Source organism: Paenibacillus liaoningensis, assembly GCF_059609455.1.
In genome coordinates this window covers 1-57671 of the sequence record NZ_JCAALU010000027.1, presented here as the reverse complement: position 1 = coordinate 57671, position 57671 = coordinate 1, and the positions used below count along the sequence as shown (strand labels likewise).

Here is a 57671-nt window from a genome sequence, read left to right as displayed (position 1 = left end):
TTCGGGAACGATACTCCTCCGTGCACACATAGATGACTTCCTCACCATTGTTCGTCAACTGAGTAACTAATCCTAACGACGGATTCACATGTCCTTCAGCTGGAGTAATGACTACTAATACACGTGCCATCTTATCCACCTCCCAATGCAATTTGTCCCCCGTTCTTCGTGATGTATTTAACGACGCGGCCGTCATCCGTTACATGGAAATGTTGTCCTTCACCTGGCTGATCGGATGATGTTCTTGATGAACGAGTTTGTTAATTCGTAGTGCTGCCAAGAAACTTAACAAAACCAATAGTAATTGCAGTGTTAACACGATCAAAACGCCTGTCGATATGCCCCATTGTAAAGTTTCGGACAAGGCAATCAGAGCGCCACCAACTCCAATGTTTACTCCCATATAGAAGGAATCCACAAATTGCAGATTCGCGGACATTTCTCCCTCTTTCCTGGGCATGGCATGTTGTAAAGCAATGGCTGCAGTAGTAGGGTTGGCCAATCCAACACCGAACCCTGTAATCATTTGCGAGAGAAGGATGAGTATAATTCCACCGTCCGTCAAAATAAGAGCCAGGATCACGAGTACAGTTCCAGCGATCATAATCCCAATGCCGGTCATGACTCTGCCCTTTCGGGCAAGACCTTGATCTCGTGCATCAAGCTTGGCTTGCAACCACGCTGCGGCGGACCAGCTCAGAGAACCTGCTGCTACAAGAAGGCCAGCAAGGTCAGCTGATAACCCCTTCACTTCGGTTAGTGCCAAGATCACAAAACTTTCCGTTGTAAAATAACAAGCAACATATAGCCCTCTGGAAACCAAAGTAGCAGGCAATCCTTTTTTTACCGAAAAAGTGCCCACAGGCAGCAGTTTACGCATTGGTGGGATCATGACGACTAATCCACCCAAAGTGAGTACTATGCCTTTCCAATCGGTTATCATACCAAGTCCTGTGAGTAACAGCCCCGTTCCAACGGCAAGTAGAATCGCATAAATAATCTTCGAGTCGGTTGCTCGCGCTGGACCTGTCAGATCTTGCCGAAGCTGCAAATCACGGAAAGAGCGGAATGTAAGACTGAGCGCCAATCCAATCAAAGGTAGAACGATCCAGAAAACATATCGCCACGAGATATAGGAAGCAATAAGGCCTGCTACATAAGGCCCGATCAAGGAAGGCAGTACAAATGCCATGGAGAATGCGGCCAGGATTTGAGTACGAAGTGCATCTGGATAATGCAATGTCACACAGGTATAAACGCATGTGATCAGGGCCCCCGCTCCAAAACCTTGAAGGGCTCTTCCGGCAATAAGCATGTGCATATCGAAAGAAATAGCGGAGACCACAGTTCCTAGCACAAAAACACTAAAAGATACCAGCATGGATGTAAAAACACCGCGCTTGTCAACCTGCTGACCCATAACCAAGGTTCCAATAAGCTGAGATAACAAAAATGCGCTGAAGATCCAACCGTATAAATGAATGCCCTCTAAACTTTGTGCCATTTTCGCGGCAATAGTCGTGATAGCCAGTCCTTCGAAAGCTACGGTTGCCAGAACCAGCATAATACCAATTGTAGGCGCCCTGTACTGAGCATCAAAAATCCCAATCTGATTGTTGTTTGTCTTCCACACCTCCGTAATTTGATGGTTATTATGGTAAATTAAACCTCTTATCATTCTGAATATACATTAAGCATTCCACTTTGTAAAGTTAAATGTTTAAAAAGTGGGGTCGTGCTCAAGAATATGATCCACATATTCAATAGGAGATTTTGCTTGAAAATATGCCATTTTCATTACAGTCAATTTGGAGAAGTTCATCCTGTAAGATCCAGGCATCTGTTTTTTCAGACCATTCTGAAACTGGCCCCGCATCCACACGAAACTTTGGCATTTGGATTATTCATGGTGAATCCGCCTAGCATTCCACTTTCTTCATAGTCAATCTCAAGACCATCAATATATGGAATACTGTTCGCGTGAACCAATATCCTAAAATGCTTTTTATTTAACACAATGTCTTCTTCTGCCTGCTGTTCATCCACGATAAGGGTATAAGATAAACCACTTCTTCCCCCTTCATCAACGCCTACTCTAAGGAAGGCATTTTGGATATTCGCACTAGGGCGTGTCAGAATTGTTCTTTTGACCAAGTTATCATGTTGAAGACCCTTTAAACGTCTGGAGAGGATCATTTCGGAAATGGAAGGAATGCTTTCGAAAATTTCACCGAATTTCTTCGGACCTTGAGAAAGGGTGAATAAAATATGGATCGTCCATTTCGTTCCGATGATGCGATAAGCTGTAAATATTTTATTCGGATCTTCAGTGAACAATGGTCTGTACACCCACCTTCTTATTCATCAGCATTCTTTAAAATGTATTTTTAACCGCTACACATCCTTAATGACGTGTAACGGTTTTTTTCATATTAGTGGCGTTACGAATTATTGAATTTATCTCTGATTTGGCGGATATAGATAAGTCTACTGGAAGTGCTTTGCTCAGTATCATGGTCGGATCGCTTGTGCTGGCACGTTCCGTTGATGATCTCAGCATGAGCGATAGCTTCCTTGCTGCAGGAAAACAATCGCCAAGAATTTACTGAAACATTCAATACCTACGTACGATGATAAAAAATTGACTTAATGCCTATGATACAGAGAATAATTTTCTTAAATCATCGTTACTGTTAAAAAAAGAGAAGAGACAAATATCACTTTTCAGTCGATATTCGTCTCTGTCTTTAGCTGCTATATTTAGTTTTAGTTTTCTAATATTCCATATATTGGTCACAAAATAGACAGGAAACTGTATGTTTTCCATGAATGATTTTGCATCATCATAGATAGGCGGATTACACCAATGTTCGACCATCATGTCGCATAGTTCTTTTGCACGCTCCTGCGATTGGAAATGTAAAAGGAGTTCAGTAAATCTTCTGGCGTCTTCGCATTTCCACTTTTGAAAACCCGCTTAATCACTTCATAAGATATAGGTCCGTTTTCATATACAACTGTTCCGTAAAAATCGAGAAATATTGCTTTTATTATCGTTACCTCCATGTTTTATTTTGAAAATTCTATACCGATCTCCGCATCGAAGCCAAATTCACCCCCTGGTAAACCTTGTCGAGGAATTATGATAGACAGCCGCTGCATCCACTACTTTCAGAAAACGTAAAGCGTTCCTGTAGTCTTCATCCCTTCTTGAGTCAAATATGCTTTATGAATCACCTCAGACATGGAGTAACTCGTTCTTTTGAAGAGCCTTCATGTAGTTTTCTAAACTTATAAACCCATATACGAACTCTATCTTAATCTTGTATTCTAAACTTTTCAGTAATTTGTCTGTACGTCCACTTAGCTTCTTCATCTAAACGTAAGGCCTCTTGCCTTTTTTCCTTTGTGTATGATTTATTTAGCTGCTCTATCTTCCTCATAAAAAAATACACCCCCTAAAGTATCATCGGATTCCCATACGGGTTTTTCCAATATCCACTTTAAGGGGAGTACTTCGTAGTATGGGAAGGGGATCTTGGAATGCTACTAATAGAGCTGTCTCAAAATGAATTGCGAGTTAAATGTTATCCTTGCCCTTTACTTGCTTGATAACTGCATCGTATCTGTTAATAAGTCTCCAATTGACGATCTAGCCAATTCAGCTTTCATGGCCTGCTCCGCAGAGAAATATAGAGGCTCTAAAGCAGAACTAATATTCCCTCCGATTGGACAGATAGGGTTTGGCGTACTGTGATGATAATCAAAAAGTTCTTTCTGCTCAACCGCTTCATAAACGTTTAATAACGAAATCTTCCTAGGCTCTACTGCCAAGCACCACCCTGCTCCTGTACCATGCCTTACATTGACCAGCCCCGCCTTGGATAACGTAGACAATATTCTGCGTATAAAAACGGGGTTGGTATTCACACTTTTTGCTATAAACTCTGAAGTCAAATATTCTTTTGAATGTTCTGTGGCACTGTAGGCCAACAAAGTCAATATATGCAGTGCAACGGTATAACGACTTACGACTGCCATTCATTTCCCTCCTCCATTCACGCTAGTAATGAATAGCGCCTGATTCAATATCTTGTTTTCGTTACATAACAGAATGGACTTTTTCCGCAAGTTATTCTCGGCCGCATACTCAGCCAGAATAGAATCGAGTAGCCTTGTATGAGAAGCAAAGTTGCTGTGACTTCAAACTGCCCTTTTCCACTCGATTTATCATATCAGGATTTGATATCAGGTACAACGTCTAGCTGTATGAGTGGAGGCTCTCACACGGTTTGAGGTACTGTCAATCGCGGCCACATAGATTCGATTTGATTTATACCGCAGCGATGCCTAGATTGACCAATTGACACACCGAACGTCAAAAATGCGGTTTTTGCGCTGTAATTTTGCATCGTTTGAACACAAGCCAAGTCTCACTATTCCGGAAGGAGGAGGAGGGATAGCTTATGAGGATATAGTTAATTTACGATAATAGTATGAAAAGCAATTAGTTAATAATGCGAAGATAAATAATCCCCAAAATATATTAGCGTAAGCGATTGGGAGAGAATAATTATGTTGCCAACGCAGTGCACTAGATACCCCAGCAATACCAAATGCGCCACTTAAAAACTGTAAAAGTTGATATAGTCCTATACCAGAACTAATTTCCGATGGAGGAAGGATACGGGATATTTCATTAGAAACACTGCTTCCAAGCATCGTAAATCCAAGATTCATTAATAAAAAGACAAATATATTGGCGATCCAGAACCGAACGCCTATAATCGCAAATAGACATGTAGCTGCAAGAATAAGGATTGGTACAAAGCGTAGTATACTGCTATTGCCATTGCGATCAATTATGGCACCTATCTTCCGTGAGGCAAGCATAGACAACAACGCCCCTGGAAAAATAACAAAACCCGCCTGACTGGCACTTAAATTAAAATGATTTATTAACACCTGAGGAAGTAAGTATAAGGATGAGAAATTGCACAAATAAGCTAATATCCCTATTAACGATAATGAGATATAGGTTTTGTTTATGAATAAAGAAGGTTGAACAAATGGTTTTGGCGTACGAAGTATTCGAAAAACAAATAACACTAGCCCAAGTAGACCAATACATAAAGATGACCATGATTGATTAGTCAAAAAAAGGAGTATGCCAGCGGTGCCGATGCTGATATAACAGGCTCCCTGCACATCAAACTTTCCTTTTACAAATCGTTCTTTCGGTATTAGTCGAAATAGGAGAGGGACAAGTATCAATGTTAAAGATGAAATAGCAAAAAGGTATTGCCAACCCAAAAATTCTACGACAAATCCACCAGTAATCGGTCCAAGACCAAGACCAAGCGAAACGGAGGACATAATAATGGACATTGTTTTCCCTCGCCGCTTAATGGGCACATATCTGGTTAAGAGAACGATGGATAAAGATATAATAGCCCCAGCTCCAGCAGCTTGCATTATTCGGGCGATTAATAATACCCAAAAGTGATGACTAAAAAAACCTACAATAGAAGCAATTCCAGTAGTTATGAGGCTAGTTGTAAACAATAAATGGATGGGAACAAAGTCTGACAGCCTGCTATATGTAATCGAGGCAATAGCAAACATGATTGAATACCCTGTTATTGCTAAAGATATCGTTGATAAAGGCAATTCAAAAAAATGAGATAAATCTGATATGGCCAGATTGAACATAGCAGTGTTCATGATGACGAGCACAACTGCGAAGCCCACTAAGAATATAATCAGCCCTTCTTTTGGAAGAGCGGCCTCCATTTTTTGTGTAACAGGCTGGTTGGCTTCATTTGTGCTCATCCAATTTCTCCTTATCCAACGAGAAAAGCCCTGCTCACACAGGGCTAATGCTCTTAGTTTAAATGTTTTAAGATTTCGCTGTCGTAGTTTGTCCAGTCCGAAAAACGGGCTTCACTAACTTGTCGCACCCACAGTGGATTCGCTAGCAACGACCTTCCGATTGCGACCAAATCCGCCTCGTCCTGCCCCAGTATTTCCTCAAGCCGCTGGATTTGTTCCGTCTGCTCCCAAAAATCTTTTTCCAAGGCTACCGAGCCTACAGTTATAGTGGGCAGTCCTGTCAATTTCTTGGTCCATCCAGCCAGATTCAGTTGGGAATTCTCAAACTCCGGCTGCCAAAACTGTCGGGTGGAAGCATGAAATACATGGACCCCTGCATCGACTAGCGGGCTGAGGAATTGCTCCAGTTGCTTCGGTGTTTCTACCAGCTTGGCTTCATAATGATTTCCTTTCCATTGCGAGAAGCGGAACAGGATCGGAAAATCGGAACCAACGGCTTGACGGCATGCCTGAACGACCTCAGCCGCAAAGCGGGTACGGCTTATGAAATCCCCACCGTATTTGTCCGTTCTTCTATTGGTTTTTGCCCAGAAAAACTGATCAATCAAGTAGCCATGTGCTCCGTGAATTTCAATTCCGTCAAAACCAGTTTGCTTTGCTGCGGCAGCAGCCTGCGCATAGGCCGACACCAAATCTGCGATTTCGCTTTCAGACATTGGTTCGTTAACTTTATTGCCATCGGCATCCAGACCCGATGGACCGATTGGTAATGCCTCCGGATTGGGCAAGCTTCCTATTTTTCTTGCGGTTCCCAGGTGCCATAATTGAGGAACAATTTTCCCACCCTCTTCATGGACAGAAGCAACAACCTTTGCCCACCCTTTGAGCGCCTCCTCTCCGTGAATATGCGGCCAATTTGGACTGGCCGATGCAGCGGGATGATCAATAAGGGTTCCTTCTGTTATTATCAGACCCACACCGCTTTCCGCATGGCGACGGTAATAGGCTGCTACATTTTCATCAGGAACCCCATTTTCAGAAAAACCTCTTGTCATAGGAGCCATGACAATCCGATTTTTTAAGGAGAGGCCGGAAATCTCAACCGGCTTGAATAAGCTATCTCGTACTGACTTTAAACGTTGATCTACCATTTTTCATGTCATCCTTTCGTTTCCATAAAATCAGATCCATTCGGAATTAAAAAAAGAGCAATAAAATAGCTATATACTATAACTGTGGTCGTTCATAAATCGCTGAAAAAATTGACGGGTTCTCTCTTCCTTAGGCTGATTGAACAAGAGCTCCGGCGTTCCCTCTTCGATGATCTTCCCGTCTGTCATAAAAATCACATGATTTGCGACTTCACGAGCAAAATTCAACTCATGCGTGACGATCATCATCGTAATCCCTTCTCTTGCAATGTTGCGAATGACTGCTAGCACTTCCCCTACAAGCTCGGGATCAAGCGCAGAGGTAGGCTCATCGAACAAAATAATTTCCGGATCCAGTGCAAGTGCCCGGGCAATTCCTACACGCTGCTGCTGACCGCCTGAAAGCTGGCTTGGATACGACTCCAATTTATCGGACAATCCTACCTTTTCCAATACGGCTGCGGCTTTCTCCTTCGCTGCGGTTTTACTTTGTTTCTGGGCGACGATCAGGCCTTCCATCACATTTTCCAATACGGTCTTATGCTTAAACAAATTATAATGTTGAAACACCATGGCCGTTTTTCGGCGTAATCGAAGCACCTCCCGTTTGGTTGGTTTTTGGCAGGAAACCATCGTATCCCCAACCGTAACCACGCCCTCATCCGCCTTATCTAAAAAATTGACGCAGCGAAGCAATGTGGATTTTCCTGAACCGCTCGGGCCTAGAACCGTCGTGACTTCTCCTGTCTGCACCAAAAGATCAATACCCTTCAGCACCTCATGTTTACCGTATGATTTGTGCAAGTTTGTCAATTTGATCATGCTACTCCCCCGTCGCTATAACTCTTCCAACGTTTCTCCAAGACAGCCGCAATTCGTTCAATGAACAATACAACTCCCCAGTAAATCAACGCCGCAGCCATTAGCGGTTCAAGGAAGCTCCACTTTTGGCTCCCCAACATCATCGCGACTCCGTTGATCTCCAGTAGAGTGACCAAATAAGCCAAAGAAGAACCATGCAAAATACCTACTATTAAGTTGCATATCCCAGGAATACTGGCGCCAAGCGCTTGTGGAAAAACAACTCGATAAACCGCCTGAAACGTCGTCATCCCGACTGAGTATGCCGCTTCCAACTGCCCCTCCGGTACGGCCATAAATCCTGATCTAATAATTTCTGACATATATGCTCCAGCCGTAAGAGACAAAGCTGCTATGACCAATGCAGTCAATGGAATATCTTTGGAGTAAATTCCCCAATGATATTGAGTCGCTATCACATCCCAAACCATAGGAAGGCCTAAATATACAATGTACAAATGCAAGACGACAGGCGTTCCCCTTGTGAAAGATACATAGAACTCAGCGAGTGGATGAAGAATCACTGTTTTTTTCAAACGAATCAAGGCCACTGTCAGCCCAACGATTAAACCGATGACAATTGACGAGATGGTAATATACAAGGTAAGCGGTAAGGCACCAACAATTTGGTTCAAAGCTTCCCAAAAAAATGAAAAATCGAAAGTAATCGATGCCACCTCCCGAATGTTAACGTACGGACAGCTATTAGAGGTCTGACTTTCACTTCTTCGCCGCGTACCATTCCTGCAAATATTTTCCCATCGTCCTAGCGATCGCTTTCATCCCGCCAACACCAGCAATGGCTTCCGCTTCTGAATTATAATTCGTATTCGTATTGATATCGTACGTATAAGCGGTTCCCTCTCGATCCGTAATAAATTCTATACCGGCAAAGCTAATGCCGTTTTTCTTTAACATTGCTTCATAAACCGGGATAAGCGGACTTTCAAACGACTCTAAGACTTGAAATTTCGCTTTAACTGCCTGACCAGGCGCCGGGCAAAATCTGTCGCCAATTTGGCATGCATCGGCTGGGCACAGCTCGAAACCTTCGGACGTATCGACACGGACAGCGTAATAAAATTTTCCATCGATAAATTCACATCGGGTAATATATTGCTCTTCGTTATGAATGTACTGCTGCAGCAGTGTAATCCCGTCGATTGGTTCTTCGAACGACGGACTATTCACATACCGTTCCAGATCTTCATACTTGTCGAACAGGTAAACACCCAGCCCTTTACCTGCCCGATTATGCTTGGTTATGAAAGGACGATAAGGGAAACGGCTTGCTTCTTGCAACAGCTCTTCCTTGCCGACCGCTGCAACAGTAAAAGGAATTTCCACCCCATAGGAACGCAGTTCCAGATATTGTTTGATTTTGCTAAGCTCCAGTTCAAGCGCACGGCTCTCGTTGAGCACCTTACGACCATGATGCTCAAGCCAAGCCAATACATTCGATGTATATTCAGGAGCAAAGCGATGTCCTCTCGTATGGGAAGAAGCACTCATCCGATTGTAAAAAACCCCTTGGGGAGGAGCTTGACTGATGTCGAGCACACCATGATCGAGATGCCATAATTCATACGGGATATTTTCTTCTTCCAACGCTTGTTTTAAAGGTTCGACCCAGCTATCATTCTCATGTATCACATACGCTTTTGCCATTATTGTGACATTCCTTTCAGTCCGCACTTCCACTTTGTATGCTGACTCTCCGGCGTGCGGACTACCTATTTCAGCTGCTTGTCATGATACGTGTATATCGTTGCATTTTATGCTCTATGCGCGCGAACACATATTGAAGTGTCAAACAGATGATATAATAAATAATCGCTAAGCTGATATAAACTTCAAGCAACCGATAAGAAACGAGTCCGATTGCTTCTCCACGTCCCATCATATCCATCACTCCTACGGAAAAAGCGAGCGAGGTATCCTTCAGACTCGCTACTACTACATTTGACAGATGGGGCATGGCTATGCGAAATGCTTGTGGAAATACGATGCGGAAGAAGGTGCTCCAGCCTGTCATACCGACGGAGGCCGCCGCTTCAGACTGCCCCCGATCAACGCTATCGACAGCAAGCCGATAGATTTCAGCCAGAGAAGCACCGGTATTCAGCCCGAATGTAAGCACAACAAACACGGCAGGAGAGACCCTCGATAAGTCCACGCCTAGAGGTTTCAGCAATTCCGGCAGCCCATAAAAGATCAGGATGAGTTGAATAATAATTGGCGTACCCCGAAAAAAAGAAATACAGGCCCCACTCCATCCGTTCACAATCGGCCATTTGTACAGACGGGGGGCAGCTAGAAGCGCCCCCACGACGCTACCAAGAATCAATGACAAGACGAGAATCATCAATGAAACAGGCAAATAGTGTATTAAAATAAGCAAGTATTTCACAACCGATTGCCAATCAAAAGTGTTTCCCATTCATTCGACTCACCTTTTTAACATTATTGATAATCCCTTTTCAGCCATTGTTCCGCCAATTTTGTCAGCGTCCCGTCCTCCTTCATTGCTTTTAACGCTTCATCCACCGCATTACTGAACACCGAACCATCCTTTTGGCGGAAAGCGAAATATACGCCCGATTCTGTATGAAGATTTTCGCCAATCAGTTTCAATTGAGCGTTAGCATCACGATTTAAGCTTTTTGCCAGACCTGAATCGATGACCGTTGCATCCACACGACCAGACTTAAGTTGATTAACCGCATTTGTATAATCACCATATATCACTTTGATTTCATTTTGATGATCTTTATTGTATTTTTCGACAAGTGCAGCTGAACTGGTCGACGGTGGGACAATGACGGTCTTTCCTTTCAAATCATCAATGGAATGAATGCTCGTGTTGGATTCATTGACAGCCACCAATAATTCAGATGAATCATAGAATTCTTTATTGAAGAGATATTTAGTTCTTCTTTCTTCATTTTGTTCCAGATGCATCGCAATAAAGTCAATTTTTTGAGCTTCCAGACTTAAAAACAAATTTGGAAAGTCCATCGTTTCGAATTCAAACTCGTATTGCGGCAACCTTCTATCAATTTCCCGTACAACCTCCACATCATACCCAGTCAGCTTCCCAGCATCGTCAAGAAAAGATACGTTTTTAATAACGGCCGACGTCCCGACTTTAATCAACTGTGGTTTCTCTTCGTTCGATGGAGACGAGCCGTTGACCGAGGTAACTGCCTCATTGTTCGCTGCTCCGCATCCTGTCAGAGAGATAGCAATGATAAGAGAGATTGATACTATCAATATATTTTTGAAATTCAAAATCCTCATTCAAATTTGCCTCCAATAATTATTTTTCTACGTTATCGTTTCACACGGTTTCCGTTTGGCTGTATCGATTCTGAGGAATGGGTAAGCCAAGATTTCCACGGAAGGTATCTTTGTCATATTCAGTACGGAATAATCCCCTCTGCTGAAGGATGGGGACGACAAGGTCTACAAATTCATCAAATGCGCCTGCTTCACTTTCTCCTACAATAAAACCGTCTGCAGCTCCAGTTTCAAACCATTTCTGAATTTCATCCGCAACCTTTTCCGGAGTTCCAATAAACGGATGGCGTGGGTGTGTCACCTGCAGTGCCACTTCACGGAGAGTCCAGCCATTTTCTTTTGCTTCCCTCTTGAGACGTTCTTGTCCCCCTTTAAATGCATTACTTCCTATATCACCAATATCAGGAAATGGCTGATCTAATGGAAATTGCGCGAAATCGTAATGATCAAAGAAACGTCCCAAATAATTCAAAGTATCTTCCGGACTAAGCAGATTTCCGATTTCATGAAATTTGGCGTCTGCCTCTTCTTGCGTATTGCCCAGGATGGGCTGAATACTTGGCAAAATGGAGAGCGATTCGGGATCTCTTCCCAACTCAGATGCTTGTTTCTTCAAATCTTGATAGTAATCCCTTGCATTCTCAATAGATACCAAGTTTGTGAATATGCAATCGGCATGAGCGGAGGCAAATTTGCGCCCGATGGAAGACGTTCCCGCTTGAAAGATCACCGGTTGCCCCTGCCGTGATCTTGAAATGTTCAACGGTCCACGCACCGAAAAATATTCCCCTTTATGATTCAGCGTGTGCAACTTACCTTGGTCAAAGAAAACGCCATTTTCCTTGTCACCAATAAATGCATCGTCCTCCCACGAATCCCAAAGTCCTTTGACTACCTTAAGATACTCCTCGGCAATATGATAACGATCGTCATGTTCCGGGTGTGCCTTGCCATAATTTAATGCAGAGCCTTCCAGTGGGGAGGTTACAACATTCCAGCCCGCACGGCCTTTACTGATATGATCCAGAGAGGCCAGTTGCCTGGATATTGTAAAAGGCTCGCTATAAGAGGTGGAAATTGTCGCTACCAAGCCTACATGCTTGGTCACCGTTGCCAATGCAGACAAAATCGTAAGCGGCTCGAAGCGATTAAGAAAATGAGGTAACGATTTTTCATTAATAAATAAACCGTCCGCGACAAAGAGCAAATCAAACTTGCCCAATTCCGCCTTCTGTGCCTGATGAATGTAATGATCGATGTCCACACTTGCTTTAATATTCGCTTGTGGTCTTCGCCAAGCGACATGACTTGCTCCAACTCCGGTTAATCCTAACCCTAATTTCAATTGTTTAGTCATCTAATTTTCTCTCCTTTTTGATATTGCTTTATACCAGCAGACAGCCACTCGTAGGCCTGTATTCTTTGCTCAAATTCATGAGCTGTGGGTAAAATCATCACTTCTTCAATGTTATGAAGCAGGCTGATTTCATGAATTTTGTTAAGCAACGTCTCTTTTGTTCCATAAAGAAGGCTTGTCGGTTCGGCTTTAATTGTATAGGGTTCATTGGCTTGTTGCCCTAACCGTTCAGCAAGCTCTAGCGAAAAGATGGAAATGGTTTTTCCGCTGTCGAAGTGAACCTTGTAGGTTATTTTTTCATCAGCCAGCCGCTTAGCCTCTTCTTCGGTATCGGCAAAAAGCACCGATAAGGCTAAAATGAGCCCGGGGGTTCTTCCTTTGGAGAAGTTGAACCTTGTTCTGTATACAGATAAGGAATTCTTGAGTAATTGCTCATCTCCATTAATAAAATGGGCATATACAAAAGGGAGCCCCTGTTTGGCCGCCAGCTCAGCACTGGATTCTCCTGTCCCTAGCACATGTAGCTCGGGTGGAACGGATGGTAAAGGCTGTGCCCGGAGTCCTTCAACCCCCTCCGACTGCAAGTAAAGATCCAGATGCTCCATTTTCTCAGTAAAAGGTATCGTTTCAGAATGTACTGCTGGCGACAATGCCCGCGTAGTAACTGGCAATCCTCCAGGCCCCCTCCCCACTCCAAGATCTACCCTGCCAGGAGCCAGCACAGACAACAAATTGAAGTTCTCCGCAACCTTGTATGGACTATAGTGCTGAAGCATCACACCGCCGGAACCTATACGTATACGATCGGTTTTGGAAATCAAATGAGAAATGAACACCTCGGGAGAAGATCCAGCCAATACTTCGGAGCCATGGTGCTCTGATACCCAGAAGCGATGAAATCCCAGTTCATCCGCTTTTTGCGCCAATCTTACTGTGTTCAATATTCCCTGTGCCGGATTTTCCCCTTCATTTGTAGGACTGCGGTCCAGCACGCTCAATTTAATGGACATCTGCTTCACCTCATTTTCGATTACAAGTTTTTTTTGAGAATTACAGAACTTCCACGTTCCCCTTTTTCACTTTCAAATACCAGTTCATATCCCCGTCTTTTGTACATGTCAATCAGCCAAGGGTGGCGAGTCGAGGTTGCCAAGGTAACCGCTGATGCTCGCAAGTCCCGGCGAATGATCGCCTCTACCTCGTCAAGCAATCTTCCACCTATTCCCTTTCTTTCATAGCTGGGATCCGTAGCAAACCACCATATAAACGGGAAGTCGTACGGGTAATCTATCACTTTTCGAACCGACTCGGCCTTCGCAACTGAGACCGTAGAAATGATTACATTATCAATTAGTAAAATGTAGCACCGATTAAGATTGATATTGTTTTCCACCATGTTCAGATCTGCTGAAGCAGCCGGAAAATCAAGCCCAAGTTCGCGTATTGATTCGTATGCCCGATGCGTCAATTCCAAAATCCGTGGGGCATCTGTAAGCGTGGCTAATCTGATCACCTCTGCCATTGGGGGTCTTCCTTTCCTCTATAATTAATTAAACATATAAAAATAATCGGATTTATAAGCGCAGTGAGTGTAACTATTTCAGTTTCATTTAAGGCATAAAAAAAGAAACACCCCTCCTGTCTTTGGAATGTTTCCGCTAGTACGGTCAACATAATCGCGTAAATTATGTACTTGAAACAGGCACTCATTAATTTATTCCGATAGAACTAATATAGTTACAGTCATTCAATTTGTCAACTGATTAATTTAACTTCTTACCATTCATATTTAAATTTTGTTATCAAACCCCTTCATAAAATCTCTGAGCAGCGGTATTATCAGCATCAACCAACAAATAATTTAATTATTTTTAAACAATACGAGAAGTTGCCTGCATTCTGGACGGTTTATGCTCATTTTCACTTCCTGAACGCTTAACATCTTTTTCTCACAGCCTTTCATAAGTTCAGCCATTGCGCTTTTAGGGATCAGTAGCATCACGAACATATTGCTTGCTCAAATCGAAGCGGTTGGTTACCAAAAAGAGTAGATTACCTTCTGAGTCATGGGTTTGTACCATGCGCAGAACCGACTTCATTTTTTTCTGCTGCGATCCAATTCGGACATGCCAATCGGCTGAAACCACGCTGTCATCTGGGATCACGAGTTCCTTCAGCGGCTCAATATGCGTATTGCTTTTCAAACGAGTGACGAACCAAATTCCGTTTCGGCAGTAGCGATCAAGGGCCGCGTAGTCGATATAACCGCGGTCAAACTCATAGGTAACTCCCGGTTCATGAACAAGCTCATCCAACTGAGTGCGGTCATTTTTCTTCGCTACGGTCACAGTCGCCTTCTCCGGGATCACATCCTGTTCACTGAGAAAGCAAAGACGCATATGAATTTTAATACCGGCCTTTGTCTTGCGGAACTCCGCCCACTTGAATTTTTGCAGACACAACGTCACCGTAGTCGAGTCGATGATTTTGATCTTGTAACGGTGGGCAGACGTACCTCGGCGTGACAACGCAAGTTTAGCCAGTTGTTCGAATACCTGTCGCAATATCTCTGGATCAACCTGCTTATGTTTGCGGCTGAGCTGAGCAGCCGAAATAGAGGTCAGACCAAGCTCACGCTGCAAGTCTTCACATAAGAGATCGTCAGCGATATGACGCAAGCCTTCGCGTCCTTGCAACTGCTTTTGCAGATATGACAGAAATAATTGAAGATTCAGGAAACATTAATGCAACGCTAGTGCTTTACGGTAATAAATACTAACACTTTGTGCAATGAGTACTGGAAAAAGACCGATTAAAGCTGCTGGAAAACCTGCAGGCATGAGCAGGGCCGATACAAAAATTAACAGTCCTTGTATGAGAAAGTATACCCATGGTCGATCTTTAACGAGACTATGACTGTTCCAATGAAAAACGGCATGCAGCGAAATCACTACTAAAAATATTAAACTCTGCACTAAACGCGGATCTAGCATATTCTGCAAAATAATGGTTGCTGCATTAACAAGCCCCACCCATAATAAAATAGGGGCCCTTGATATGCTTAGCTCATATATCCTGTTTCTTTCCATCTCCCCACCTCTTTATGTACCATTATATACGCAAATCCAAAAATATAAATGTACGTTGGTACATGCCCGTTCGTACAAGGAGATAACGACTTCCAACGTTTACTGCTATTAAATATAAGCAGGATACTTTACCTGTTTGTGATTAATGTTAAAATGTGTCACGAAATCCTCTTCGCTAGTAAGTGCCATTCCTAGCTAGCTTAGTGGCATCCTTTTAGAAAAAGCATCCATTCGGATAATTTTATCGATTATGAAATGGAGAATCAGCCATGAGACCAAGCCCGTTTCTCGAAGGACGTAACCTTTTCGTTTCTCATACTCCAATCATAGTGACTTTTAGCAGAGAAACACCTTTTTAATTCAGCATCAGCATGACTTTGTGGAGATCGCATATGTAGCGGAAGGCGAAGGTATTCATTTCATCGAAAACAAGAAATTTCTAGTTTCACGAGGCGATGTGTTTATCATACCCAGGGAGTAGCACATGTGTTTCAGCCCTTTGATTTATTAGGCCAACATCCGTTTAAGGTGTGGAATTGCATCTATAAACCCTTCCGGAAATTAGCGAATATCAATATCCAATCCATACGACGTTGCAGTATATGGTATCCCATTTCAACAAACCTTTATCGGCGAGCGAAATCAGTCATCAAGCAGCTTTGAGTCTTCGGTATTTCCAGCGTCTATTCAAGCAAATAACGGGAGCATCCTTTATCAAGATGCTGCAACATATTCGAATACTGTACAGCGTATGGCTGCTGCAACACACTGACCGAAGCATACAATCAATCGGACAGGAGGTCGGCATTAGCGACATGAAACACTTTTATTATTTATTTCAAAAACGTTTGGGCATGACGCCCGCAGCATTTCGAATACAACATGATATTCCATTTGCCAACACATTTTTTGATGAATTATCCGTTTGGCATGAATGACTATAGATGTATTCCTTCCTTTTGTTTAAGGTTACGATGAGAGCATCAAAAAAATGAAAGCGAGGCTGGAATATGTATACGCATCATAAGCAATCGCTGGACCATTTCGTAGAAACGCTGAAATCTGATCCCCACCTATTAGCCGTCATAACGGCTGGCTCCATCGCCAAAGGTACGGCCAAGGCAACATCCGATATCGACGTTTATTTGCTTGTAACAGATCAAGAATTTGAAGAGCGGAAGAAAACCAATGCATTGTCTTACACCACTCATGAATTTTGCAAATATGAAGATGGCTATATAGATGTCAAAATCATCAATATGCGGTTTCTGGAGCTGGCAGCCGAGAAAGGCAGCGAGCCGACTCGCGCTTCGTTTACAGGTTCGCAGGCTTACTACTCCATCGTTCCAGGGTTAAATGAACTGCTAACCAAAATATCAGTATATCCTGAGCAGAATAGAAACCAAAACATTAAAGATTTTCAGGCACAGGTGATGCTTTACGGTTATTATTTTGCAGGGGAAGCCGTCAAAAAGAATAACCCGTACCTACTGTCACATGCCGTCAGCAATCTGGTCTTATTCGGAAGCCGAATCATCTTAGCGCACAATCGGATATTGTTTCCTTGCCACAAGTCCATGATGGCTGAAGTCGAAAAAGCGCCAGATAAACCGGATACCTTTCTTGAGCTTTGCCATGAGCTGCTGTTAAATCCGACCCATGAAAAATGCATGGAATTAACGGAGGTCATACTAGGTTTTCTAGACTTGGAATTATCGTCTGAGCAGGCGGTCACTCTATTTATTCAGAACAATGAATGGAACTGGGTGGATCAATCCCCTCCTTTGCAAGACAGATAGCTAGCTAGATAAATCAAAAAACAGCCTCTGCCGCTGAAGCTTCAACGGTTCAGAGGCTGTTGCTGTTGCTGTTACTATTGCTATTGCTATTGCTATTTCAGTTCTATGGTTCAGTAAAACCGCGATCATATTGCTTGATCAACTATAGCCATGCTAGTATATCAGTTAATGGAATGCTATAAAATATACATATTGAAGTAAATAGAACATTCCATATTTTTAACGCAAATACAACTAGAGGTGAAACAGATGCTCAAAGTTAACCGTGACGACGAACGCCCCATTTGGCAGCAGCTGCTTGACCAAGCGATCCATAATATTACAACCGGAAAATGGCCTCCAGGCGAATTGCTGCTGCCTTCTCGCGAACTCGCGCTACTCATCGGTGTCTCTCGCTCAACTATACAGATTGTTTATGAGGAATTATTCAGTCGTGGGTACACGGTTACTTCCCGGCGCGGCGGAACAAGGGTAAGTGACTGGACCCACAAGACCCGTTTTATGGAGGATGTTGCAACTCAAGGACCCGTTACCCCTGAGCTGCCTTTATTAAACGATGCAGTCAGCCAGTTGCAAAACTGGTTCAGAGGAAAAGAAAATAGAAATGTGGAAATTGATTTCAGCCCACACGAGCCTTATTTGGATCAACATTTTCAAACAAACTGGAGACACTCGTTTTTACAAGCCTCCAAAGAAACAGACCTGACCAGCTGGGCTTACGGCAACCCCTATGGTTTCGTGCCGCTGCGAGAGCAGATTCAACGTTATTTGTCACTGGAGCGAGGCGTCCACGTTCATATCGATCAAATTATATTAACTTCGGGCGCACAGCATAGTCTGGATTTAATCGCCCAAGCCCTATTAAATGAAGGAGAAACCGTTTGCGTTGAAGATCCCGGCTTCCCCGCTTCATGGATGGCGATGAAATATCGGCGGATGAATGTTGTTCCCGTCCCTGTCGACGATTACGGGCTACAAATTGACCGCATTCCTCCTCAATCAAAGCTTGTTTATGTTACGCCTTCACATCAGTGTGCAGCTGGAGTAATCATGTCGGAGCCCCGCAGACAGCAATTGCTGCATATGGCGGCTCAACATCAATTTTGGATTGTGGAGGACGACTACGATAGCGAGTTCCGATATCGTGGCGACCCACTCCCAACCTTGTTTAGCCAGCAGCCTCAAAACACGCTGTATATGATGAGTTTTTCCAAAATGGTCGCTCCTGGCATTCGTATATCAGCGATCGTTGGTCCAACAGAGGCCATTCGCCAGCTTGCCCATGTCCATGAATTAACCTATCGCCATCTTCCCATTATGGAGCAATTGACGCTTGCTCATTTTATCGAGCACGGGCATTTCATGCGCCATATGAGAAGAGTCAGAAATGTATATCGGCGCAGACACGAAGCCATGACGAAGGCTATCATCGCGACCGGCCTAAGCGAACGTTTTAAACTTAGCGGTGTAGAAACAGGATTGCACATGCTTCTTGAAGCTGAAAACTCGTTTAATGAAGAATCTGCAACGAACCAAGCGCTCGAAAGAGGCATCCGTGTTTATCCACTTAGCAAGTATTGTTTGGAAAGCGATCGAAAAGGATGGGTGCTAGGCTTTGCTAAAGTAGATGAGTCCGCAATAGCAGCAGGCATTTATCGTCTTGCGGAGATGCTTTTGTAATTTAAGCATCTCCGGCTAAGCTTTAGTATACCATCTCTTTTTAGCCCATTTGTACCTGTGTTCATTTTTATGCCGCTTATTATTTTTGTTCAGCTTGTTGTATTCCACTCGTCCTATATGGTTTGTGGCGAAATTGTCCGTGTATCAATATATGCGCAGCCAAACCTGCAACCAGACCCCAGAATGCACCGCCAACACCAAGTAAAGTAACATTTGCAGCCGTTGCTAAAAAAGTAATCAGTGCTGTCTCACGACCCTTGGGCTCAGTTAAAGCGCCCGCAAGGCTGCTGCCAATTGTCCCAAGCAATGCGAGCCCCGCTAACGTCGCGATGAAGGTAGCTGGAAGAATCAGAAACAGAGCTGCCAACGTCACACCAAATATGCCAACAACCATGTAAAAAATGCCGCAGGCAATACCCGCAATGTAACGTTTTGTTGAATCCTCATGCGCATCTTTACCTGTACAAATCGCCGCTGTAATGGCTGCTACATTGAATGCATGCGAGCCAAATGGCGCTGCAAAGAGTGAGCCCAAACCCGTTACGATCAAAATTGGATTCGCACTCGTCTTAAACCCATCATTTCGCAAGACTAGCATCCCAGGAATATATTGTCCCGTCAATGTAATAATGAACAACGGCAAGGCAACACCCAATAACGCATGAAACGAAAACTCAGGAACAATGAATACCGGCGACGCGATAGCTAATTTGATCGTGCTGAAATCTACTTTTCCCAAGCTGATTAAATAAATAAGCCCCATTACTAAAATACCGACAATTGCATAACGGGACGTATACCTTCTTAATAGTACATAAGCAGCAAACAAGACAATGACCAGCAGAGGATCAACTTTCGCTCCTCCAAAGGCTGAAATACCAAACTGCAGTAAAATGCCTGCCAGCAGACCAGAAGCAATACCTGGAGGAATCATCCTGACGAACCTTTCGAACATTCCCGATATGCCTAAAACAATAAATCCTAAAGCAGAGATGATATAAGCGCCAATTGCTTCCTCATAGGGGGTTATCGCTAATACAGAAACCAGAAAAGCTACACCTGGTGTTGACCAAGCTGTAATAATCGGTTCACGGTATCGATAGCTTAGCCATATACCCGTTATCCCCACACCAACGGAAATCGACAATATCCATGAAGCGGTCATTTCGGGACTCAGACCCGCCACTTTTGCCGCCTGAAACACGAGAATAAATGTCCCACCGTAGTTGACAATGACAGATATTAAAGCAGCTATAATGGGCGATATCCAATCACGGCCATGCAGTGAAGATGATGTAGTGTTCATTTGCACTCTCTTCAACATTTTTAACAACCTCTTTTTTCTTATTTGTACATTTTTTCTTCCTCGATCGGATTTGCTTTCGCCGTTATATGATAAGGATCGACCCGGTATACTTGAACAGGGGAATTGAATATAGCAGACCTATATTTGTCTACATGCTGCTTGGACAACGGACGGTTATAGTAACCAGGTACATATTTTTGAAGCATTTCCTGCAGCATATATGTAGCTTCGTCCAGATCATCTATAAGCTCGGCCTTTCCGAAAATCATAACACTCATATATGCCGTGTCCGTCTTAGCTGGTACGGGATCGGTAATAGTTCCATATTCTTCGCAAACCGTAAAACAGACCTCTGCATTCACACTCATGACCTGATTGCGCCTCCCGCCTGTGGCTCCATGAAAATAAAGATTCCCCTTTGCCCAAACAAAATTAAGCGGAACAACATATGGCAGTTGACCATCAACCATACCAAGATGGCCAATTCTCGCTTTATTCAGGAAAGCTTCAATTTTGTCACTGTCCAACACTTCTCTTATCTTGTAACGAACTCCATCCATTCTCAACCACTCCTCAAATACTGAATTTTCGTTAGTATATCAGTCATTGGAATGAATAAGTACATCCAAAAGCATAGTAATTGAGCAATCCATATTTTTAACAAAGCAGATCCTTTTTGAAAAATCATCTAATGGACGGTATAGCCGATGTGGGAAAGGCTCGCCAGGCTTATAGAGTGGACAAACAAATGCCCAGCGTTCTACTTCGAAGTAGAATGTTGGACATTTGTGAGCAAAAACTTTTTATTCGATGCAACCAACGATCTTGCAATAATTTAGTTGTATAAACTCGATTAACTGATGGGCTCCAGCCGTGAAATGAGCATCTTTTCTGAGACGTTTTGCTCTATTATGGATATCCCCTGAACCTTGACGTTGACATTGCTGACGGATAAACCGGTTAATTTCTCAACCGTTTCTCTCACATTATGCTGCAATTCCCTACAAACATCATGCATTTTGACACCGTAATGAATAACAATCTTTAAGTTAATCTCTAATTTTGCTTCGACTGTTTTAAGCTCAATTCCGCTCTGAAGGCTTTTCCCGCTTAACTTATTGGTAATTCCTTCAATGATTCCTGTCGACATAGAAGCAATACCGCTGGTGGTGCTTGCTGCCATACCGACAATTTTAGAAACGGCATTATAGGAAATCTTAATGGTTCCCATAAGATTTTGGATCAACATTTTGCTTCCTCCTATCCACTCATTAGAGAGAGAATGATGTTTTAATTTTAGCAGCTCTTTTTATGCTCTATTTTATGACTTATTGACTTTGAAGCCATTGAAGAAAGTATCAACAACCAGTGCCGCAGCGGAATTTTTAGCGAGATTGCCCTCCTGAACCTGCTGCCATGTCAGGAATAGCAGCGAATAAAGTACATTTATTATCCACTCCTTGCTGACCCCTTGCTGGAAATAACCTTTTTGTTGTAAAAGCTCGATCACGTGCAATATGGGTTCTCTCAGCTTCTTATCGGCTTCTTCTATTTCCTTGTTGTAATGCAATGAAGTATCGTGATCGAGAAAATAAATTTTGTCTCCTAAAGGAATCAGAGCTTCGATCAGCTCCGGAATATAGCTTTCACAGTTCTCCTCTTTTATAGGAATTTGGCTTAAGGTTTCAGTTACAACGTCGATAGCTCGAAATCCTAAATGTACCATCAATTGCTCTCTGCTCTCAACATAACGATGCAAGGTTGCAATCCCAATTCCAATCCCTTCCGCAATCTCACCCATTGAAGCATTGGGCTTCTCAACAAGCAGCGATGTAGCCATATCCAAAATCGAATTAAGTCTTAATTGCTTTATTGCCGACATCTCTTTTTTCATCATGATCTCCTCCTTATTCAGACGTTACAATAGCTAGTTATGCTTCTGATCATACATGCCGGAACTATTTTTGAACCAGTTGAACATATGTGACACACATACTTTAAGCACGGCGTATCCCGGAACCGCAAGCAGGATACCTACCACACCAAACAGGTTGCCTGAGGTCAGAATGACGAAAATAATCGTAATCGGATGGATCTTGAGCGTTTTGCCCATAATCTGTGGCGAGATGAATTTACCCTCGATTAGCTGCACGATCGTCCAAACTACTACCATCTTAAGCAGCAACACCGGAGAAGTAACCAGAGCCACGATCAGTGCAGGCGTAATCGCAATTGCAGGACCCAAATACGGTACAACGCTGGTGAACGCTGCGATAACCGCGAGAATAAGCGCATAATCCAGACCAATAATCTTATAGCCTATATATAGGAGAATGCCGATGCAAAAGCTAATGATAATCTGTCCACGAATGAACGAACTGATCTGGTGGCTGATATCTTCCAGCACATGCATGGCACCTGTACGACTCTTAGTTGGCAGAAAAGACATTATTTTTTGCGGAAGCTTTTTGCCGTCTTTCAACAAATAAAACAGAATAAATGGAACCGTTACAATGGACAGCACTGTCTCGGTGAAAGCTCCGAGGAACTCGCCCACTTTATTCCATGCAGAGTTCAGCATTTCAGTAGCTTTCTGCGAAATGGTACTCCACCAATCCTGTGAATTAAGATGAAAGGTTTCCTGGACTTGACTGAACAGCTGGCTGCCCGCCAGTTTCTCAAACTGCTTGCTTACATCCTCACTGTACATCGGTAAATTATCAATGAGTCCCGTAATCTGGTCGCGCAGTACCGGAATGACTGCCAGCACCACCACAGTCAAGATCCCCCCGGTGGCAAGATATAGAATCAGAATGGACCAGCCCCGCTTGATTTTCCACCTTTCCATTAAATCCACAATCGGATTCAGCAGATAATAGAGGATACTCGACAGGATAATCGGCAGCACGATCGTCTTGATCAGTACAGCGAGCGGATGCAGGACAAATGATACCTTGGTGAGAACCATCACATTCAGCCCAACCAGCAGCAGGATTAGCAGAAAGAGGACAAATTTATTGTTTAGAAAAAATCGCTTAAACCGATCCTGCCAAACTTTTGGGTGTTCCATATTTGTGTCTTCCTCTCCAATGTATCCTTAGTCTATCGTTTCATCATTAAAGTCTCTTGTATAAGCCAAATGGACTTATATAGAGTGGCTTGGCGCAGCGTTTGAAGATGTCCCCACAAGTCATTTAGTTTAATTTATTTAGAATCACCAGTAGCTCGCTGCGTTCCTGGTAAAGTGTTGAGAAGAACAACTCCACCTATAATGAAAAGGAGTCCCAATCCCGTAAGCCATCCAAATGGTTCATTCCATATGAACACACCGAGTAGTGCAGTTAATGCTGTTCCAACGCCAGCCCAAATGGCATAAACTAAACTTAAGGACAATGTTCTCAAACAAAGGGATAAGAACAAAAAGGCTGACCCCATTCCAATAATCAAACCGATTACGGGTAATACATTAGTAAAACCATCCGATGCCTTAAGCATTGAGGCGCCAAAAACTTCACCAATTATTGCTATACATAAATATACATAACCTTTTTTCATGTATTTACCTCCCCGTATTTAATTAATCAGTGGCAAGCTTCATTAAAACAACACCAACAATGATAAACGTTAGTCCAGCAATTTTTGGCAAGCTAACCGACTCTTTATACATGACTATTCCAATCAATGAAGTAAGCGCAGTACCCGCCCCAGCCCAAATGGAATATGCCGTACCTAACGGTATGGTTTCTAACGATAAAGCAAGACCAAAAAATGCTAATCCCAACCCTACGATTACCCCGATCGTTGGATATAGCCTTTTAAAGCCATCTGATAATTTCAACATCGAGCTGCCAAAAACTTCAGCCACAATAGCCAATGCAAGGATTAAATATGAATTCAAAATTATCGCCTCCTAAGTATTCACTGTTTCAATCTATAACTGATTGCCAGACTATGCGACCCACTATGCGAACAAATCGCACAGCCCCCTTCAATCAAGGTCTGGGCAATGATCATGTAATCCTGCTCCATACGATCAATCTGGGCCAATAGGTCTTGAACGAGCTTTTTTAATACTCTTTCCTTACTTGTTAATGAAAAAAGTGATAGATAAATGTATCATTAGATTTAACAATAGATCATTTAGAGGCCGTAGTCAATTCGATATTATTCCTTACTGTTGAGGGTAGATTTTCAATTCAGATAACCACCATTCGCTAGAACTTAGATCACACTGTATTGTTCAACATAGCTCCAAAATAAAAGGCCCCCTCTTCCCACTTGGCAGCGGAAATAGGAGGCCTAATTAGAGCATTAATTTAAGGGTTTGTTCAGCTCGAATAGATTTATAGTCAAGCGGATTGCGAAACTAGCTAGGGGTCGGACTTCTTTTTTTGTCTAAATTGATCATTTACAGGCTCTATGAAAATTTCATGAAATCCTCTGCAGAAATCAGTTCTCTGATGAACTTCGTGGCCACTTGTATCACTTGATCGATTACGGTAGGTATCCCTTAGTGGTATTTACTTGCCATTTTCTTGCGAAATATAGGCTGAGGGTGGTATTCCCAAAAAAAGCGACAAAGAAAAACTATGATCAAACGTTTATGAGACAAGTGGGTAAGATAATTCAAGAAGAGGGAAAAAGCTCGCTGTGTTAAAATCCATGATTAAAATCTAAACTTCTCATGCTTATTTTTTCTTAGGCATGGATTTTATAAATACAATTAAGCCTCCAATACACATTCCAACTATAGCCCAACCTGCGATAAAAAATATCGAATTCATTGTATAAGCCTCCTCTTGTTGTTGCACAAATAAAATCAGACTTTCAAACACAAAATGCAACATTAATAAATTGAAATATAAAGCTCCTGACAGAGGTTTTAGATCCAAAGCAGAAGCACATCAATATCGTTAACAAAACCAACCTATACATCTAGCATTATTTATCCCAATTGTATCATGTACCTCAATGTTTATGCTAATCCATATGATCTAGTGGATCGTCTACACTTAGTTGGACAATAAAAATGAGGGCTTGTAAAATAAACCTATCATACTAAGGAGCGGATCTCTACAATGCCGAATCAACGACGTACGTTTACAGCAGAGTTCAAGAAACAAATGGTGCTACTATATGAAAACGGAAAATCCAGAGCAGATTTGGTGGAGGAATATGGTCTCACCAGATCGGCTTTGGATCGCTGGATTAAACAAGGCCAAACAACAGGCTCTTTCTCAGAGAAGGACAATCGCTCGCCAGAAGAAAAGGAGTTACTTACTTTACGCAAAGAAGTTCAACGCCTCAAAATGGAAAACGATATTTTAAAGCAAGCGGCGCTGATCATGGGACGAAAGTAGCTATCATCCAGAAAAACCGTGATAAATACTCGGTATCAGCAAGGTGTAACGTCCTGCAAATCGCAAGAAGCACGTTTTACTATGAAGCAAGCGAACAGTCGCTAGAAGACGAAGTGACCACAGTCATTGTGGACATTTTTCAGAAAAATCGAAAAGCATACGGCACCCGAAAGATCAAAGCTAAGCTTCATGAGCGAGGACTCGTGGTTTCCAGGCGCCGAATTGGTCGGATTATGAACGAACAGGGGCTGGTTTCGACATACACGGTGGCACAGTATAAGCCCCATAAAACCGCTTGTAATGAAGCGGCTACCTCCAATACACTGAACCGCGACCATAGTGCTGGTCCTCATAAGGACGCAGCGCTGGTTTCCCGCGCCTTTGCGACCGTGAAAGGTGATCTGCGTCGGATTCAGTGGTTTCATACTGACCGTAGCAGCGAGTTTAAAAACCAAAAGATGGATGAGCTTTTAAAGACGTTTGAAATTGGACGATCGCTGAGTGCGAAAGGTTGCCCCTATGACAACGCTGTGGCCGAAGCCACCTATAAAATCATGAAAACGGAGTTCGTGAATCAGATGAACTTTCAGAGTCTTTGTCACTTGGAGCTGGAGCTATACGATTATGTTCATTGGTTCAATCAACATCGTATTCATGGAACTTTAGGCTATATGACGCCTGTTTAGTATCGCCTTACAGCCCTTAAAAAAGTTGTTTGATTTACTGTTGACAATCCATTATCCAGTTTATCTACAGAAGATGACGGTAAATTTACTGCCCTTACCTTGCTCGCTGTGAACGATAATATTGCCTTGGCAAAGTTCTACTATGCGTTTTACCAAAGGAAGTCCCAGTCCATACCCTTTTTTGGAATGAGATGCATCCCCCTGAAAAAACTTATCAAAAAGATGGGCTTTCGTATGTTCATCCATGCCAACCCCATAATCCTGGATACTAAAATGAATCTCTTCATTAACAAGGGCAAGGGTGATTTCAATAAAACCAGCTTTGTGGGAAAATTTAATTGCATTATCCACCAGATTGATCCAAATCTGCTGTAGCATTTCTTCATTACTGCTATAAATTACTTTATCCAAATCCAGATTTATGGTGATGTCTTTGTCTGACCACTTGGGCTCCAATAAAATGATGCTCCTTCTGATCTGTTCATCCAGCCTAAACGGGACTTTATCCATCATAATCTCTAGATTCTCGTATTTTGCCAAAGTAAGAACATTGCTGGAAAGCATGGCTAAACGCTCGGATTCCTTAATGATAATGTCCAGATAATCTTGCCTTTCTTCCTCAGATAGCGAATTCTCTTTAAGAATTTTGGCAAAACCGCGAACCGAGACAATAGGTGTTTTGAATTCATGCGAAAAGTTGTTGATAAAATCACTTCGCAGCGTTTCAATACCTGAAAGCTCATTAGTCATTTTGTTGAAACTCTCCGACAATTCTTCCAATTCTCCGATACCCTTCAAATTTACCTTTACACTAAAATCGCCATCCGCAACCCTATGGATCGAATCAATGACCTTTCGTATGGGATTCAATGCTTTTTTGCTGAGAAAGGCAGTAAGTGCGGTTCCTATTAAAACACATAAGCCAAAGAGAAACAAAATCGAGAGCAGACGTTCGCCGAATCCTTGACTCGGGGAAGGCGTAAGTGAAATAACACCGATATACTGCAGCAGAATAGTACAGCCGAACAGCAGGAGAAATGTCGCCACCAGCACACCGAAAACAAACAATACCAAAGTTATCGCTAGACTTATTCTCTTATGAAAAAATTCTTTCATTTGGTATGCAGCACCGCCTTATAGCCTAGTCCTCTAATCACAATAATCTCAAACTCTGGCCAATCTCGAAAACGGTTGCGTAAGCGATTGACATGAACAGTCAGTGTGTGATCATCCGTTTCGGAATCCATCCCCCAGATTTCATCCATAAGCTGCAGTCGGGTAAAGATCAGGTTTGGATAAGAAAGTAACTTAAATAACAAATAAAATTCCTTGGTGGGAAGAAGGTTAACTTCATCTTCGCGTGTTGCCGTCAGCGTATCATAATCCAGTACAACTTTCCCGATGGTCAGCTTGTGTTCGTTAGCAATCCTTGCTCTCCGCAGAAGAGCTCTGATCCGGAGTACAAGCTCTTCTTCATCTACAGGTTTTGTCATATAATCATCCGTACCAGCAAGAAATCCCTGTCTTTTATCTTTCGGCTCCTGTTTGGCTGTAACCATCAGGATCGGCAAATGCTCCGACAATACCCGAAGCTGTCGTGTCAATTCATAGCCGTCCATATTGGGCATCATTAAATCAAGGACTACTAAATCTATATGCTGGTATTCGATAATCTCAAGCGCTGTTATCCCGTCCTCTGCCCAATATGTTTTAAAGCCTCTCGTTTGTAAGACCACACACATCAACTTCCTGGTACTTTCGTCATCTTCAACTACTAATATATTTAACATTTAAAGAATCTCCTTCTCTCATCAATAAGATGTCTCATTTTACCGTCGAAAAGTAAATTGAAAATAAACCTATTCGTTGAGTTTCAGGTACAACTAGAAAACAAGGGAGTGATCTCTGACGTGCAGAATAAAAATCTAATAAAAGGAATAAAGTTCTAAAGATTATGGGCACTGTTCTATTAACGTTAGCCTTAATATTTAGCGGCATGTTTTTATATGTACGTTCGCATCCATGAATTATTATTGGCTTCATTCGAGATGCGTTATACAAAGGGAATCCGATTAATTCCTTTGAACCTTATAATCCACCGGAAAGAAAATACGGATATCACAATTAAAAGACCGACGATAGTTTACTTCCATGGTGGAGGATATTTCGTTGGAGACAAGGTAATGGGAGATCTATGGCAGTAACTGATGATGCCCCTATAAAGACTGACGAACTTAACTTTGCTACAAGAGTAATAATCCGTCAATACCTAGGTATTGGTACTAATGAATTCAAAACAGCAAAATTGCAGATCAATATAATGCTATATTACATGTAACTGGCGATTATCCACCATCATTTATTACTGCTGCCAATGGCGATGGGTTTCCTACAGATATGAAAGCCTTGTCCGATAAGCTTACGTCATATTTTTCAGTTGAAGAACAGGCACTCCGCTTGTAGCATAAGAGTATGGACCCTATGAACTTGTAGCCGGCCACTACTGCAATACGATCCTTCTAATTCTGGAATGGCGCTTTTTAAAAGAGAACGACTTCTCCAAAGCGCAAGCTTTGCAATATTTAAATATTTTGCTGGGTGTTTTGAATATCGGCGAGAAAAAAGAACCTGAATCTTAAATAAAAAAACTACTGACTGGTTTTTCTGGATAACACGAATGCGAACGCCTCTCCAGCGTTTGCCGCAAGCGACAGCCTTTCAGTGCCAGGATCAACCTTCACAAATTAGGTCTGCTATACTGCATTGTTTATGGATGCAACATTATTTATATTTCTTTCAGCATATTTTTGTAATATGATCTTATTTATACATTACATCTTAAAGCCAACTTTAAGATTAAGAGAGGACAAACCCTATGTTTAGCATAAATGAAATCGTAAAAATAACAGGACTCCCCGCTTCAACTCTACGTTATTATGAAGAGGTAGGAATTCTACCCGTTGTAAACCGGAATTCCGGTGGAAGAAGAGAATACTCCGAGGAGATTTTGGAGTGGCTGGAATTAATTATTGCCCTGAAGAATACAGGCATGACAATAGAGGAGATCAAAGCGTATACAGACCTTATCTTGCAAGGGGATGAGACACTGGATGCGAGAAAGGATTTTTTATCAGCGCACAAAATGAAAGTTGAAAAGTCAGTACTGCAAACCCAACTACATTTGGAAAAAATAATACGCAAAATTGCAATTTACGATATATTAATGTACAAACAGACATCAGACAAAAAAACCTTACTCTAACGTGTGATTTGACTTCAAGCTTACTTTAAGTAGTAAACTATGATGTATAACTACTTAGAGGAGTGATTATATTGTCTCTGCAGGAAAAAGTTTGGATTATCACTGGATGCTCTACCGGTTTTGGGCGTCACATCGCGAAGCATGCGATTAATGCAGGTTACAAGGTTGTAGTCACTGCACGCAATCTTGAAGCGATCCGGGATATTACAGAAAGCCATGAAGAAAATACGCTTACTTTGCCGTTAGATGTAACAAACAAAGATCAGATTAACAGCGTGGTTTCTAAAACAATTGAAAAATTTGGCCATATTGATGTATTAGTAAACAATGCCGGCATTGGTTATTTTGCTTCCGTTGAAGAAAGTATCGAAGAAGAAACACGGAAGATGTTTGAAATCAACTTCTGGGGTCTTATGCATATGACCAATGCCGTCCTACCGTATATGCGAAACCGGAAGTCCGGCCATATAATTAATTTCTCTTCCATCGGCGGCTTAGTCTCTTTCCCTACACTTGGTTACTATCACGCTACGAAATATGCCCTTGAGGGTATTTCTGAGAGTCTTGCTCAAGAAGTAGCGTCATTCAATATTCATGTAACATTGATTGAACCCGGCTCCTTCCGCACTGATTGGGGCGGTCGTTCTTCAGTAAAAACCGAGACACTAATTTCTGATTATAGTGAATCCTCAGTAGGCCAAATGTTGAACTTTTTACAGCAAGGAGGCGGGCAAGAAGCGGGTGATCCTGCAAAGGCTGCAGAAGCAGTTATCATGGTCGCTCAAGCCGATAAACCACCGCTTCGTCTACTTCTTGGTGAAGGAGCCTATCTGGGTGCCACAACTAAATTTACAAACTTACTTGCAAGTATAGAAGAATGGAAAGAGACAACACTCAACGCTGATTTTAAAAACTAATCATCTGTTATCTCAATTTAAAGTGTTGTCTGACTACTATAGTTGGACAACACTTTTTAATTGCTCATCCGTAATAGGAGCGGAGCAAAGGTTGAAGTGCTAAAGGGAACCAGGGTACCCCACCGTCATCCCCTTATGTTCGACAGGTACTCCCCCACTTCTTATAGCATCTCTCACCCGTTTAATTACAGAGGATGCCTGTAAGTGTTTACATAGAGGGATGCTGAATCCTCATTTAAATAAATTAATAAAACAAAAAAACAGCTTACCCGTAGATAAGCCGTTTTTGAAATTCCAATGAGAAACGCTTCTGCAATTCAGCTTATCGAATGAGCTACTTCCTCAATAATTTCCTTGCATGTATTAATTTGTTTGATCCCTCCTGCAGCAGGCGAGATGCTCAACGTCCCATTCACTAAATCACCTTCCAAAATGCCTATTTTGATCCCATCTTTATAATATTTTAAGGCTTCTTCTTTCTTCCCGTTCTTTAGTAGCTCATAAGCTTTTTTTCCTGCTTCAGTTGGAATCGTTCTTTCGTTCGCACCTTCTAATTCCAGAAAATCTTCACTGTTTGCATTTATAATGGCTTGCTTGGCAGTAATGCTCGCAGGGTTCTCCAGTGCAGTAATAAATCTTGTTCCCATGTAGACACCTTCTGCTCCCATCGCAAATACAGCTTTGGCACCTTTCCCATCAACAATTCCTCCCGCTGCGATAACAGGTACGCTAACAACGGATGTAACTTGAGATACTAGAGAGGATGTACTTATATCGTACTGGCTAATGTGCCCTCCTGCTTCTCTTCCCGTAACAATTAAGGCATCGACGCCTAACTGGTCTGCTTCAATCGAACTCTGAACTGTCGGATTAATAGGTCTATACAATATTGTGAAACCATGTTTCTTCAATTTTTCCACTTCACTTCTGATCATTTTAAAACCAATTGCAACGACAGTTTTCACTTGTTCCTCAACTAAGACATCGAATAAAGCATTGGTAAACGGTGAGCTTTCATCTTCGTTATGAGGAAATATATAATTAACTGCAAACGTTTTATTCGTTAGTTGTTTCACTTTTCGGATTTCCGACTTAAGATTTCCAGAGAATTGTTCAAGACTGGAAGCGGGCATATTTTGCCCGGCATTAGGACCTAATACCCCCAAACCGCCGGCATTAGATACAGCCGCGACAAACTCAGCCGATGTCACCCAATTCATAGCTGCTGAGATTACCGGATAGTCAATATTTAATAGCTTAGTGATACGATTATTCATAAAATATTCCCCCTATTTGAGTAAGCTGATTATATTTCATATAATAAAGTTAACTCCCCAAATTTAAAAGTAGGCAATAAAAGTGGAGTTAGTATCATTTAATGTACTATGTACAAGAGAGGGATAAATGATGTGACTAGAATATGCAAAGATGGCTTTCAAAAAGAATTTATAGAAGAATATCCTGTAATTTTTGGTATGGCGTATACACAGCATGTGCTTTCTGGGCGCTGGAAATTTCTTATTCTTTGGTTTTTAAAAACAAAGGAACACCGTTTTGGTGAAATCAAAGCATTGTTAAATGATATTTCACAAGGGTCTCTAACCAAGCAATTACGTGAATTAGAAAAGGATGGTCTGATATACCGTAACGTTTTTCCAGAGGTACCTCCTAGAGTGGAGTATTCACTAACACCAAAAGGGCGTGAGTTCCTCCCCATTCTAGAGATGATGGAGAGCTTTGGATTGAAGTTTGGAAAAACGATCGATTGAAGCCTGACAAGCAATAGTGTGAGAATTAGATAGCTAAAAAGAATGTAGCAAAAGCAAAAGACATCCATAATTGTGGATGTCTTTTGCTTTAAGTTGAATATAAAGCTTTTGATACCTTTAATGTTAAATAATCAATTTTGGGCACAATAAGATTGTCATCCACCAAAAAGAGCTTCTCAGGCTTAAACAACTGTATCTTTTTCAATTTGTAAAAATCATAAAGTACCTGTTCAACCGTCAAATGATTCATTAGTAGATATCTAGTATCTAACATGGTGGCCAGTAATTGATCTTGCAAAATCAAAACTTGCCCATTTAATTCATTGAAAATTCCATTTCTAATTCCTTCATTGTAAAAGTTGAGCAATTGTTTTTCGCGCTCTTGTATGACAATAAACAATTGTTCATATATCTGGGGATACTCGCTGGAAAGATCTCTCTTGTATTCCTCAGTAATAAATGTAGAAAGTGAAACGGATTGCTCAAATAGCTGTTGAAAACGGGCAGCATACAAACTTTCTTCATTTGGCGGATCGAGTATTATCATTTCCTTGAAAAATTCAATAAAAGAATTTGTGACGATTTGGATAATTTCTTCTTTTGTAGAGAAATATTTATACAAAGTCACTCTACTTATATTCATTATTTTCGCAATTTCATCCATTCGTAAAGAATGAAATCCACTTTTATTTATGCACGGTAACAATCTAAAAAGTAATTTGTTCTGGCTTTCACGAAACTTCTCAATATTTTTTTGCTCATCCTTCAAAATGGTCCCCCCCCTTTTTTTCATAGTATAACTGAAGTTTCATGTTTTATAAAGAATACTATCTTTACACTTATTATTAAACTTGTAAACTTTGTTCGTTGGTGATATGATAATCACGATTCCAATAACAGAGGAGTGACCAAAATGAAAACACGCAAATTAGGCAACAGTGAAATTACAGTATCGTCGATTGGTTTAGGACTTATGGGAATGTCTGGTTTATATGGTCAAAGTAATGACGAACAGTCGATACAAACAATTCAGAGAGCAATAGACCTCGGTGTTAATCTCTTAGATACTGCAGATGTTTATGGAAATGGGCATAACGAAGAATTACTCGGACGAGCATTAAAAGGTCGGCGAGAGCAAGCGATTGTTGCTACCAAATTCGCACATGGACCGAACTTCCAAGGAGTTAACGGTCATCCGGACTATGTTAAAAAAGCGGTAGAAGATAGCCTGCTCCGATTAGATATCGACTATATTGATCTTTATTATCAACATCGTGTTGATCCTAACGTACCTATCGAAGAAACAGTTGGAGCGATGGCAGACCTCGTTAAGGAAGGTAAAGTGCGCTATCTTGGCCTATCCGAAGCATCAGCACAAACTATAAGACGTGCTCATGCTGTACATCCTATATCTGCGCTACAAACCGAATATTCCCTTTGGAGTAGAGATGTAGAGGCCGAAATTCTACCTGTTGTCAACGAATTGGGAATCACATTTGTTGCTTATAGTCCTTTAAGTCGTGGATTTATATCCGGAGAACTACGCAAATTTGAGGATCTTGCAGAGGACGATGTCCGTAGATATTTACCACGATTCCAAAAAGAGAATTTCCAAAAGAACGTGGATATCGTTGATGAGATTACAAAGATCGCCAAAGAAAAAGGCAGTACACCATCGCAACTGGCATTGGCATGGTCATTAGCAAAAGGAGCACTTCCAATCCCTGGAACGAGACGAGTTAGTTTTCTAGAGGAAAATGCAGGAGCTTCGGACATTGTGCTAACTCCAGATGACTTAGCGCGTATTGAAGCTGTTAGCCCTCAGTCTGCTGTTCAAGGCGGTAGATACGATGATATCAGCATGAAAGGTTTAAATATTTGAAGGTAAAGTTAGTTTAATGACACCAGCGGCAGTCTAAGACTTTATTATAGAAGTCTTGGTACGCCGCTGTTTCTTTTAATACAACAATCTAAAACTCATTTTTCATTGAACAATTACCGAACTAATAATCGTCACTAAGGTGGACCTGGCTTACAATATCTTGATCATGATTGCCGAATAAGGAACCATACAGAGTCAATCCTCCTACGTTAACAGCCTGCTTATCAACAAAGTAATGGAGCGTCCAGAACGAATCCTGCAGGTTGATATCCGCAAGGGTCACCTCTGCCATACGTTCTTCATGTGCAAGGGCCTGAGTGCGTATAGAGAATTTCATGTTCTGCCGCTTAACGCATTCGCAGATGTTTTGGAGTGACACCAAAGGCTTTTTTAAACATTCGGTCAAAATACCCCACGGTTTCAAATCCGGTCATTTCGGCAACTTCCGAAACGGTATTTCCCGTGGTCAGCAGTAATCCTCTAGCCTTATTCAACCTGAACTGAATGAGATAGTCCACAGGAGAAGTATCCGTCCCTTCCTTAAAGCAGCGCAACGCCTCGCTTTTACTTACCTTTGCAGCAGAGGCAATATCCATAAGGCAGAGTTTCTCCCTATAGTTCTCATAAATGTACTCCAGCATCATTCGCAGCCGTGCCTGAGTGTTCAGAAAACTAGGTGTTTGTGGCAATTCCATGCAGGAGTGTCGATGTAAGTACAAACTGCGCCATAAGGACGCGATACCAATTTGAACGTCAATCTCTTTTGTTTCTTCCCCTGAATTCAATAGATGGAAGACAGTCTGCAAATTTCGTATGATCTCTTCTTGCCAATGAATACGGCTGCTCAAATATAAGCATGAAATGGAGGAGTACAGAAGGGGGTGTACAAATTTTTGGTAAACCGTCTGATTACCACCCGACACTAACTCCGGTGAAAACACGATGTTAGGCACAATCGCTCTCTTACTAGCTTTATAACCGTGAATAATCCTCGTATTTATGAAAATCCCATCTCCTTCGCTGAGCGGCACAGACTTTTCGCCTATCCAATAGTCCGCATGCCCTTCCTGGATGAAAGCAAATTCCACTTCATCATGCCAGTGGCGGTTAATGCTGTGATTTGAAAACTGTGCGGTATCGTCTACATAATATTCAATCGGAAATTGCCGGGAGCCGTGTGTTGCCATCTCCTTCATTTGTTCGTCCGTGACTACCACAACTCTCCCCCCTTTTTTGGCGATATAGTACTACATTATGAATTAATTATGCAAGAAAAACACTATTTCTCTGTGATATATTTGAACTCGTGTTCAGAGATTTCCCTGGACTCCCGTTTTCGACAACATCGCAGGAGGGTACTATGGCAAGACTTCTATTATTGATTATCTTCATTGCATTTATCAGCTTGGGGATCCCAGATTCACTTTTTGGCACAGCTTGGCCAGCCATTAACCAAGAGTTCGAATTACCGGTTTCGGCAGCAGGATACGTCACATTCGCCATTTCTGGATGTACAATCATTTCGAGTTTGATTAGCGCTAAGGTGATTAACAAGTACGGTACCGGCAAGGTCACTGCAATCAGCGTCATTATGACTGCTGCTGCACTGCTGGGCTTCGCTTATTCATCGAGTCTACTTTGGTTGTGCCTGTTTGCCCTTCCGCTCGGACTGGGTGCTGGAGCTGTAGATTCGGGGCTCAACAACTACGTGGCGCTCCATTATAAAGCCAGCCATATGAATCTTCTGCATTGCTTTTATGGTGTCGGGGTTTCCATCAGTCCTTATCTGATGTCACTTTCGCTTTCTGAACAGAACAACTGGCGGGAAGGTTATTACACGGTTTCTCTGATTCAGGGTGTTATCGCACTCATCGTCTTGCTAACCTTGCCTGTATGGAAGAAAGCTAACCGGAGCCTTCAAGAAGACAGGGGGAATGTATCCAAAACAGTCAGTCTTGCCTATCTGTTTAGGCTACCTTCAGCCAGAGCGGCATGGATGACCTTTATCAGTTCCTGTGCAATCGAGACAACCGCAGGCATCTGGGGAAGCACTTTCCTGGTACATACCAAAGGCTTGTCCGTAGAAAGTGCAGCCAAATACCTCACCTTGTATTATATAGGGATGACAGCAGGAAGACTGCTCTCTGGTCTACTAGCAGATAAGCTATCGAGCTGGAAATTGATCCATATTGGACAAAGCATCCTAGCCGCCGCGCTAATAACACTTATGCTACCCATTCAATCAGAATTCTCTGCTTTAGCCCTCTTCATGGTCGGTTTTGGAATCGCGCCTATTTTCCCCAACCTCACCCATCTGACCCCAGCAAATTTCGGAAAAGACATCTCACAATCGATGATGGGGGCCCAGATGGCTGCCTCCTATGTGGGGATTACAATAATGCCACCACTGTTTGGTTTGCTAGCGCAAAGGCTTGGCATGAATTTATTCCCCTATTATCTGGCGGCTCTATTCGTAATCATGATCTTGTCGATAACAACACTAATAACAAGATTAAAAAAACAAAACCTATATGCTCCCGCCAAAAAGTAAAAAACCCAAGGTATAAATCATTTAGTCGCCAACACAAAACACATTCAAGATGGTTTCTCTAGTTGAAGCATACAAATGAGACGAAGCGGAGAATCCAGCTTCGTCTCATTTCTTTTACAACTTTAAGGGGTTATATAAGCCCTGAATTCTCAAGTACCCTCTGGATAATAGTCGCTACCTCGGCTCTGGTTATAACCGTATCTGCAGCCAGCAACGAAGGACTTCGCCCATTGACAATACCATTATTTAAGCAGAATACTACAGCATCTTTGGCCGAATCCGCTACTCTGCCTGCATCTGTATTGATGAAGTACATGCAGCAATTACTCGTGAAGAGGCGACGGTTATGATTGGGAGAGCTATGGAGAAGATAACCGGCTTTAATCCAAGTTTCTCTGCTGTTACCAAGATGGAACTTTGACGGCCGTATGCTGGCGGTTGTACGTTCCGGACAACAGGCTGGCAACATTGAGGTGATTGCCGAAAGTGAGGGTTTCGAGCCGGTCAGCATTGAGTTACTCTGCCAGTAGCTTCCGGGTTTTAAAATCAATGATCCCGTTTAGCTTTAAACTGTCTAAACAAAAATCTGACGCCGCTCAATGTGTCGGCGTCAGATTTTTGGCTTGTTTTATTAATCAAGTAGAAACGGTACCTTCCTTTAAAAAAGGTGTATTTTACAGCTCTTACATAGTCCTCAGGAAAAGTTGAGACAAGGTCACGAGTTCCGCTTCTGTATCGGATCAAATATTGTAGCCTCCGCCAGGGAGGACTAATACCGCTGCAATTCACCGCTTTATAGCCAGAACTTACTTGACAGACAATCTACTGAATTCCCTCCCACAAAAACTTCAAATTCTCCTTCTTCAATAACATAATTCATACTCATGTCATAGTAGCCCATTGCCTGATAGGGCACTTTAAAGACGACTTCGCTTTCCTCTCCTGCCTGTAATGGAACCTTCTCAAAATCAACTAGCTGCTTTACCGGTCGGACCCGCTTCGCTACGATATCGCGGATATAACACTGGGTAATTTCATTCCCTTCGCGATCTCCGGTATTCCTTACCTTAACGGACACCCTGATCCCTTCCTCTTCTTTACTCACCTGCAGATCAGAATATGCGAATGTCGTATAACTTAAGCCATACCCGAAGGGATAAAGTGGCTCTAGCGGTGTGTCTAGATATTTTGAAGTGAATTTGCTTTTTCCACCTGGTCGGCCCGTATTTATATGTGCATAGTAAACTGGACATTGCCCGCTGGCATATGGGAAGGTAGTGGTTAATTTAGCAGATGGGTTTACTTTCCCGAAAAGTATATTGAGAAGTGCATGACCTGCTTCTACTCCCGGATGCCATGCCTCAATAATTGCAGACACATTCTCCGCTACCCACGGAATCGCTAAGGGTCTTCCGTTAAAAAGAAGCGCAATAACCGGTTTTCCGGTTTTCACTAATTTCTTTACTAAATCTATTTGTTCTTCGGGCAGTTCAATAGCAGCACGGCTGGCTGCCTCTCCGCTCTGATTCTTCACTTCCCCGATCGCGGCCACATAAACATCGCAATCTTCCGGAAAGGTTGCACCTTCAGACATGTAAATATAGTCAATGCCTTGAGCCTTGCAAGCATCGACAAGACTTACACAGTCTTCTCCGTCAGCTTTGATCGCCCAGGCTCCTGTCATTTCTCCTCGGTTATTGGCCAGTTCACCGGCAATTCCCAGCCGTACTCCAGTTTTTAAAGGCAGCAAATTTCCTTCATTTTTCAGCAGAACGATGGATTTCTCGGCCGCTTCTCTTGCCAGGGCACGGTAAGCTGGCTTCAACATTGCAACTTTCTCGCGTTCTTCGGTAGTGCGGTACGGATGTTCAAATAATCCCAATTCAAACTTAACCCGCAATACGTCAGCAACAGCTCTGTCCAGAATTTGTTCATCCACAGCACCGTTACTAATCAGTTCGACTAGCGAATCGCTGTACGCATTCGAGGTCATATCCATATCAAGCCCGGCTTCGATCGCTTGCTTGGCAGCATCTGCAGTATCCACGGCAATTCCATGGGTTACACATTCAGCGATGGCATTCGCATCGCTGATAGTCATACCATCAAATCCCCATTGTTTACGAAGTACATCTGTAAGCAGCCATGAATTCACTGTGCACGGGATTCCGTTAATATCATTAAAAGCAGGCATAACCGCTCTTGCCCCGGCTCTGACACAGGCTTCGAACGGTGGCAGATACTCTTCAAATAATCGCTGGATTGACATATCTACACGGTTGTAATCTTTCCCGGCTTCTGCCGCTCCGTAACCGGCAAAATGTTTAATACAAGCCGCCATGGCATCTTCCTTGGTCAAATCATCCCCCTGGAATCCCTTAACCTTAGCAGCACCATACTTGGAAGACAGCAAAACATCTTCTCCTGCACCTTCACTCACTCGGCCCCATCTGGCATCTCTGGATACATCCACCATTGGAGCAAAAGTCATATGAACGCCACCCGCAGTTGCTTCTTCGGCCGCAATTCTTGCTGTTCTTTCCCAAAGCTCTGGCTCCCATGCACAGCTTTCCGCCAGCGGGATAGGCGTAACAGTGCGGTAACCATGAATGACATCGTATCCAAATAAAAGAGGGATTCCCAAACGGGTTTCCGTTACCGCTATTTTCTGCAAATCATTCGCCGTTTTCGCATCGTTTAGTCCATTGTAAGAACCGATTCTCCCTGCTTTCAAGTCTTCCTCATGAAAGTCCTGTTTCGCAGTACTCATCATATTTTGGAAGTCGGCTTTACTGATTCTCCCGTCGTATACCATGTTAACCAATTCTTCAAAGCTTACGTCAAATGCTCCTACCAAAGAAGGCCCGCACTGTTGCAGTTGACCTACCTTCTCTTCAATAGTCATCTTCGTCAGTAAGGTTTGAATTTCATTTTCATAATTTTTCTTCAATTGGGTTCCTCCGAAAGATGTGAAATATATTAAGCACCTAATGAAAAACGGTAGTCGCCGCTTCCTACGGAAATGCATTGTCCGTCCGGCAAATACACCCTAGCTCTTGTATTTACAGGCACACTGCATTCATAGATCAAACCATTTTTCGTTTTTTTCCACCTGGAACGAATGGTTCCATAAAGGCATTCATAACTGGCTTCGGCGTGTGTTAGCGTGCCGCCAATAATTGGTCGAAGCTCAAACTCCCGATACCCAGGCGCCTCGAACAATGGAGTAATTCCTGCCACCCTACTGAATAAAAAGTCGCAGACAGCACCATAGCTATAATGATTATAAGAACCATGATGCTGATCCATCCCGTCCCAGTTTTCAAGAATGGTCGTGCTGCCGAGCAGGACTGCATGCAGCCAGCTTGGATTCTCAGTTTGCTCTAAAATCCGGAAAGCAATCTCTGAGTATCCGTAATCCACCAGTACATGAAGTAAAAAAGGCGTGGATAGAAAGCCGGTATTCAGACGATAGTTATTATTTTCTATTTCCTTTAGGAGCTGCTCTACAACACTCTCGCGCTTTTCTTCTGAACAGAGATCCATAGCAAGTACCCGAACATAAGCCGCCTGATGGCCTGGTTCGATAACCCCGTCATCTCCGATCAAGTACCTATCATAAACTTTACGGATTTTGTCCGCGATCTTCTTGTATTTCGTACAGTCCTCTTGATTGCCCAAGATCTGCGCCATATGCGCCACATTTTCGGCGGAACGGCACATATAAGCAGTTGCTACGCGTGGATTGCCATGTGTTCTCATCCGCATGATTGCTTCTGCTACAGATTCCCCGGTATCTTCTTTCGTGATAGGCTCCAGCCATTCTCCGAAGTGCATCTTTGTGTCAAAAATATAATCAGCATCTAATTCTCCTTCTTCATAATTTAGATACTGCGATTCCTGCGCATACAGCGGATTATGCTGTTTTGCACAGGCAAGCATATAATCGACCCATTTTCTGGCTGTTTCATATTGATTGACAAGAATTTGTTTGTCACCATAACATAGATAAATCATGTAAGGAATCCATACTGCTGCATCCCCCCAGCCTGCACTGTCTTCTCCAATGCTGCCATTTCCGCTAGGGCCAGCAAGCGCCCATAAAGGATTATCCTTGATGTTACGTTCCAGTTCTACCGGATTGTGAACACTACTGGTAGAAGGGAAGGTGATGCCGACTTTTCCACTCGCATATTGCTCAAGCGATAGATCTTTAAGCCACTTTTCAAAGAAAGAATATACGTTCATAAAATCAGCAGCGGTCCGTACATAAATCTGGGCATCACCAGTCCAGGCATTCCGCTCACGGGTCGGGCAATCCACCGGGACATCCATGAAATTCCCTTTCTGACTCCAGAAGCTATTCAGTACGAGCTTGTTAATTAGCAGGTTGGAGCAAATAAAGCTGCCTGTCTCTTCCATATCGGAATAAACGGCGATTGCCGTAAAGTCTCCTTCGTTGATGTCTTCATTGTAGCCTTCCACAAGAACATACCGGAAACCGAAAATAGAAAATAACGGACAGTATTCCTCTTCAGCATTTCCGGAACAATAATAAATCACTTCCTGGAATTCAGAGGACTGCAGGACGCCATGCTTAATGTTGTCGAGCGAAAAACACCCGTCCTTGAGATCTTCCCCATGGACTAATCTTATTTTCTGGCCCGCTTTGCAGTTTTTCAGCTTCATTTTTACATATCCGGCAATATTTTGGCCAAAATCAAGTACCAGCTGTCCCGCTGCATCCCGGAACGGCTGTGCAGTGAACTGCTCTTTTTCTCTGACCGGGACACTGCTGCTGGCAATTAATCGGACATCTGCATGCTCGGTTGTACAGTGCACGTTCATCCATGAGATGTCATCGAACACGGCCAATTTCCAATCCACAAATTCCTTTCTAGCGTCAAAAATGTCGCCCATGAGCATATCGGAAGCCAGCATGCCCCCCGTAGCGTATTTAAAGCGCTCATCTGTACCTATTACTTCCCTTTCACCGTTTTCATAGGTTAATTCGATCTGTCCAAAATAGTGCAGCTTATAGCCAAAGTTATTCTTAACGGTTCCGCCGGTCATTCCCCGCCACCAGCCATCGCCAAGCATGACCGCCCAGGCATTTGAACCTTCCTTCAGCAGCTTAGTGATGTCGTACGCCTGAATCTGAATTCTGGCATAATAGCTTGTCAGCCCAGGTTTAAATTTATCCTCTGTGCCGGTATACCCATTAATCCAGAATTCATAAAGCCCATGCGCTGTCTGGTAAATACGCGCCTGCTTAAGTCCAGGCTTCACTTTAAATGTTCGTCTTAAATAGGGGGCTGGCTTTCGCGCGTCGATATCGATCTCCAACTCAGGTTCAATCCATTTCGCCTGCCAGTCCGCCGGATGAAGCAATCCCATCTCCAATCGTGCAAATTCACTATGAGCAGTTTCTTGGATACCGGTTTCATCGACTGTTGTCACCGATACCTTCCAGACCACTTGTTGTCTGCTTACCAATTCTGCTCCATCATAGCGGATGAACTGACTTTCACTGCTAGTAACCATTCCGCTATTCCAAATTACCTCTCCGTTAGAATAAGCAATAAGCTGGTAATTGGACTGTATCACTCCAATATTGTCACTTTTCAGTTTCCACGAGAACCGCGGCCGCGGCTCGTCAAGTCCCAATGGATTACAAAGATATTCAGTCCTTAGGTCATATATATGAAGCAAATTAATCTCCGTCCTTTCATCAGCCGTTGTTTTCACGCCACTGAGTTACATGTATATTGATCTTTTCAGATCCTTTATAAATAAAGACCACACGTCCGTTTCCGTAGCATCCATTAGAGCAAGAATAGATAATGCTGCTTTCATTTTTTTCTTCATATGAATCTTGACCTCCCATTCCTGATCAGGCTTGTCCTACTCCTTCACTGCCCCAATCACTATACCTTTCGCAAAGAATTTTTGGAGGAAGGGATAGATCAGCAAGATCGGCAAAGCTCCGATGAAGATTTGGGCAGAATTCAGGGACAATGCATTGAATTTCGCTGCGGCTTCTGCATTCTTGATATCAATATTTGGCATCGATATAGCGGCCTTCAAGAACGTACTCAGCGGGGCGTTTTCCGGCTTCATATAGATTTGACCCGCCAACCATTCATTCCATTCTCCTACCACCGTGAACAGCCCTACTGTTGCCATGACTGGCAGCGACAAGGGTAACATCACTCTCAGATACACTTTCCAGTGCCCGGCACCATCTATAAATGCTGCTTCTTCCAGCTCCTGCGGTAATGCCTTGAAAAAATTCATAATCAGGATGATATTAAATACATTGATCATCGTCGGCAGGATCAGCGCCCATATGGTGTTATACAGACCCATTTTGGTCACCACCAGATACGTCGGAATCATCCCTCCGTTGAAAAGCATGGCTACAATAAAAAATCCGACAAACCACTTGTAGCCCGCAATCCCTTTCATCCCTCCGCCTTTGGACAGTACATAAGCTGCCATACTGGTCACCGTCAGCCCCAACGTTACACTTAACAAGGTCCGTTCCACCGAAATCCAGAGGGAACGAAGCAATTGGGTATCTTCCAGCGCCCTGCTATAGGAGTTCAAATTCAACCCAATCGGCCAAAAGGTTACTTTATTGGCAGATACGGCTGCACTGGAACTTAAGGATACAGACAAAACATGAAGAAACGGCAGGATGCAGATCACGGCCAGCATGACCATGATGATATTGTTGATGAGTTGAAATGTACTGAATTTGGCTGTTGTACGCATAGGTCCACTCCTTAGAAAATCTTGTATCCTGCAACTTTGTAAGCGACCCGATATCCGCCTAGAATCAGGATCAGGCCCACCACGGACTTGAACAATCCGATCGCTGTACCGAAACTGAAATTCCCGCCAATCAAACCGATACGGAACACGAAGGTATCGATGATATCGCCGCTTTCATAGACCAGCGGATTGTACATGTTGAAGATTTGGTCAAAGCCTGCATTGAGCACACCGCCCAGGGAGATCGTCAGCATGACACAGATAGTGGGGATCAGGCTGGGAAGGGTAATATTCAACATTTGTTTCAGCTTGCTCGCTCCGTCAAGCTGAGCAGCTTCATAGAGAGCCGGATTAATGCCAACCAGGGCCGCCAGATAAATGATGGACCCGTAACCGAATTCTTTCCATGCATCCGTAAAAAGTACGATTGGCACAAACCAGTGGTTGCTGCCCAGAAAGAACACGGGCTCGTGACCCAAGGCTTTCAGCAGTTGGTTCACTAAGCCATATTCCGGATTCAACAGCTGAATGAAGATACCCCCGAGCACCACCCAGGAAATGAAGTGAGGCAGAAACACAAAGGTTTGAACCGAGGTGCGCAGAAATTTATTTTTCACCTCATTGATCAGCAGCGCAAACGTAAGGGTACTGAACATGCCAATGGCTAATTTGAGAAACGAAATTTTCAGCGTGTTCCAAATGACCTGCATGCTGTCGGGATATTCAAATAAAAACTTGAATTGGTCTAACCCGACCCAGGGAGATTTGGAAATCCCCAGAGAGGGCTTATAATCCTGAAAGGCCATTAACAGGCCGCTCATGGGTATATAGACAAAGATCGCGGTCAGTACCACAGCGGGCAGGAGCATAAGGTATAATCCCCAGCTACCTTTTTGTCTAGTGAATTTCTTTTTTTTTGCCGGTACAGCAGGTACAGCAGTATTCATGCCCATTGTCTAAATCCTCCCACCTGATTCTTGTAATCTATTTTTATTATAGTGATGGGCATTTCGGCTTGATATAAAGCAATGCAAATACCAATAACGCATTCTAAATATTATAATTATGGAGGCCGGCGTCCAAAAAAAAGAGCGGTCTTGATGCGTGAATCCACATCAAGACCGCTGATCAATAATAGGTTATTTGACGGAATCGTACCATTCATTGACTTCTTTTGTAATGGTATCACCGCCCGAAGACTTCCATTTCTCTACAAATTGATCAAACGCATCCACCGGAGACTGTCCATAGATGATCTTCGAGAATGTCTCCATTTGCATTTTTTGCAGCAGCTCATTTCTGGACGACATGGTTGACGTTACCGGACCCATGTAATGCTCCCTTACGCGCGAGGATTCTTCATCCATGGAAATAAGCATCGCATCGTACACGATTCTTTGTAATGGATTGGTGTCGTCTGCAATCCCAAGAGCTTGCATAAAGGCACGATCTTTCTCTGTGAGTTCTTCTTTCTTTGCCACTTTTAATGTTATTTCCTTCATCTTTGAGGAAACATCCGGCATGCTTCCAAAAATGTAATCGTTCGAATTAATCTTTCCACCGGGAATCTCTTTCTCATCGGTTACAATCTTTCCATCTTTGACAACATATTGGTAGCCCTCCTGAAATCCTTTGAAATATTCAAGCGGATTATCGGATTCGTAGACAGCATACATCGAGTTCATATAATGAAAGTAGGCTTGAAGCGCTTCATCCGAAATATCTTTATTGATCACGGTCCCGCCGGATATCGTAAAATAGGTGTGCAAAGCTGGGCCATTGACCCCATGAGGCAACGGATAGGGTTTGAACATCGCCGTAGGGTTGGTCGCGAGCAGCATGGAACCCGGATATTGGATGAAGAAAGAAGGCGCTGCGACAATCCCAACCTTATTAGATGTGACCGCGGTGACAATTGTATTGGGGTCATGTAACGCAATATCGCTCGCAAAATACCCTTTATCCTTCCACTCTTTCATCTTCATTAAGCCCTGCTTGACCCCCGGTAGAATCGAACCATTTTGAAGCTTGCCGTCTTCTCCTGGATACCATCTTTCCGGCATGGCCCCGTAAAGTCCAAAGATCCAGGCTCCGTCTCCAAGGAGGTTGCCAGTCATCTTATCCTTCATGGCAAAATCCAGGGCAAACGTATCCTTCTGCCCATTACCGTCTGGATCCTGATTGACGAAGGCATCCATGACCGTTTCCAGCTCTTCTATTGTAGTAGGTGCTTTCAACTTGAGCTTGTCCAGCCAGTCCTGACGGATCCATAAAACGTTGTTTGATTGCCCATAATCTGTAGAAGTTCCTGGAATCGCCATCTTTTTGCCGTCTCGAGTGACCGATAACCAGGGATCTTTTATATCGGCTAACGCACTTTTCCAAGTTGGAGAGGCATATTTCTCGAACACTTCTTCCACTTCCATGAACTTGCCCGAATCGATGAGAAGATTGGTGTTAGCGGGACTGCCCGACATTACGATATCTGGCAATTCGTCGTTCGCAGAGAGCATGAGTTTCAATTTCGTATCATACGAACCATCCGTACCGCCGCCTGTCCATAAAGTTTTAATCTGTACGCCAAATTTGTCCTCGGCCCAGCGGGTGAATACATTGTCCGTAACGGATTCCCCTTCTCTATATTTATAGCCCGGATTTTCTCCCTTAACGGTGGTAAATGACGCTGCCGGTTCGATCTTGCCATTCACGATATTCAGCTTCTTCGTTGCTTCCGGACTTCCCTCACGCTTTTCGGCCCCGCCGTTGTTATTGGCATTGCTGCAACCGATTAGCGCAGTAGTGAGTAACCCAACAGAAAGAACGGTAGCTAGCCATTTTGATTTCATATTCATTCAAACCCCCAAATATTTTTTGATTACGCTTTCATTATAGAAACATATTCCCGGCCATGAAATAACGGATAAGCAACATTCGATATCTCAATCCAAACCACAATTCGAAAAGTGCTAACTGTAACGTGTCAACTGATCTGAATCTTCCTCCCCTGATATTAGCTTGCCAATATCCACACCTGCGTAATCCTGGATACTAAATTGAATCTCTTCATTAACAATGGCAATATCTCATTTTAAACTTAATTGAGACTTTGAATGAACAACAAAAAGCTGACGTCGTCTATCGTCAACGTCAGCCATAAAGGTTCTATTTTATTCATTTCAATAGAAATTATTCACATCTAGCCTTCAAGTAGGTCCAGACCTGCATCGTACACATTTCCATTCACGGCACTCCACAGCCAATCCCGAAGGCTGGTGCCATGTTTGACCGGACGATAAAATTCGGGGTCGTGAATTAGGGTATGCGTTGTACCCATAGATTCCGAGTACATCTCCCCAATCGGGTTATCGAATAGGAAGATGCCGATGCCGGGAATTTCGGACTTCAAGGCATCGACCATCTCCTTGAGATCCTTCTCGAATTGCAGACACTGTTCCCGCTTCACTTCTAAGGTGCCGTGATCAATATAGTGTTGATACATGGCAAATGCAGTATCTCTAATGGAGTTGATATAAAGATATCGAACGTCATTCCCCTTCTCGGCATAGAGGGTACGCAGCCAGTCAAGGCAGATATTTGGACCCTGGAGCGGCTCCCATATCCGTTCGCTCGCCTGCCAGATGTTCTGTGCTATTGTCTTCCACTGGTCATTAAGTAACAAAGCGCTATCAGGGCAGCAGGTTACATCACGGCACTCCGGAAAATAACTCATGACATCCGAAGTTAAGGCTGCAGCACCGAATGCGCCGCCACTTGTTCCCGTAATCAACAGTTTTGTCGGTGTAGATAGATGTTTCGTCGCTTGCTCCATAAGCCCGCTGTAGTTGGAGTACCCATGATGGTGCAGCACCGCAGGAGAGCCGTCTCTTGCTGTATAATGATAATCGCCATTTCCCACATGAAAATCTCCTGTAGCGTAGCTGACGAAGATGAAACTCCAGTTCCTAAAAGGATTATCCGGTGTGTCATCAAAGATTCCGCGATTAAATGCCAAATCGTTAAATTGCAATGCCTTATCGTCAACATAAAAATTCTCTTCTTGCGCACCTAACCGAGTTGGCCGTGCGGCCGTATAAGCATTCAATGATACGCCTCCCCCCAAAAAGAAGACGATAAGCCCCGGCTCTGTTCCTTTACGCAGGTAGCCCCAGTAAGGCGAGCCTCCTGCACAAATGGCTCCAGGAACAGGAACTCTATACCACTGTCCTTTATCCGGCACTCCCTCTAACACAGGTAACTGATGCTCTTGGAGATATTTTTTATACTCTTCTACATTATCAAACATTAGGTTTCGCTCCTTTAAAGTTTTGGGCCTTTTCAACGTTGCAGCCCTATACTAGAAATGGTTCCATTGACGGCATTCCACAGCCATTCCCGAAGACTGACGCCATTACTGACAGGCTGGAAAAACTCGGGGGTGTGAAGGAAGGTATGCTGTGTACCTAGGAGCTCCGAATCAAGCCCCGTTTCGGGGGTATCCAGCAGGAATATTCCAATGCCGGGGATTTCGGCCTTCATCACATCGGTCATATCCCTAAGATCCTTTTCGAATTGCAGACTCTGTTCCCTCGTAAGCTCCATAGTACCGTGATCAATAAAATGTTGATACGTGGCCAATGCACTATCCCTAATGGAGCATATATAAAGATACCGTACACTGTCACCCTTCTCAGTATAGAGGTCGCGCAGCCAGTCAAGGCAAATATTTGGACTGTGCAGCGGTTTCCATATCCGTTCATTTGCCTGCCAGACATGCTGAGCAACTGCCTGCCAATCGTTATAGAGCATTAAAGAGCTATCTGGGCAGCAGGTCACATCCCGGCACTCCGGGAAATAATCCATGACATCCACAGCTAAAGCTGAAGCACCGAAAGCGCCTGCACTGCCGCCGGTGATCAGCAGTTTCGTTGGTACAGATATAAATTTAATCGCTTGCTCCATAAGCCCCCGATAGTTCCGATAGCCATGATGATGCAGCACAGCAGGCGAACCGTCTATTGCTGTATAAGGGTAGTCGCCATTCCCCACATGGAAGTCACCTGTCGTATAGCTTACCAAGATACAGCTCCAATTTCGGAACGGATTATCTTGGGAAGGGTCAAAGATGCCGCGCTTTGCGAATGCATCGATGTACGGCAACGCTTTGCCGTCAAAATAAAATGTCTCCGATGTCTCATTTAACTTATTGGGACGTGCCGCCATATATGCATTAAGCGATACACCTCCACCGGAGAAATAAACGATAAGGCCCGGCTCTGTTCCTTTCCGCAGGAACCCCCAGTAAGGCAAGCCATCTGCACTTATTGCTCCGGGAACCGGGAGCCTGTACCATTGTCCGGCTTCCGGCTCCCCCTCTAATACCGGGAATTGCTCGGGAAAATATTCTCTTAACTCTTCGTCATTTTCAACCATATGACAGCGCTCCTTATTAGATTAATAGCCGGCCTTGGATCTCATCCAGTACATCCGCAAGTTCCGGTTTTGCAGCCATTGCTGCACAGAATGTATCGACTAATTCCTCACGATGGTGTTCGCCAAACTCTGACAGCTCCTCAAGAACCTCCTGACGGTTCATAGCAACCGATCCAAAGACGGTATCATCGATGCCAGCCTTCCCGGGAATCAGGAATCCTTTCCCCGCATACCGCTCAGCCATGAGCGCCAACTTCCCGACGGTCAGCCAGTTTGTTTCCCTGGACGACCTCTGAAGCTGTGCATGTATATAATCGGTGGCGTCAATGGGCCCGAGATCCATTTTTTTGAAATGTCCCCCTTCTGCTTCGGCATTGCCTTCATCGAATACAACGATGTTGAAACGTTTGGTGCTATCGAAGGAGAGCTTGAAATTTTCACCTGATGTTTGCGGTGCCGGACAGAGATGCTCAAATAAATCATCTGCAGGAAGCATCTCAGCCATTGATCGCTGCACCTTTTCTTGAAGCGGAAACTCCGACATACGGATACGGAATCCCTCTGGAAGGGACTCGTCCAGATCAGCATATGTAAATCGTTTTGTCAGTTGATCAATGGGTACCAATAAGTCGGAGGTAAAATGGGAAAATAATACCGGACTGGTAAAACATCCTGCCATGCAGGATGGAGACATAGCGTTCCAAATCTCACTATTGGGATTCTCCTCGATCTTTGCCAGAATTGGAGCAAACTGTCCGAAAATGGCACCGACTATAGGCACGGGAATCACTTCCAGGCAGCGAATGAAGTCTTTTCGTTCCTCTACAGTTAGCGTTTCCAGAACATCCTTGTTATGATTGTTTGCTGACTGAAGATACTTCATGTTAAACAATATATTTGTAATACCACTGAAGGAAATGGAGCAGCAGATTCCAAGATGCAGAACAGACAACATCTGCGTCATATAGCCGCCGGCGCTTCCGCCGCTGACTACGATACGCGTCCGGTCGATGCCAGGCTGCTTCCTGACGGCTGATAATGCAGCGCTGTTGAATATCATGTCGTCATCAATCAGACCCCCATTATATTGCGGCTGGAAATCAATCGGTGTCGACACCGCCCAGCCATTCATAAGATAGAGGTTCAATGTTGCGTCATTCTCGGGCATTTCGTAATGCGCGATGAACACCAGCGGTTTCGGTTTCGGGGCCGTTTCCGGTAAATAGATACGGATATAACGCTGGCATACGGTGCCTTCTTTTGAAATGAAAGGAACTTCAATGTCCCGTTTTTCAACGGAGAAAGGCAGTTCCTGTTCTTTTACATTTGCTTCCGATAAAAGTGCCATCATTCTTCGGATATCACGTTTCATACATGTTCCTCCTTCGCTCCAGGATTAATCATAGTCTTCGATGCGCCACTCGTCTTTCCAGTCCAGATAGGCCATCTTCCCGTCGAACCGGAAGGGTAGCCATACATAATCCGCTTTATGAGTATTCTCATTCACATTAAAAGTGGAACCGGTGAACGTAACAGGTTCATTCTGGCGGTCTGGATTGAAGTATCGGTCGTAAGCGTCCGAAAGAATGTTATAAGGAATCATTCCTTCTTCATCGGTAATCCAACGGTCAGCCAAAGCAATATAAAGATCTTTTTTCTTCGGATGCTTGAATATCGAAGATACCTGGGAACAGAAGGAGGTATTCGTAGGATCATTCACATGCGGATTACCCAGAATTTCAAATGGGCCGTGGAAGGTCCGTGAACATGCAACTTCTGATGGATTCGGATTGTAACTTGTCGTACCAGAGGTCACCAAATAATGCAGGTTTTTTCTTGTAAAATATGCCGGTGCTTCGCGGACGTAAGGCGGATAAAGATTTGGGAAATGAGTTGAATAATATCCCGTTACACCCGTATAATCTGCGGTCAAATCTGCACAAATCAATTCACTGTGAACCCTTTCGAAGTAATAATACGCTTTCCCGTCCCGTGCAACCGCCAGGTCGAAATCACCGGCGCTCATATTTAACGGGCGGTACTTGGTTGTAATCATAGTATAGGGCCCCAGCAATCGATCTGCGGACATTATGGTCAGGGTTTGGGTGCTATCCTTTTCCATTATTTTCAGGAAGCAAATATACTTCCCGGTATTCTTGTTGAAAATAATGTGTGGACGGTCCATATAACTGGTTGGATGAAGCGAAGAAGCAGGATCATTTTCCACAGGGGGAATAATCACCCCCTCATCTTGCCAATTGTAAAGATCCTTGGACGAATAACAACGGACTCCCCAGTGCCAGATTCCGCTGCCCGGAGTTGTCTTCCCCTTGTTCTCACCGTACCAATAGAAAGTATCATTCTCGTAGAAGATGGAACCTGCGTGAGCTTGAATTCGTTTGCCTTCCGTATCCAGCCAGATTTGCCCCGGTTTAATTGATGTTTGCATAGATGATTTGGATCCTTTCTTGATATCAGATTTTAGTCATATGCTGACAAATCTACACTTTCCTCACAGCTTAATTATAGGTTCCTGTATTTAGGCGTTGATATAAAGGAATCCAAACATGTATATCTCATTTCTAATATGCGGCTGAATTCCAATCTATAGACATTGCCAGCCGGCCAACAGATTCATATAATAGGGTTACCTCAAGCAGAAATGGGAGATCAGCAACCAACCGGAGGAATCAAATTATGTACCAACTACTTATCGTTGACGACGAAACCTCTGTCGTAGATAGTCTGGCAATGACTGTGCAATGGAAGGATTATGGAATAGAAGAGGTTTATTGTGCATACTCGGCGCAAGAAGCACTGCTCATTGCGGCCAAACATTCGATAGACATTATGATTACAGACATTCAGATGCCTGAAATGTCCGGATTGGAATTGATCGAAGTGATGCAGCATTATTCACACAAAATCCGCTGTATCATTCTTTCGGGCCATGACGAGTTTGAATATGCCAGGAAAGCCATGGCTTATCAGACACTGGATTACTTGCTGAAGCCAATCGATTATACAGAGTTAATTAACTCTGTTAAGAAAGCGATTCAGCAGGTGGAAGAGGAGTGGAAGGAAGTGATATCCTTCCAGCGCATTAAGCAAACGCTGGAGGCTAATCTCCCGCTACTGCGGTCACAGCTGCTTAACGACCTGCTCAAGAACAAGATCATCCGCCATGAGGTTTTGGAAGAGAGACTTGCTCTGGTAGGCGTTCCCTTCCGGTTCGATGACCCCTACATGATGATGGTTGTTCGCATGGAGGAGGACTTCTCAGGGTACGACCTTCAATCCTTATCGCTCCTTGAATATGCCGTAACAAACATTGCTGATGAAGTGTTCCAAAAACTGTTCAGTTTATGGCATTGTGTCACCGAGCAGGGATATTTAGTTTTTCTCATCAAAGGCAACCAGCAAGACGCTTTGCATTTGGTGGATTCGTTCGCAGTAAAGCTGCAGAATCATGTCCAAAAATTCCTGAAAGGCTCACTCTCAATCTGCCTAAGCAATATCGCCAAGTTTCCTGGCGACCTGCAAAACTTATATCTGGCTGCAATCAACGCCATTAACCGGAATATCGGAAATAATAAAAGCTTCTTCCTGACCATTAATGAAAAAAGTGAGCAGCCTCAGAGCTCCATCATCAAAAAATTATATGCTCCGCCTGCACTTTCAACGCTGCTGGACTCAGGCAACTGGGACGAGGCGATTGCCAAGATCGATGAATTGCTCGTTGTCGGCGGCAATGCAGACGAACAATTTACGGTGCTGCTATATCTCTCATCCTCATTCACGATGTGTTGCCAACCCAATGGGTCCAGTCTATATGATCAGATGGGACCAGAATTCGATTTGTTGCTCCGCAAGAAGGGACATCTTTCAAGACAACGAATCTATGACTGGGCCAGTAAAATTATAGCAGCACTAAAAGCTAAGACGTCGACTCAAATGGAGAATGCGCAACAGCAGATTGCCGCTAAAGTCCGGACGTTTATTCATGAACATTTGTCCGAGGGGATTTCACTGCAAATCATTGCCGACCATGTGGGGCTGCATCCTGTTTATCTCTCCAAAATTTACAAGACGGTTATGAATGAAACGATTGGTGATTATATTTTTCAATTTCGAATGGAAAGAGCCATACATCTCCTGCGAAATACCGACTTAAAAATAGCTGAAATCAGCGATCAGCTGGGCTTTCAGGCCACCCCCCATTTCATTAAAATTTTCAAAGAACATTTTGGCACGACGCCGCAGGACTACCGGAATCGTTAAGCTTATACTTATTGATCAATTACACGCGAAAAGGCTCCCTGGTAATTTTCAACAATTACCGGGAGCCTTTTTGGCTAGGTTACACCATTTACTGAAGCTGACTGCCTGGGGCTGCCATTGCTTGGAGAATACGTTCTTCCAAAGAACTTGTCATAATGATCTTGAACCCCTTCACTTCCATTCCGCTTTGACCAAAGACCAACCTGAAATGTACAGTTTTTTGTAATATTGGCTGCTGGATATCAAAGGATATAGTTTTCCATTCCGTATCCTCTCCTGTCAACGTAAGGGTTAGAAGGATGTCATTATCATGAAAGATGCTCACAGGGATTTGGGCAAGTTGACTGTTCCCGGCCGCCGCGCGGCAAGTCAACTCCACTCGATAAAGTCCACGCTCCTGCAAGATAGCTCGAAGATACGTACTCTGTCCTCTTGAGGTATCAAATATCTCCCCTGGCACAATAGCCTCCTTCTCCACAGGAACCGAAATCATCTCCAGGACTACATCGCCTTCCTCTTTCCGGTATGCAGTCAATGCCTTGTCCAGCTCTGTTTCCAATCCCTGCATCCGGTTAAAGGCTGTTGTTCCCATCAAATAGCGACAAATATTCATTGCTGAGCGCTGATATTCACCGCGTGTTACCGTTCCCTTTTGCATAGCTTCTGCGGAGTTATCCCCTCTGGCGTTCTGCTCGGAGTCGCTTACTACCATGAACAAGTCATTCTGTGCCCTTATCATTGCTGCCACATTCTGGACACTGCCTTCTTCTCCTTCGTCATTTCCCATTGCCCACCAATCGGTCATTACAATCCCTCTGAAGCCCCACTCTCCCCGCAGAATTGTGGTTGTAAGATCATAGTTGCTGGCAGACCAATAGCCATTGATCGGGTTATACGAGGTCATAACCGAAATCGCATTGCCCTCTTTGACCGCCATTTCAAACCCGCGCAGATAAATCTCCCGCAGGGCCCGTTCCGAAACTACTGCCTCCACTGTGTTACGATGGGCCTCCTGGCTGTTGCACGCAAAATGTTTGATGGTGCCCGTCACATCATATGGATTCATACCATGCAGTTGGGCAACCACCATCCGGCCTGTCAGGAACGGGTCCTCACTAAAATATTCAAAATTCCGGCCATTCAGAGGATTACGGTGGATGTTCATTCCCGGTCCAAGCAAAGTGTCTACATGGTTTTTCCGCAGTTCCAAACCTTCGTACACATACAGTTCTTTCAGCAATTCTTCGTTAAAAGTACAGCCCAGGCAGGTTCCATTGGGCATGGAAAATGCTAAATTGCCACAGTCCATTCGAATACCGCTCGGACCATCTGCTGAGCAGGCAACTGGGATTCCGAAAGCTTCCAGCCTCTTTGTAACACCGCCGAATGCACCGGCTGTGCCCGGTGTAACCTTTGGACTGCTCATGCCTTCGCCGCGCACAATACAGCATAAATCTTCATCCGAAAGTTGAGCAATATAATCCTCCATGCTGACTATGCTCGATTTCACATCTGTCAGCTTATATCCTTTGTCACCAGTATAAGGGATTTCTTCTGGAAAAGTTTCCTCGCGGCGCGCCTTCGGTTCTATGGTCCGTAATGGAACCGGTTCATAGATCAGACTACCGTCAGGGGCACAGCGCATTCGCTCAAATGCAGCAACCGGTGCCATGGCCTCTTGTAACTGCTCCAGTACCTGAAGCTTGTCTATGGCAATGCTGCCGCAAGATTTCGCCTCCCTCACATGATCCCCCACATGGAAGATGTAGCTTCCAGCCTCCAATACCCAAGCCGATTTACAGCCCGTGATTCCTGAATCATCATAGGACGCTATTGCTTTATGGGGAATTTCAATTTCAACGGATTGTTTCCCGCCCGGAAGCAGCTCTTTGGTTTTCGCAAAGCCGGCGAGTACGCGGGCTGACTTACCCAGCTTGCCTTGCGGAGCTTGACAGTAGACCTGGATGACCTGTTTCCCCGGTCTGTTTCCGGTATTGGTGACTGTAACATTAATCTGGACACTGTCGTTCAATTGCTCTATCCGTTCTGTCCGTGTTTCAAATGTGGTGTAGGACAGGCCGAAGCCAAATGGATACAAGACACGGTCTTTGGCAAAAGTCTCAAAGTAGCGGTATCCAACATAGATATCTTCCTGGTAAAAATTGCGTTTTGATCCCCCATGATTAGCCGTGGACGGATAATCCTCAATGTCCCTTGCTATGGTGTCCGTCATTCTCCCGCTCGGACTTACCCTTCCAGTCAATACATCGAGAACACCGTTTCCACCTTCCTGTCCACCTTGCCAGACATACATCACAGCAGAAGGATTATATTTCTCCACCCACTTCATATCTATGATGTTGCCCACATTCAGCAGCACCACGGTCCGTTCAAATCCATTGCATACCATTTCCAACATAGCTTCCTCGGCTTCTGTCAGTAAATAGCTACCGACTTCCGGCTTGTTATCCTGATCTTCCCCGGCTGTGCGGCCAAGCAAGACGATTGCCGTTTCTGACTCCTTAGCCGCTTGCATAACCAGATCAGCATCAAGCAGCATTTCTTCTTGGAACCACGGTTCCTTACCCCAACCCGCACCTTTCTCAAACGGATGCTCTTTCACCCAATCGAGATAAAACTGCTTGACCGCCTGATTGATCTCATAGCCTTCTTTACTTTCCAAAGCCTCTGCAATGCCAACAACGTATTTGGTATTGACCATCCCCCCGGAACCGGTACCGCTTTTGTAATAGTTAAACTGTGATCGGCCAAACAGCGCGACTTTTCTCCCTGGTGCAAGCGGCAAAACATTGCAGTCATTTTTAAGCAGTACAACACCTTCTGCTACGGCTTGCCGCGCTTTCACAGCGTAGCGTTGCAAGTCAAAGTTTGTCTCACTCATCTCATTCATCCTCCTATCAGAGCTTGGTCAGTTCGTTCACAATTTCAATAACACACGCTTCCAGCTTCAGGCCATCAAGTGCAAGCCCCAATCCATGGCGCAATCCCGTTACTGTATTTTATCAGGCTTGTCGTCCTACTCCTTCACTGCCCCAATCACTATACCTTTCGCAAAGAATTTTTGGAGGAAGGGATAGATCAGCAAGATCGGCAAAGCTCCGATGAAGATTTGGGCAGAATTCAGGGACAATGCATTGAATTTCGCTGCGGCTTCTGCATTCTTGATATCAATATTCGGCATCGATATAGCGGCCTTCAAGAACGTACTCAGCGGGGCGTTTTCCGGCTTCATATAGATTTGACCCGCCAACCATTCATTCCATTCTCCTACCACCGTGAACAGCCCTACTGTTGCCATGACTGGCAGCGACAAGGGCAACATCACTCTCAGATACACTTTCCAGTGCCCGGCACCATCTATAAATGCTGCTTCTTCCAGCTCCTGCGGTAATGCCTTGAAAAAATTCATAATCAGGATGATATTAAATACATTGATCATCGTCGGCAGGATCAGCGCCCATATGGTGTTATACAGACCCATTTTGGTCACCACCAGATACGTCGGAATCATCCCTCCGTTGAAAAGCATGGCTACAATAAAAAATCCGACAAACCACTTGTAGCCCGCAATCCCTTTCATCCCTCCGCCTTTGGACAGTACATAAGCTGCCATACTGGTCACCGTCAGCCCCAACGTTACACTTAACAAGGTTCGTTCCACCGAAATCCAGAGGGAACGAAGCAATTGGGTATCTTCCAGCGCCCTGCTATAGGAGTTCAAATTTAAACCAATCGGCCAAAAGGTTACTTCATTGGCAGATACGGCTGCACTGGAACTTAAGGATACAGACAAAACATGTAGAAACGGCAGGATGCAAATCACGGCCAGCATGACCATGACGGTATTGTTGATGAGTTGAAATGTACTGAATTTGGCTGTTGTACGCATATGTCCACTCCTTAGAAAATCTTGTATCCTGCAACTTTGTAAGCGACCCGATATCCGCCTAGAATCAGGATCAGGCCCACCACGGACTTGAACAATCCGATCGCTGTACCGAAACTGAAATTCCCGCCAATCAAACCGATGCGGAACACGAAGGTATCAATGATATCGCCGCTTTCATAGACCAGCGGATTGTACATGTTGAAGATCTGGTCAAAGCCTGCATTGAGCACGCCGCCCAGGGAGATCGTCAGCATGACACAGATAGTGGGGATCAGGCTGGGAAGGGTAATATTCAACATTTGTTTCAGCTTGCTCGCTCCGTCAAGCTGAGCAGCTTCATAGAGAGCCGGATTAATGCCCACCAGGGCCGCCAGATAAATGATGGACCCGTAACCGAATTCTTTCCATGCATCCGTAAAAAGTACGATTGGCACAAACCAGTGGTTGCTGCCCAGAAAGAACACGGGCTCG

General features: G+C 43.7%; 51 protein-coding genes and 3 pseudogenes (1 of these 54 running past the window's edge). 11 read left to right on the top strand and 43 right to left on the bottom strand.

Features of this window, described 5'->3' with window-relative positions; translation table 11 throughout:
* From AC6B99_RS31015 to AC6B99_RS30930, 18 genes and pseudogenes are all read right to left on the bottom strand, one after another.
* Window positions 1-130: the beginning of a macrolide family glycosyltransferase gene (locus AC6B99_RS31015; RefSeq protein WP_056038933.1), read on the bottom strand. 1094 nt of this gene lie to the left of the window's left edge; only the first 130 of its 1224 coding nucleotides appear in the window; its start codon is at window positions 128-130; the stop codon falls past the left edge of the window.
* Window positions 131-199: 69 nt separating this feature from the next.
* Entirely contained in the window at window positions 200-1564 is a 1365-nt protein-coding gene (locus AC6B99_RS31010) for an MFS transporter (protein ID WP_494862302.1), read from the bottom strand.
* A 284-nt stretch (window positions 1565-1848) separates the two neighbouring features.
* Window positions 1849-2154, bottom strand: coding sequence for an iron-sulfur cluster assembly accessory protein (locus AC6B99_RS31005; RefSeq protein WP_494880788.1), 306 nt, complete (start codon window positions 2152-2154; stop codon window positions 1849-1851).
* Window positions 2143-2349, bottom strand: a pseudogene (locus AC6B99_RS31000) (winged helix-turn-helix transcriptional regulator); the annotation flags it as partial. The gene AC6B99_RS31005 and the pseudogene AC6B99_RS31000, both read right to left, overlap by 12 nt.
* A 723-nt stretch (window positions 2350-3072) precedes the next feature.
* Window positions 3073-3202 (bottom strand): annotated as a pseudogene (proA, locus tag AC6B99_RS30995) (glutamate-5-semialdehyde dehydrogenase); the annotation flags it as partial.
* 398 nt (window positions 3203-3600) lie between these two features.
* Window positions 3601-4041, bottom strand: coding sequence for an Rrf2 family transcriptional regulator (locus tag AC6B99_RS30990; RefSeq protein ID WP_056038957.1), 441 nt, complete (start codon window positions 4039-4041; stop codon window positions 3601-3603).
* Between the two features lie 423 nt (window positions 4042-4464).
* Window positions 4465-5832 (bottom strand): MFS transporter, encoded by a 1368-nt coding sequence (locus AC6B99_RS30985; protein ID WP_496664964.1) that lies wholly within the window; start codon window positions 5830-5832, stop codon window positions 4465-4467.
* 53 nt (window positions 5833-5885) lie between these two features.
* Complete coding sequence (locus AC6B99_RS30980) at window positions 5886-6983, bottom strand: NADH:flavin oxidoreductase (RefSeq protein WP_496664963.1); 1098 nt, start codon at window positions 6981-6983, stop codon at window positions 5886-5888.
* 69 nt (window positions 6984-7052) lie between these two features.
* Window positions 7053-7805: an amino acid ABC transporter ATP-binding protein gene (locus AC6B99_RS30975; protein WP_056038966.1), complete on the bottom strand. Its 753-nt coding sequence runs from the start codon at window positions 7803-7805 to the stop codon at window positions 7053-7055.
* Window positions 7802-8521: an amino acid ABC transporter permease gene (locus tag AC6B99_RS30970; RefSeq protein WP_327204932.1), complete on the bottom strand. Its 720-nt coding sequence runs from the start codon at window positions 8519-8521 to the stop codon at window positions 7802-7804. Before AC6B99_RS30970 ends, AC6B99_RS30975 begins: the two co-directional genes overlap by 4 nt.
* A 43-nt stretch (window positions 8522-8564) precedes the next feature.
* Window positions 8565-9512, bottom strand: a complete 948-nt coding sequence (locus tag AC6B99_RS30965; protein ID WP_494861575.1) for an ATP-grasp domain-containing protein — start codon at window positions 9510-9512, stop codon at window positions 8565-8567.
* Window positions 9513-9582: 70 nt separating this feature from the next.
* The gene (locus AC6B99_RS30960; protein WP_056038974.1) at window positions 9583-10284 is read right to left on the bottom strand and encodes an amino acid ABC transporter permease; all 702 of its coding nucleotides are present in this window, start codon (window positions 10282-10284) and stop codon (window positions 9583-9585) included.
* A 23-nt stretch (window positions 10285-10307) separates the two neighbouring features.
* Window positions 10308-11144, bottom strand: coding sequence for a transporter substrate-binding domain-containing protein (locus AC6B99_RS30955; RefSeq protein ID WP_494880759.1), 837 nt, complete (start codon window positions 11142-11144; stop codon window positions 10308-10310).
* Window positions 11145-11184: 40 nt separating this feature from the next.
* The gene (locus tag AC6B99_RS30950; RefSeq protein WP_056038979.1) at window positions 11185-12501 is read right to left on the bottom strand and encodes an LLM class flavin-dependent oxidoreductase; all 1317 of its coding nucleotides are present in this window, start codon (window positions 12499-12501) and stop codon (window positions 11185-11187) included.
* On the bottom strand, window positions 12498-13511 hold the full coding sequence (locus AC6B99_RS30945) for an MsnO8 family LLM class oxidoreductase (RefSeq protein ID WP_056038982.1): 1014 nt from the start codon (window positions 13509-13511) through the stop codon (window positions 12498-12500). Before AC6B99_RS30945 ends, AC6B99_RS30950 begins: the two co-directional genes overlap by 4 nt.
* A gap of 20 nt (window positions 13512-13531) precedes the next feature.
* Complete coding sequence (locus AC6B99_RS30940; protein WP_056038984.1) at window positions 13532-14023, bottom strand: GNAT family N-acetyltransferase; 492 nt, start codon at window positions 14021-14023, stop codon at window positions 13532-13534.
* Between the two features lie 460 nt (window positions 14024-14483).
* Entirely contained in the window at window positions 14484-15209 is a 726-nt protein-coding gene (locus AC6B99_RS30935) for an IS4 family transposase (protein WP_494880786.1), read from the bottom strand.
* A gap of 33 nt (window positions 15210-15242) precedes the next feature.
* Window positions 15243-15590 (bottom strand): hypothetical protein, encoded by a 348-nt coding sequence (locus tag AC6B99_RS30930; protein WP_496664962.1) that lies wholly within the window; start codon window positions 15588-15590, stop codon window positions 15243-15245.
* A gap of 358 nt (window positions 15591-15948) precedes the next feature.
* Between AC6B99_RS30930 and AC6B99_RS30925 the strand changes: the two genes are divergently transcribed.
* The 4 genes from AC6B99_RS30925 (at window position 15949) to pdxR (ending at window position 19069) form a co-directional block, all read left to right on the top strand.
* Window positions 15949-16071, top strand: coding sequence for an AraC family ligand binding domain-containing protein (locus AC6B99_RS30925; protein WP_496664967.1), 123 nt, complete (start codon window positions 15949-15951; stop codon window positions 16069-16071).
* A gap of 121 nt (window positions 16072-16192) precedes the next feature.
* Window positions 16193-16528, top strand: a complete 336-nt coding sequence (locus AC6B99_RS30920; RefSeq protein ID WP_496664961.1) for a helix-turn-helix domain-containing protein — start codon at window positions 16193-16195, stop codon at window positions 16526-16528.
* Window positions 16529-16600: 72 nt separating this feature from the next.
* Window positions 16601-17389 (top strand): nucleotidyltransferase domain-containing protein, encoded by a 789-nt coding sequence (locus tag AC6B99_RS30915; protein WP_496664960.1) that lies wholly within the window; start codon window positions 16601-16603, stop codon window positions 17387-17389.
* A 249-nt stretch (window positions 17390-17638) separates the two neighbouring features.
* On the top strand, window positions 17639-19069 hold the full coding sequence (gene pdxR / locus AC6B99_RS30910; protein ID WP_496664959.1) for a MocR-like pyridoxine biosynthesis transcription factor PdxR: 1431 nt from the start codon (window positions 17639-17641) through the stop codon (window positions 19067-19069).
* Window positions 19070-19148: 79 nt separating this feature from the next.
* Here the strand turns inward: pdxR and AC6B99_RS30905 are convergent, their stop codons facing one another.
* From AC6B99_RS30905 to AC6B99_RS30875, 7 genes are all read right to left on the bottom strand, one after another.
* Window positions 19149-20375 (bottom strand): benzoate/H(+) symporter BenE family transporter, encoded by a 1227-nt coding sequence (locus AC6B99_RS30905; protein WP_496664966.1) that lies wholly within the window; start codon window positions 20373-20375, stop codon window positions 19149-19151.
* A 38-nt stretch (window positions 20376-20413) separates the two neighbouring features.
* Window positions 20414-20935, bottom strand: a complete 522-nt coding sequence (locus AC6B99_RS30900) for a pyridoxamine 5'-phosphate oxidase family protein (protein ID WP_496664958.1) — start codon at window positions 20933-20935, stop codon at window positions 20414-20416.
* 293 nt (window positions 20936-21228) lie between these two features.
* A complete protein-coding gene (locus AC6B99_RS30895) occupies window positions 21229-21624 on the bottom strand; it encodes an Asp23/Gls24 family envelope stress response protein (protein ID WP_496664957.1) in 396 nt (131 codons plus the stop codon).
* A gap of 72 nt (window positions 21625-21696) precedes the next feature.
* Window positions 21697-22269 (bottom strand): TetR/AcrR family transcriptional regulator, encoded by a 573-nt coding sequence (locus AC6B99_RS30890; protein ID WP_496664965.1) that lies wholly within the window; start codon window positions 22267-22269, stop codon window positions 21697-21699.
* A gap of 33 nt (window positions 22270-22302) precedes the next feature.
* Complete coding sequence (locus tag AC6B99_RS30885; RefSeq protein ID WP_496664956.1) at window positions 22303-23445, bottom strand: AI-2E family transporter; 1143 nt, start codon at window positions 23443-23445, stop codon at window positions 22303-22305.
* A gap of 134 nt (window positions 23446-23579) precedes the next feature.
* Complete coding sequence (locus tag AC6B99_RS30880; protein ID WP_056039009.1) at window positions 23580-23930, bottom strand: DMT family transporter; 351 nt, start codon at window positions 23928-23930, stop codon at window positions 23580-23582.
* Window positions 23931-23952: 22 nt separating this feature from the next.
* On the bottom strand, window positions 23953-24216 hold the full coding sequence (locus AC6B99_RS30875; RefSeq protein WP_442952546.1) for a DMT family transporter: 264 nt from the start codon (window positions 24214-24216) through the stop codon (window positions 23953-23955).
* Between the two features lie 1228 nt (window positions 24217-25444).
* On the opposite strand from AC6B99_RS30875, the pseudogene AC6B99_RS30870 reads away from it, so the two are divergent.
* Window positions 25445-26421 (top strand): annotated as a pseudogene (locus AC6B99_RS30870) (IS3 family transposase).
* A gap of 60 nt (window positions 26422-26481) precedes the next feature.
* Here the strand turns inward: AC6B99_RS30870 and AC6B99_RS30865 are convergent.
* Together AC6B99_RS30865 and AC6B99_RS30860 are read right to left on the bottom strand one after the other, a co-directional pair.
* On the bottom strand, window positions 26482-27537 hold the full coding sequence (locus AC6B99_RS30865; RefSeq protein ID WP_496664955.1) for a HAMP domain-containing sensor histidine kinase: 1056 nt from the start codon (window positions 27535-27537) through the stop codon (window positions 26482-26484).
* Window positions 27534-28211 (bottom strand): response regulator transcription factor, encoded by a 678-nt coding sequence (locus AC6B99_RS30860; RefSeq protein WP_496664954.1) that lies wholly within the window; start codon window positions 28209-28211, stop codon window positions 27534-27536. Before AC6B99_RS30860 ends, AC6B99_RS30865 begins: the two co-directional genes overlap by 4 nt.
* Before the next feature lie 1085 nt (window positions 28212-29296).
* On the opposite strand from AC6B99_RS30860, the gene AC6B99_RS30855 reads away from it, so the two are divergent.
* Together AC6B99_RS30855 and AC6B99_RS30850 are read left to right on the top strand one after the other, a co-directional pair.
* Entirely contained in the window at window positions 29297-29683 is a 387-nt protein-coding gene (locus tag AC6B99_RS30855; RefSeq protein ID WP_056037749.1) for a MerR family transcriptional regulator, read from the top strand.
* 71 nt (window positions 29684-29754) lie between these two features.
* Window positions 29755-30600 carry an oxidoreductase gene (locus tag AC6B99_RS30850; RefSeq protein ID WP_056037747.1) on the top strand — a complete coding sequence of 282 codons (846 nt, stop codon included), beginning with the start codon at window positions 29755-29757 and terminating at the stop codon, window positions 30598-30600.
* Between the two features lie 317 nt (window positions 30601-30917).
* On the opposite strand, the gene AC6B99_RS30845 is transcribed toward AC6B99_RS30850, so the two are convergent.
* Window positions 30918-31877 (bottom strand): NAD(P)H-dependent flavin oxidoreductase, encoded by a 960-nt coding sequence (locus AC6B99_RS30845; RefSeq protein ID WP_056037745.1) that lies wholly within the window; start codon window positions 31875-31877, stop codon window positions 30918-30920.
* Between the two features lie 132 nt (window positions 31878-32009).
* Between AC6B99_RS30845 and AC6B99_RS30840 the strand changes: the two genes are divergently transcribed.
* Window positions 32010-32369: a winged helix-turn-helix transcriptional regulator gene (locus AC6B99_RS30840; RefSeq protein WP_327204927.1), complete on the top strand. Its 360-nt coding sequence runs from the start codon at window positions 32010-32012 to the stop codon at window positions 32367-32369.
* A gap of 88 nt (window positions 32370-32457) precedes the next feature.
* On the opposite strand, the gene AC6B99_RS30835 is transcribed toward AC6B99_RS30840, so the two are convergent.
* Window positions 32458-33138 carry a TetR/AcrR family transcriptional regulator gene (locus AC6B99_RS30835; protein WP_063892599.1) on the bottom strand — a complete coding sequence of 227 codons (681 nt, stop codon included), beginning with the start codon at window positions 33136-33138 and terminating at the stop codon, window positions 32458-32460.
* Window positions 33139-33282: 144 nt separating this feature from the next.
* Between AC6B99_RS30835 and AC6B99_RS30830 the strand changes: the two genes are divergently transcribed.
* Window positions 33283-34251 carry an aldo/keto reductase gene (locus AC6B99_RS30830; RefSeq protein WP_496664953.1) on the top strand — a complete coding sequence of 323 codons (969 nt, stop codon included), beginning with the start codon at window positions 33283-33285 and terminating at the stop codon, window positions 34249-34251.
* A gap of 121 nt (window positions 34252-34372) precedes the next feature.
* Here AC6B99_RS30830 and AC6B99_RS30825 read toward each other — a convergent pair whose 3' ends face one another.
* Both AC6B99_RS30825 and AC6B99_RS30820 read right to left on the bottom strand, forming a co-directional pair.
* On the bottom strand, window positions 34373-34543 hold the full coding sequence (locus tag AC6B99_RS30825; RefSeq protein WP_155973286.1) for a hypothetical protein: 171 nt from the start codon (window positions 34541-34543) through the stop codon (window positions 34373-34375).
* 55 nt (window positions 34544-34598) lie between these two features.
* Window positions 34599-35468: an AraC family transcriptional regulator gene (locus tag AC6B99_RS30820; protein WP_496664952.1), complete on the bottom strand. Its 870-nt coding sequence runs from the start codon at window positions 35466-35468 to the stop codon at window positions 34599-34601.
* 143 nt (window positions 35469-35611) lie between these two features.
* Between AC6B99_RS30820 and AC6B99_RS30815 the strand changes: the two genes are divergently transcribed.
* A complete protein-coding gene (locus AC6B99_RS30815; protein WP_496664951.1) occupies window positions 35612-36802 on the top strand; it encodes an MFS transporter in 1191 nt (396 codons plus the stop codon).
* 793 nt (window positions 36803-37595) lie between these two features.
* On the opposite strand, the gene AC6B99_RS30810 is transcribed toward AC6B99_RS30815, so the two are convergent.
* From AC6B99_RS30810 to AC6B99_RS30770, 9 genes are all read right to left on the bottom strand, one after another.
* A complete protein-coding gene (locus tag AC6B99_RS30810) occupies window positions 37596-39752 on the bottom strand; it encodes a glycoside hydrolase family 3 N-terminal domain-containing protein (protein WP_200931643.1) in 2157 nt (718 codons plus the stop codon).
* Window positions 39753-39781: 29 nt separating this feature from the next.
* Window positions 39782-42550, bottom strand: a complete 2769-nt coding sequence (locus AC6B99_RS30805) for a family 78 glycoside hydrolase catalytic domain (protein WP_442952540.1) — start codon at window positions 42548-42550, stop codon at window positions 39782-39784.
* Window positions 42551-42706: 156 nt separating this feature from the next.
* Entirely contained in the window at window positions 42707-43579 is an 873-nt protein-coding gene (locus tag AC6B99_RS30800; RefSeq protein ID WP_496664950.1) for a carbohydrate ABC transporter permease, read from the bottom strand.
* Between the two features lie 11 nt (window positions 43580-43590).
* Entirely contained in the window at window positions 43591-44532 is a 942-nt protein-coding gene (locus tag AC6B99_RS30795; RefSeq protein WP_496664949.1) for an ABC transporter permease, read from the bottom strand.
* Between the two features lie 186 nt (window positions 44533-44718).
* Window positions 44719-46431: a type 2 periplasmic-binding domain-containing protein gene (locus AC6B99_RS30790; protein WP_496664948.1), complete on the bottom strand. Its 1713-nt coding sequence runs from the start codon at window positions 46429-46431 to the stop codon at window positions 44719-44721.
* A gap of 344 nt (window positions 46432-46775) precedes the next feature.
* Window positions 46776-47882 carry a pectin acetylesterase-family hydrolase gene (locus AC6B99_RS30785; RefSeq protein WP_496664947.1) on the bottom strand — a complete coding sequence of 369 codons (1107 nt, stop codon included), beginning with the start codon at window positions 47880-47882 and terminating at the stop codon, window positions 46776-46778.
* 32 nt (window positions 47883-47914) lie between these two features.
* Window positions 47915-49009, bottom strand: a complete 1095-nt coding sequence (locus tag AC6B99_RS30780) for a pectin acetylesterase-family hydrolase (protein ID WP_496664946.1) — start codon at window positions 49007-49009, stop codon at window positions 47915-47917.
* A gap of 16 nt (window positions 49010-49025) precedes the next feature.
* Entirely contained in the window at window positions 49026-50381 is a 1356-nt protein-coding gene (locus AC6B99_RS30775) for an alpha/beta hydrolase family protein (protein WP_056037764.1), read from the bottom strand.
* Window positions 50382-50405: 24 nt separating this feature from the next.
* Window positions 50406-51458, bottom strand: coding sequence for a family 43 glycosylhydrolase (locus AC6B99_RS30770; protein WP_056037767.1), 1053 nt, complete (start codon window positions 51456-51458; stop codon window positions 50406-50408).
* A 248-nt stretch (window positions 51459-51706) separates the two neighbouring features.
* Here AC6B99_RS30770 and AC6B99_RS30765 point away from each other — a divergent pair, with 248 nt between their 5' ends.
* The gene (locus AC6B99_RS30765) at window positions 51707-53290 is read left to right on the top strand and encodes a response regulator (RefSeq protein ID WP_496664945.1); all 1584 of its coding nucleotides are present in this window, start codon (window positions 51707-51709) and stop codon (window positions 53288-53290) included.
* An 88-nt stretch (window positions 53291-53378) separates the two neighbouring features.
* Here the strand turns inward: AC6B99_RS30765 and AC6B99_RS30760 are convergent, their stop codons facing one another.
* From AC6B99_RS30760 to AC6B99_RS30750, 3 genes are all read right to left on the bottom strand, one after another.
* Window positions 53379-56192 carry a glycoside hydrolase family 3 protein gene (locus AC6B99_RS30760; RefSeq protein WP_496664944.1) on the bottom strand — a complete coding sequence of 938 codons (2814 nt, stop codon included), beginning with the start codon at window positions 56190-56192 and terminating at the stop codon, window positions 53379-53381.
* 135 nt (window positions 56193-56327) lie between these two features.
* A complete protein-coding gene (locus tag AC6B99_RS30755; protein WP_496664943.1) occupies window positions 56328-57200 on the bottom strand; it encodes a carbohydrate ABC transporter permease in 873 nt (290 codons plus the stop codon).
* Between the two features lie 11 nt (window positions 57201-57211).
* A partial coding sequence (locus AC6B99_RS30750; protein ID WP_496664942.1) for an ABC transporter permease subunit occupies window positions 57212-57671 on the bottom strand: 460 nt, incomplete at its 5' end.

What these genes read in the sequence shown, in the direction of transcription:
- AC6B99_RS31010 (WP_494862302.1), bottom strand. Translation starts at nt 1,564, where the DNA reads ATGCTGGTTCTGGCAACCGTAGCTTTCGAAGGACTGGCTATCACGACT.
- AC6B99_RS30990 (WP_056038957.1), bottom strand. Translation starts at nt 4,041, where the DNA reads ATGGCAGTCGTAAGTCGTTATACCGTTGCACTGCATATATTGACTTTG.
- AC6B99_RS30985 (WP_496664964.1), bottom strand. Translation starts at nt 5,832, where the DNA reads ATGAGCACAAATGAAGCCAACCAGCCTGTTACACAAAAAATGGAGGCC.
- AC6B99_RS30980 (WP_496664963.1), bottom strand. Translation starts at nt 6,983, where the DNA reads ATGGTAGATCAACGTTTAAAGTCAGTACGAGATAGCTTATTCAAGCCG.
- AC6B99_RS30975 (WP_056038966.1), bottom strand. Translation starts at nt 7,805, where the DNA reads ATGATCAAATTGACAAACTTGCACAAATCATACGGTAAACATGAGGTG.
- AC6B99_RS30965 (WP_494861575.1), bottom strand. Translation starts at nt 9,512, where the DNA reads ATGGCAAAAGCGTATGTGATACATGAGAATGATAGCTGGGTCGAACCT.
- AC6B99_RS30960 (WP_056038974.1), bottom strand. Translation starts at nt 10,284, where the DNA reads ATGGGAAACACTTTTGATTGGCAATCGGTTGTGAAATACTTGCTTATT.
- AC6B99_RS30955 (WP_494880759.1), bottom strand. Translation starts at nt 11,144, where the DNA reads ATGAGGATTTTGAATTTCAAAAATATATTGATAGTATCAATCTCTCTT.
- AC6B99_RS30950 (WP_056038979.1), bottom strand. Translation starts at nt 12,501, where the DNA reads ATGACTAAACAATTGAAATTAGGGTTAGGATTAACCGGAGTTGGAGCA.
- AC6B99_RS30945 (WP_056038982.1), bottom strand. Translation starts at nt 13,511, where the DNA reads ATGTCCATTAAATTGAGCGTGCTGGACCGCAGTCCTACAAATGAAGGG.
- AC6B99_RS30940 (WP_056038984.1), bottom strand. Translation starts at nt 14,023, where the DNA reads ATGGCAGAGGTGATCAGATTAGCCACGCTTACAGATGCCCCACGGATT.
- AC6B99_RS30930 (WP_496664962.1), bottom strand. Translation starts at nt 15,590, where the DNA reads ATGGAAAGAAACAGGATATATGAGCTAAGCATATCAAGGGCCCCTATT.
- AC6B99_RS30920 (WP_496664961.1), top strand. Translation starts at nt 16,193, where the DNA reads ATGGTATCCCATTTCAACAAACCTTTATCGGCGAGCGAAATCAGTCAT.
- AC6B99_RS30915 (WP_496664960.1), top strand. Translation starts at nt 16,601, where the DNA reads ATGTATACGCATCATAAGCAATCGCTGGACCATTTCGTAGAAACGCTG.
- pdxR (WP_496664959.1), top strand. Translation starts at nt 17,639, where the DNA reads ATGCTCAAAGTTAACCGTGACGACGAACGCCCCATTTGGCAGCAGCTG.
- AC6B99_RS30905 (WP_496664966.1), bottom strand. Translation starts at nt 20,375, where the DNA reads ATGAACACTACATCATCTTCACTGCATGGCCGTGATTGGATATCGCCC.
- AC6B99_RS30900 (WP_496664958.1), bottom strand. Translation starts at nt 20,935, where the DNA reads ATGGATGGAGTTCGTTACAAGATAAGAGAAGTGTTGGACAGTGACAAA.
- AC6B99_RS30895 (WP_496664957.1), bottom strand. Translation starts at nt 21,624, where the DNA reads ATGTTGATCCAAAATCTTATGGGAACCATTAAGATTTCCTATAATGCC.
- AC6B99_RS30890 (WP_496664965.1), bottom strand. Translation starts at nt 22,269, where the DNA reads ATGAAAAAAGAGATGTCGGCAATAAAGCAATTAAGACTTAATTCGATT.
- AC6B99_RS30885 (WP_496664956.1), bottom strand. Translation starts at nt 23,445, where the DNA reads ATGGAACACCCAAAAGTTTGGCAGGATCGGTTTAAGCGATTTTTTCTA.
- AC6B99_RS30880 (WP_056039009.1), bottom strand. Translation starts at nt 23,930, where the DNA reads ATGAAAAAAGGTTATGTATATTTATGTATAGCAATAATTGGTGAAGTT.
- AC6B99_RS30875 (WP_442952546.1), bottom strand. Translation starts at nt 24,216, where the DNA reads ATGTTGAAATTATCAGATGGCTTTAAAAGGCTATATCCAACGATCGGG.
- AC6B99_RS30865 (WP_496664955.1), bottom strand. Translation starts at nt 27,537, where the DNA reads ATGAAAGAATTTTTTCATAAGAGAATAAGTCTAGCGATAACTTTGGTA.
- AC6B99_RS30860 (WP_496664954.1), bottom strand. Translation starts at nt 28,211, where the DNA reads ATGTTAAATATATTAGTAGTTGAAGATGACGAAAGTACCAGGAAGTTG.
- AC6B99_RS30855 (WP_056037749.1), top strand. Translation starts at nt 29,297, where the DNA reads ATGTTTAGCATAAATGAAATCGTAAAAATAACAGGACTCCCCGCTTCA.
- AC6B99_RS30845 (WP_056037745.1), bottom strand. Translation starts at nt 31,877, where the DNA reads ATGAATAATCGTATCACTAAGCTATTAAATATTGACTATCCGGTAATC.
- AC6B99_RS30830 (WP_496664953.1), top strand. Translation starts at nt 33,283, where the DNA reads ATGAAAACACGCAAATTAGGCAACAGTGAAATTACAGTATCGTCGATT.
- AC6B99_RS30825 (WP_155973286.1), bottom strand. Translation starts at nt 34,543, where the DNA reads ATGGCAGAGGTGACCCTTGCGGATATCAACCTGCAGGATTCGTTCTGG.
- AC6B99_RS30815 (WP_496664951.1), top strand. Translation starts at nt 35,612, where the DNA reads ATGGCAAGACTTCTATTATTGATTATCTTCATTGCATTTATCAGCTTG.
- AC6B99_RS30800 (WP_496664950.1), bottom strand. Translation starts at nt 43,579, where the DNA reads ATGCGTACAACAGCCAAATTCAGTACATTTCAACTCATCAACAATATC.
- AC6B99_RS30795 (WP_496664949.1), bottom strand. Translation starts at nt 44,532, where the DNA reads ATGGGCATGAATACTGCTGTACCTGCTGTACCGGCAAAAAAAAAGAAA.
- AC6B99_RS30790 (WP_496664948.1), bottom strand. Translation starts at nt 46,431, where the DNA reads ATGAATATGAAATCAAAATGGCTAGCTACCGTTCTTTCTGTTGGGTTA.
- AC6B99_RS30785 (WP_496664947.1), bottom strand. Translation starts at nt 47,882, where the DNA reads ATGTTTGATAATGTAGAAGAGTATAAAAAATATCTCCAAGAGCATCAG.
- AC6B99_RS30780 (WP_496664946.1), bottom strand. Translation starts at nt 49,009, where the DNA reads ATGGTTGAAAATGACGAAGAGTTAAGAGAATATTTTCCCGAGCAATTC.
- AC6B99_RS30775 (WP_056037764.1), bottom strand. Translation starts at nt 50,381, where the DNA reads ATGAAACGTGATATCCGAAGAATGATGGCACTTTTATCGGAAGCAAAT.
- AC6B99_RS30770 (WP_056037767.1), bottom strand. Translation starts at nt 51,458, where the DNA reads ATGCAAACATCAATTAAACCGGGGCAAATCTGGCTGGATACGGAAGGC.
- AC6B99_RS30765 (WP_496664945.1), top strand. Translation starts at nt 51,707, where the DNA reads ATGTACCAACTACTTATCGTTGACGACGAAACCTCTGTCGTAGATAGT.
- AC6B99_RS30760 (WP_496664944.1), bottom strand. Translation starts at nt 56,192, where the DNA reads ATGAGTGAGACAAACTTTGACTTGCAACGCTACGCTGTGAAAGCGCGG.
- AC6B99_RS30755 (WP_496664943.1), bottom strand. Translation starts at nt 57,200, where the DNA reads ATGCGTACAACAGCCAAATTCAGTACATTTCAACTCATCAACAATACC.